Source organism: Rouxiella sp. S1S-2 (assembly GCF_009208105.1).
Taxonomy (GTDB): Bacteria; Pseudomonadota; Gammaproteobacteria; order Enterobacterales; family Enterobacteriaceae; genus Rouxiella.
The window spans coordinates 1,268,775-1,325,245 of the sequence record NZ_WFKL01000001.1 but is presented as its reverse complement, the minus strand read 5'-3'; the positions used below and the strand labels follow the sequence as shown (position 1 = coordinate 1,325,245).

The 56,471-nt window shown below is 52.4% G+C and carries 56 protein-coding genes, 1 tRNA gene and 1 pseudogene (2 of these 58 cut by a window edge); 20 read left to right on the top strand and 38 right to left on the bottom strand.

The features are described 5' to 3' along the window. Together GA565_RS06155 and lpcA are read right to left on the bottom strand one after the other, a co-directional pair. A protein-coding gene (locus GA565_RS06155) for a class II glutamine amidotransferase (RefSeq protein ID WP_152197751.1) crosses the window boundary here: on the bottom strand, nucleotides 1–504 show its 5' portion. Its footprint begins 264 nt before the window's first position; only the first 504 of its 768 coding nucleotides appear in the window; the start codon lies at nucleotides 502–504; its stop codon lies beyond the left edge, outside the window. Nucleotides 505–544: 40 nt separating this feature from the next. Continuing rightward, entirely contained in the window at nucleotides 545–1,126 is a 582-nt protein-coding gene (gene lpcA / locus GA565_RS06150) for a D-sedoheptulose 7-phosphate isomerase (protein WP_152197750.1), read from the bottom strand. Between the two features lie 260 nt (nucleotides 1,127–1,386). Here lpcA and fadE point away from each other — a divergent pair, with 260 nt between their 5' ends. Next, on the top strand, nucleotides 1,387–3,834 hold the full coding sequence (gene fadE / locus GA565_RS06145; RefSeq protein ID WP_152197749.1) for an acyl-CoA dehydrogenase FadE: 2,448 nt from the start codon (nucleotides 1,387–1,389) through the stop codon (nucleotides 3,832–3,834). Between the two features lie 513 nt (nucleotides 3,835–4,347). On the opposite strand, the gene GA565_RS06140 is transcribed toward fadE, so the two are convergent. Continuing rightward, nucleotides 4,348–4,818, bottom strand: a complete 471-nt coding sequence (locus GA565_RS06140; RefSeq protein WP_152197748.1) for a DUF1456 family protein — start codon at nucleotides 4,816–4,818, stop codon at nucleotides 4,348–4,350. 197 nt (nucleotides 4,819–5,015) lie between these two features. Next, nucleotides 5,016–6,215, bottom strand: a complete 1,200-nt coding sequence (gene mtnK, locus GA565_RS06135) for an S-methyl-5-thioribose kinase (protein ID WP_152197747.1) — start codon at nucleotides 6,213–6,215, stop codon at nucleotides 5,016–5,018. Nucleotides 6,216–6,354: 139 nt separating this feature from the next. Here mtnK and mtnA point away from each other — a divergent pair, with 139 nt between their 5' ends. Next, nucleotides 6,355–7,380: an S-methyl-5-thioribose-1-phosphate isomerase gene (gene mtnA, locus GA565_RS06130; protein ID WP_152197746.1), complete on the top strand. Its 1,026-nt coding sequence runs from the start codon at nucleotides 6,355–6,357 to the stop codon at nucleotides 7,378–7,380. Nucleotides 7,381–7,436: 56 nt separating this feature from the next. On the opposite strand, the gene GA565_RS06125 is transcribed toward mtnA, so the two are convergent. From GA565_RS06125 to GA565_RS06115, 3 genes are read right to left on the bottom strand one after another with little or no spacing between them, the layout of a single operon-like run. Next, nucleotides 7,437–7,982 carry an acireductone dioxygenase gene (locus GA565_RS06125; protein WP_152197745.1) on the bottom strand — a complete coding sequence of 182 codons (546 nt, stop codon included), beginning with the start codon at nucleotides 7,980–7,982 and terminating at the stop codon, nucleotides 7,437–7,439. Between the two features lie 13 nt (nucleotides 7,983–7,995). Further along, nucleotides 7,996–8,682: an acireductone synthase gene (gene mtnC, locus GA565_RS06120; protein WP_152197744.1), complete on the bottom strand. Its 687-nt coding sequence runs from the start codon at nucleotides 8,680–8,682 to the stop codon at nucleotides 7,996–7,998. Then, on the bottom strand, nucleotides 8,679–9,293 hold the full coding sequence (locus tag GA565_RS06115) for a methylthioribulose 1-phosphate dehydratase (RefSeq protein WP_152201335.1): 615 nt from the start codon (nucleotides 9,291–9,293) through the stop codon (nucleotides 8,679–8,681). Before GA565_RS06115 ends, mtnC begins: the two co-directional genes overlap by 4 nt. Nucleotides 9,294–9,552: 259 nt before the next feature. Between GA565_RS06115 and GA565_RS06110 the strand changes: the two genes are divergently transcribed. The 3 genes from GA565_RS06110 (at nucleotide 9,553) to GA565_RS06100 (ending at nucleotide 12,909) form a co-directional block, all read left to right on the top strand. After that, nucleotides 9,553–10,713: a pyridoxal phosphate-dependent aminotransferase gene (locus GA565_RS06110; RefSeq protein WP_152197743.1), complete on the top strand. Its 1,161-nt coding sequence runs from the start codon at nucleotides 9,553–9,555 to the stop codon at nucleotides 10,711–10,713. Continuing rightward, on the top strand, nucleotides 10,701–11,474 hold the full coding sequence (locus tag GA565_RS06105) for an amidohydrolase (RefSeq protein ID WP_152197742.1): 774 nt from the start codon (nucleotides 10,701–10,703) through the stop codon (nucleotides 11,472–11,474). Before GA565_RS06110 ends, GA565_RS06105 begins: the two co-directional genes overlap by 13 nt. 145 nt (nucleotides 11,475–11,619) lie before the next feature. Continuing rightward, nucleotides 11,620–12,909: a gamma-glutamyl-gamma-aminobutyrate hydrolase family protein gene (locus tag GA565_RS06100; protein ID WP_152197741.1), complete on the top strand. Its 1,290-nt coding sequence runs from the start codon at nucleotides 11,620–11,622 to the stop codon at nucleotides 12,907–12,909. A 41-nt stretch (nucleotides 12,910–12,950) separates the two neighbouring features. On the opposite strand, the gene uraH is transcribed toward GA565_RS06100, so the two are convergent. From uraH to GA565_RS06055, 9 genes are all read right to left on the bottom strand, one after another. Next, entirely contained in the window at nucleotides 12,951–13,286 is a 336-nt protein-coding gene (gene uraH / locus GA565_RS06095; RefSeq protein ID WP_152197740.1) for a hydroxyisourate hydrolase, read from the bottom strand. Then, nucleotides 13,286–13,780, bottom strand: a complete 495-nt coding sequence (uraD, locus tag GA565_RS06090) for a 2-oxo-4-hydroxy-4-carboxy-5-ureidoimidazoline decarboxylase (RefSeq protein ID WP_152197739.1) — start codon at nucleotides 13,778–13,780, stop codon at nucleotides 13,286–13,288. The genes uraH and uraD overlap by 1 nt, the downstream gene beginning before the upstream one ends. Before the next feature lie 65 nt (nucleotides 13,781–13,845). Further along, a complete protein-coding gene (gene hpxK / locus GA565_RS06085) occupies nucleotides 13,846–15,102 on the bottom strand; it encodes an allantoate amidohydrolase (RefSeq protein ID WP_152197738.1) in 1,257 nt (418 codons plus the stop codon). A gap of 2 nt (nucleotides 15,103–15,104) precedes the next feature. Further along, the gene (locus tag GA565_RS06080; protein ID WP_152197737.1) at nucleotides 15,105–16,364 is read right to left on the bottom strand and encodes an alanine--glyoxylate aminotransferase family protein; all 1,260 of its coding nucleotides are present in this window, start codon (nucleotides 16,362–16,364) and stop codon (nucleotides 15,105–15,107) included. Between the two features lie 23 nt (nucleotides 16,365–16,387). After that, on the bottom strand, nucleotides 16,388–17,140 hold the full coding sequence (locus GA565_RS06075) for an amino acid ABC transporter ATP-binding protein (protein WP_055781176.1): 753 nt from the start codon (nucleotides 17,138–17,140) through the stop codon (nucleotides 16,388–16,390). Next, on the bottom strand, nucleotides 17,140–17,790 hold the full coding sequence (locus GA565_RS06070) for an amino acid ABC transporter permease (protein WP_152201333.1): 651 nt from the start codon (nucleotides 17,788–17,790) through the stop codon (nucleotides 17,140–17,142). Before GA565_RS06070 ends, GA565_RS06075 begins: the two co-directional genes overlap by 1 nt. A gap of 2 nt (nucleotides 17,791–17,792) precedes the next feature. Then, nucleotides 17,793–18,458, bottom strand: coding sequence for an amino acid ABC transporter permease (locus tag GA565_RS06065; protein ID WP_152197736.1), 666 nt, complete (start codon nucleotides 18,456–18,458; stop codon nucleotides 17,793–17,795). A 67-nt stretch (nucleotides 18,459–18,525) separates the two neighbouring features. Then, nucleotides 18,526–19,317, bottom strand: a complete 792-nt coding sequence (locus tag GA565_RS06060; RefSeq protein WP_152197735.1) for a transporter substrate-binding domain-containing protein — start codon at nucleotides 19,315–19,317, stop codon at nucleotides 18,526–18,528. A 253-nt stretch (nucleotides 19,318–19,570) separates the two neighbouring features. Further along, the gene (locus tag GA565_RS06055) at nucleotides 19,571–20,410 is read right to left on the bottom strand and encodes a MurR/RpiR family transcriptional regulator (protein ID WP_152197734.1); all 840 of its coding nucleotides are present in this window, start codon (nucleotides 20,408–20,410) and stop codon (nucleotides 19,571–19,573) included. Nucleotides 20,411–20,675: 265 nt separating this feature from the next. On the opposite strand from GA565_RS06055, the gene GA565_RS06050 reads away from it, so the two are divergent. From GA565_RS06050 to hpxZ, 4 genes are all read left to right on the top strand, one after another. Beyond that, nucleotides 20,676–22,262 (top strand): gamma-glutamyltransferase family protein, encoded by a 1,587-nt coding sequence (locus tag GA565_RS06050; protein WP_152197733.1) that lies wholly within the window; start codon nucleotides 20,676–20,678, stop codon nucleotides 22,260–22,262. 151 nt (nucleotides 22,263–22,413) lie between these two features. Then, complete coding sequence (hpxX, locus tag GA565_RS06045; RefSeq protein ID WP_055781153.1) at nucleotides 22,414–22,614, top strand: oxalurate catabolism protein HpxX; 201 nt, start codon at nucleotides 22,414–22,416, stop codon at nucleotides 22,612–22,614. Continuing rightward, entirely contained in the window at nucleotides 22,611–24,008 is a 1,398-nt protein-coding gene (locus GA565_RS06040) for an AtzE family amidohydrolase (protein ID WP_152197732.1), read from the top strand. Before hpxX ends, GA565_RS06040 begins: the two co-directional genes overlap by 4 nt. A gap of 42 nt (nucleotides 24,009–24,050) precedes the next feature. Further along, on the top strand, nucleotides 24,051–24,434 hold the full coding sequence (gene hpxZ, locus GA565_RS06035; protein ID WP_152197731.1) for an oxalurate catabolism protein HpxZ: 384 nt from the start codon (nucleotides 24,051–24,053) through the stop codon (nucleotides 24,432–24,434). A gap of 98 nt (nucleotides 24,435–24,532) precedes the next feature. Here the strand turns inward: hpxZ and GA565_RS06030 are convergent, their stop codons facing one another. Then, complete coding sequence (locus tag GA565_RS06030) at nucleotides 24,533–25,663, bottom strand: MurR/RpiR family transcriptional regulator (RefSeq protein ID WP_152197730.1); 1,131 nt, start codon at nucleotides 25,661–25,663, stop codon at nucleotides 24,533–24,535. 439 nt (nucleotides 25,664–26,102) lie between these two features. Here GA565_RS06030 and GA565_RS06025 point away from each other — a divergent pair, with 439 nt between their 5' ends. From GA565_RS06025 to celB, 4 genes are all read left to right on the top strand, one after another. Then, complete coding sequence (locus GA565_RS06025; RefSeq protein WP_055781137.1) at nucleotides 26,103–26,408, top strand: PTS sugar transporter subunit IIB; 306 nt, start codon at nucleotides 26,103–26,105, stop codon at nucleotides 26,406–26,408. Nucleotides 26,409–26,566: 158 nt separating this feature from the next. Continuing rightward, nucleotides 26,567–26,860 carry a PTS lactose/cellobiose transporter subunit IIA gene (locus GA565_RS06020; protein WP_152201331.1) on the top strand — a complete coding sequence of 98 codons (294 nt, stop codon included), beginning with the start codon at nucleotides 26,567–26,569 and terminating at the stop codon, nucleotides 26,858–26,860. After that, complete coding sequence (locus GA565_RS06015) at nucleotides 26,856–28,163, top strand: 6-phospho-beta-glucosidase (RefSeq protein ID WP_304621434.1); 1,308 nt, start codon at nucleotides 26,856–26,858, stop codon at nucleotides 28,161–28,163. Before GA565_RS06020 ends, GA565_RS06015 begins: the two co-directional genes overlap by 5 nt. Before the next feature lie 73 nt (nucleotides 28,164–28,236). After that, a complete protein-coding gene (gene celB, locus GA565_RS06010; RefSeq protein ID WP_370518091.1) occupies nucleotides 28,237–29,580 on the top strand; it encodes a PTS cellobiose transporter subunit IIC in 1,344 nt (447 codons plus the stop codon). Nucleotides 29,581–29,634: 54 nt separating this feature from the next. Here celB and GA565_RS06005 read toward each other — a convergent pair whose 3' ends face one another. Beyond that, nucleotides 29,635–30,078, bottom strand: a complete 444-nt coding sequence (locus GA565_RS06005; protein WP_152197727.1) for an ester cyclase — start codon at nucleotides 30,076–30,078, stop codon at nucleotides 29,635–29,637. Nucleotides 30,079–30,196: 118 nt separating this feature from the next. On the opposite strand from GA565_RS06005, the gene GA565_RS06000 reads away from it, so the two are divergent. Next, nucleotides 30,197–31,111 carry a LysR family transcriptional regulator gene (locus tag GA565_RS06000; RefSeq protein WP_152197726.1) on the top strand — a complete coding sequence of 305 codons (915 nt, stop codon included), beginning with the start codon at nucleotides 30,197–30,199 and terminating at the stop codon, nucleotides 31,109–31,111. 52 nt (nucleotides 31,112–31,163) lie between these two features. Here GA565_RS06000 and puuE read toward each other — a convergent pair whose 3' ends face one another. From puuE to GA565_RS05985, 3 genes are read right to left on the bottom strand one after another with little or no spacing between them, the layout of a single operon-like run. Further along, nucleotides 31,164–32,105: an allantoinase PuuE gene (gene puuE / locus GA565_RS05995; RefSeq protein ID WP_152197725.1), complete on the bottom strand. Its 942-nt coding sequence runs from the start codon at nucleotides 32,103–32,105 to the stop codon at nucleotides 31,164–31,166. 18 nt (nucleotides 32,106–32,123) lie between these two features. After that, a complete protein-coding gene (locus GA565_RS05990) occupies nucleotides 32,124–32,870 on the bottom strand; it encodes an aspartate/glutamate racemase family protein (protein ID WP_152197724.1) in 747 nt (248 codons plus the stop codon). Then, complete coding sequence (locus tag GA565_RS05985; RefSeq protein ID WP_152201330.1) at nucleotides 32,870–33,610, bottom strand: GntR family transcriptional regulator; 741 nt, start codon at nucleotides 33,608–33,610, stop codon at nucleotides 32,870–32,872. Before GA565_RS05985 ends, GA565_RS05990 begins: the two co-directional genes overlap by 1 nt. Before the next feature lie 178 nt (nucleotides 33,611–33,788). Between GA565_RS05985 and GA565_RS05980 the strand changes: the two genes are divergently transcribed. Further along, a complete protein-coding gene (locus GA565_RS05980) occupies nucleotides 33,789–35,294 on the top strand; it encodes an NCS1 family nucleobase:cation symporter-1 (RefSeq protein WP_152197723.1) in 1,506 nt (501 codons plus the stop codon). A 60-nt stretch (nucleotides 35,295–35,354) separates the two neighbouring features. Here GA565_RS05980 and GA565_RS05975 read toward each other — a convergent pair. Next, a tRNA-Asp gene (locus GA565_RS05975) sits at nucleotides 35,355–35,431 on the bottom strand. A gap of 152 nt (nucleotides 35,432–35,583) precedes the next feature. Then, nucleotides 35,584–36,339, bottom strand: coding sequence for a DNA polymerase III subunit epsilon (gene dnaQ, locus GA565_RS05970; protein WP_152197722.1), 756 nt, complete (start codon nucleotides 36,337–36,339; stop codon nucleotides 35,584–35,586). A 70-nt stretch (nucleotides 36,340–36,409) separates the two neighbouring features. On the opposite strand from dnaQ, the gene rnhA reads away from it, so the two are divergent. Beyond that, nucleotides 36,410–36,877 (top strand): ribonuclease HI, encoded by a 468-nt coding sequence (gene rnhA / locus GA565_RS05965; RefSeq protein ID WP_055781109.1) that lies wholly within the window; start codon nucleotides 36,410–36,412, stop codon nucleotides 36,875–36,877. 16 nt (nucleotides 36,878–36,893) lie between these two features. Here the strand turns inward: rnhA and GA565_RS05960 are convergent, their stop codons facing one another. Then, entirely contained in the window at nucleotides 36,894–37,619 is a 726-nt protein-coding gene (locus GA565_RS05960; RefSeq protein ID WP_152197721.1) for a class I SAM-dependent methyltransferase, read from the bottom strand. A 44-nt stretch (nucleotides 37,620–37,663) separates the two neighbouring features. Between GA565_RS05960 and gloB the strand changes: the two genes are divergently transcribed. From gloB to GA565_RS05945, 3 genes and pseudogenes are all read left to right on the top strand, one after another. Continuing rightward, nucleotides 37,664–38,419: a hydroxyacylglutathione hydrolase gene (gene gloB / locus GA565_RS05955; RefSeq protein ID WP_152197720.1), complete on the top strand. Its 756-nt coding sequence runs from the start codon at nucleotides 37,664–37,666 to the stop codon at nucleotides 38,417–38,419. Nucleotides 38,420–38,488: 69 nt separating this feature from the next. Continuing rightward, nucleotides 38,489–39,865 (top strand): murein transglycosylase D, encoded by a 1,377-nt coding sequence (mltD, locus tag GA565_RS05950; protein ID WP_152197719.1) that lies wholly within the window; start codon nucleotides 38,489–38,491, stop codon nucleotides 39,863–39,865. A 546-nt stretch (nucleotides 39,866–40,411) separates the two neighbouring features. Beyond that, nucleotides 40,412–41,926: pseudogene (locus tag GA565_RS05945) on the top strand (sugar porter family MFS transporter); the annotation flags it as partial. A gap of 80 nt (nucleotides 41,927–42,006) precedes the next feature. Here GA565_RS05945 and GA565_RS05940 read toward each other — a convergent pair. Beyond that, nucleotides 42,007–42,816, bottom strand: a complete 810-nt coding sequence (locus GA565_RS05940; protein ID WP_152197717.1) for an endonuclease/exonuclease/phosphatase family protein — start codon at nucleotides 42,814–42,816, stop codon at nucleotides 42,007–42,009. Between the two features lie 356 nt (nucleotides 42,817–43,172). Here GA565_RS05940 and yafC point away from each other — a divergent pair, with 356 nt between their 5' ends. Next, nucleotides 43,173–44,075, top strand: coding sequence for a DNA-binding transcriptional regulator YafC (yafC, locus tag GA565_RS05935; protein ID WP_152197716.1), 903 nt, complete (start codon nucleotides 43,173–43,175; stop codon nucleotides 44,073–44,075). Between the two features lie 107 nt (nucleotides 44,076–44,182). Here yafC and dkgB read toward each other — a convergent pair whose 3' ends face one another. The 13 genes from dkgB to GA565_RS05870 all read right to left on the bottom strand — a co-directional run. After that, nucleotides 44,183–44,986 (bottom strand): 2,5-didehydrogluconate reductase DkgB, encoded by an 804-nt coding sequence (gene dkgB / locus GA565_RS05930; RefSeq protein ID WP_152197715.1) that lies wholly within the window; start codon nucleotides 44,984–44,986, stop codon nucleotides 44,183–44,185. Nucleotides 44,987–45,121: 135 nt separating this feature from the next. After that, nucleotides 45,122–45,814, bottom strand: a complete 693-nt coding sequence (locus GA565_RS05925; RefSeq protein WP_152197714.1) for a 4'-phosphopantetheinyl transferase superfamily protein — start codon at nucleotides 45,812–45,814, stop codon at nucleotides 45,122–45,124. Nucleotide 45,815: 1 nt separating this feature from the next. Next, entirely contained in the window at nucleotides 45,816–47,048 is a 1,233-nt protein-coding gene (locus tag GA565_RS05920) for a beta-ketoacyl-ACP synthase (RefSeq protein WP_152197713.1), read from the bottom strand. After that, nucleotides 47,045–47,776, bottom strand: coding sequence for a 3-ketoacyl-ACP reductase FabG2 (locus GA565_RS05915; RefSeq protein WP_055781073.1), 732 nt, complete (start codon nucleotides 47,774–47,776; stop codon nucleotides 47,045–47,047). The genes GA565_RS05920 and GA565_RS05915 overlap by 4 nt, the downstream gene beginning before the upstream one ends. Beyond that, a complete protein-coding gene (locus GA565_RS05910; RefSeq protein ID WP_055781070.1) occupies nucleotides 47,773–48,258 on the bottom strand; it encodes a hypothetical protein in 486 nt (161 codons plus the stop codon). The genes GA565_RS05915 and GA565_RS05910 overlap by 4 nt, the downstream gene beginning before the upstream one ends. After that, nucleotides 48,255–49,427, bottom strand: a complete 1,173-nt coding sequence (locus GA565_RS05905; protein WP_055781068.1) for a beta-ketoacyl-[acyl-carrier-protein] synthase family protein — start codon at nucleotides 49,425–49,427, stop codon at nucleotides 48,255–48,257. The genes GA565_RS05910 and GA565_RS05905 overlap by 4 nt, the downstream gene beginning before the upstream one ends. Next, nucleotides 49,424–50,002 carry a DUF3261 domain-containing protein gene (locus GA565_RS05900; protein ID WP_152197712.1) on the bottom strand — a complete coding sequence of 193 codons (579 nt, stop codon included), beginning with the start codon at nucleotides 50,000–50,002 and terminating at the stop codon, nucleotides 49,424–49,426. Before GA565_RS05900 ends, GA565_RS05905 begins: the two co-directional genes overlap by 4 nt. After that, complete coding sequence (locus GA565_RS05895; protein WP_152197711.1) at nucleotides 49,999–52,326, bottom strand: MMPL family transporter; 2,328 nt, start codon at nucleotides 52,324–52,326, stop codon at nucleotides 49,999–50,001. Before GA565_RS05895 ends, GA565_RS05900 begins: the two co-directional genes overlap by 4 nt. Next, a complete protein-coding gene (locus tag GA565_RS05890; protein WP_152197710.1) occupies nucleotides 52,298–52,903 on the bottom strand; it encodes an outer membrane lipoprotein carrier protein LolA in 606 nt (201 codons plus the stop codon). The genes GA565_RS05895 and GA565_RS05890 overlap by 29 nt, the downstream gene beginning before the upstream one ends. Continuing rightward, nucleotides 52,900–53,343, bottom strand: a complete 444-nt coding sequence (locus tag GA565_RS05885; RefSeq protein WP_055781054.1) for a thioesterase family protein — start codon at nucleotides 53,341–53,343, stop codon at nucleotides 52,900–52,902. The genes GA565_RS05890 and GA565_RS05885 overlap by 4 nt, the downstream gene beginning before the upstream one ends. 1 nt (nucleotide 53,344) lies before the next feature. Continuing rightward, entirely contained in the window at nucleotides 53,345–55,066 is a 1,722-nt protein-coding gene (locus tag GA565_RS05880) for a glycosyltransferase (RefSeq protein WP_152197709.1), read from the bottom strand. Beyond that, nucleotides 55,060–55,398, bottom strand: a complete 339-nt coding sequence (locus GA565_RS05875; protein ID WP_055781048.1) for a hydroxymyristoyl-ACP dehydratase — start codon at nucleotides 55,396–55,398, stop codon at nucleotides 55,060–55,062. The genes GA565_RS05880 and GA565_RS05875 overlap by 7 nt, the downstream gene beginning before the upstream one ends. Further along, nucleotides 55,395–56,471, bottom strand: partial view of an AMP-binding protein gene (locus GA565_RS05870; RefSeq protein ID WP_152197708.1) — the 3' portion only. 312 nt of this gene lie beyond the right edge of the window; 1,077 of the gene's 1,389 nt are visible here — the last part of the coding sequence; its start codon lies off the right edge, out of view; the stop codon is at nucleotides 55,395–55,397. Before GA565_RS05870 ends, GA565_RS05875 begins: the two co-directional genes overlap by 4 nt.

Sequence of the window (56,471 nt, the reverse complement as noted above, 5' to 3'; positions counted from 1 at the left end):
CTTGCGAAGCTCGTCAGCCAATGACGCAATATAGCGAAATACAGAAGGCCAGCTGCGCGGTGTGCGCGGATAACGTTCGGTCAGCTTGTGCAGCAGCCAGCAGAAGGCGTATTCACTGTCGGTTTGTCCGATGGGGCGCAGCGTACCGGTATCAAGCTGACGATAGCCTCGCAGTTGCCCGTTGTGCGCATAGGTCCAGTTACGGCCCCACAGCTCACGGGTAAAGGGATGGGTGTTTTCCAGCGCCACTTCCCCCCGATTCGCCTGGCGAATATGCGAGATAACCGCAAGGGATTTAATCGGGTATTCCTGCACCAAACGGGCAATGGGCGAGTTAAAGCTGGGCCGGGGATCTTTAAAGGTGCGGCAGCCATTACCCTCATAAAAGGTAATACCCCAGCCATCTTTATGCGGGCCTGTTAGCCCCCCACGTTGCACCAACCCGGTAAAACTGAAGCAAATGTCCGTAGGCACATTTGCACTCATCCCGAGCAGTTCGCACATTGCCAATCTCCTTAATCTTCACAGGCAACAACGATAGTCGTTATTCAGCCATCTCTTTTTCTATTAACAATATCAGGATGTGGATGATTTTGATGTGAATTTCTTGCACTCGATCAGCATAACCAAAATGTGGCACGCGAATTTCAACGTCTGCATCCAGCGATGCCATTTTACCGCCGTCTTTACCGGTCAAGGTAATGACTTTCATGCCTTTGGCCTTGGCGGTTTCCAGCGCTTTAATAACATTGCCGGAGTTACCTGAGGTTGAAATACCCAGCAGCACGTCACCTTTCTGGCCAACGGCTTCTAAATAACGGGAGAAAATGTACTCGTAGCCAAAATCGTTGCTGACGCAGGAGATGTGACTAACGTCTGAAATGGCAATGGCCGGGTAGCCTGGACGGTTGTCGCGGTAGCGGCCGGTTAGCTCTTCAGCGAAGTGCATGGCGTCGCAGTGGGAACCGCCATTACCGCATGACAATACTTTGCCACCGGCTTTGAACGAGTCGGCAATCAGTTTTGCGGCACGTTGAATAGACGCAATATTGTTTTCGTCACTGATGAATTTATTCAGTACTTCAGCAGCTTCGTTAAGTTCAGTGCGGATAATATCCAGGTACATGGCAGCCTCTTAGCGTTTCTCTTGCAACGGATTAACCGCGCATAGAATTGTTTTGCTGTGCAGTGTAGCGGAAAGCCGAAAAAGCGAGAAGACTTCCCGCCATCTTCACGACGATAGTTTACGCTTTTCCGACTTCATGCTGCCAGTTTGTGACGTGAGTTGTAATTAAGATGTAAACGCGTTGATAAAGCCTTTAGCTTGGACTAAAACCATAGTATCAACCCAACAGGTCAGACCTCCTACAACTCAGGAGTTTTACTATGATAGTTCTTAGCGTTGTTATCCTACTGGTTCTTATTGGTGTGCTGTTTTATCACCGCGTCAGCCTGCTGCCGAGCAGCGTTGTTTTGCTGGTTTATACCGCGGCAATGGCCGTAATTGGCCTGTGGACGCCGTGGGTGCTGCTGCCTATGGCCATCATTTTGCTGCCGCTCAATCTCCTTCCTCTGCGCCGCTCGCTGTTTTCCGGCCCGGCACTGCGCACCTTCCGCAAAGTGATGCCCAGCATGTCGCGCACTGAAAAAGAGGCGATTGAAGCCGGTACCACCTGGTGGGAAGGCGATTTGTTCAGCGGTACCCCGGACTGGAAAAAGCTGCAAGATTATCCTCAGCAAACGCTGACCGAAGAAGAGCAGCGCTTTATCGACGGTCCGGTTGAAGAAGCCTGCCGCATGGCCGATGACTTCCAGATAACTCATGAACTGGCCGACCTGCCGCCGGAGCTGTGGGCTTACCTGAAAGAGCACCGTTTCTTTGCGATGATTATCAAAAAAGAGTACGGCGGCCTCGAATTCTCGGCCTATGCTCAGGCGCGAGTGCTGCAAAAACTGGCCGGTGTCTCAGGTATTTTAGCCATCACTGTCGGCGTGCCAAACTCACTCGGCCCGGGCGAACTGCTACAGCACTACGGCACCGACGAGCAGAAAGATCACTACTTGCCGCGCCTGGCCAAAGGACTTGAGATCCCTTGCTTTGCACTCACTAGCCCGGAGGCGGGTTCAGATGCCGGTGCCATTCCCGACGTTGGCGTGGTGTGCATGGGTGACTGGCAGGGTAAACAGGTTCTGGGCATGAAGCTGACCTGGAATAAACGCTACATTACTCTCGCTCCTATCGCTACGGTGCTGGGTTTGGCCTTCAAGTTGAAAGATCCAGACCATCTGCTGGGCGATGTAGAAGAGCTCGGCATTACCTGTGCACTGATCCCGACCGACACTCAGGGTGTTGAAATTGGCCATCGCCATTTCCCGCTCAACATTCCGTTCCAGAACGGACCCACGCGCGGCAACGATATTTTCGTGCCTATCGACTACATCATTGGCGGACCCAAAATGGCCGGTCAAGGTTGGCGCATGCTGGTTGAATGTTTGTCGGTGGGCCGCGGTATTACCCTGCCTTCTAACGCCACTGGCAGCCTGAAATCGCTGGCGGTTGCGACCGGTGCTTATGCCTATATTCGCCGTCAGTTCAAACTGCCGATCGGTAAAATGGAAGGGATTGAAGAGCCGCTGGCGCGCATTGCGGGTAACGCCTATGTGATGGACGCGGCCGCTACGCTTATTACTAACGGAATTATGCTCGGTGAAAAACCGGCGGTGCTGTCGGCTATCGTGAAATATCACTGTACCCATCGCGGCCAGCGCGCCGTCATGGATGCGATGGATATCACCGGCGGTAAAGGCATTATGCTGGGGAAAAGCAACTTTGTTGCCCGTTCCTATCAGGGTGCACCGATCGCGATTACCGTTGAGGGGGCAAATATTTTGACCCGCAGCATGATTATCTTCGGTCAGGGGGCGATTCGCTGTCACCCTTATGTATTGAAAGAAATGGCCGCTGCGGAGGCGAAAGACTTGCACGCCTTTGACCGTGCGCTGTTTGGTCACCTCGGCCACGTTGGCACCAATAAAGTGCGCAGTCTGTGGCTCGGCCTGACGCACGGACGCACCAGCCGTGCGCCGGTGAATGACGTAACGCGCCGCTACTATCAGCATATCAACCGCCTGAGTGCCAACCTGGCACTGCTGTCTGACGTGTCTATGGGCGTGCTGGGTGGCAGCCTTAAACGCCGTGAGCGAATTTCGGCACGATTGGGTGATATTCTCAGCCAGCTTTATCTTGCCACCGCAACGCTGAAACGCTATGACGAGGAAGGTCGTAATGAGGCTGATCTGCCGCTGGTACATTGGGGCGTGCAGGACTGTCTGAATCAGGCTGAAACGGCGATTACCGACCTTCTTCGCAACTTCCCTAACGGCTTTATTGCTGGGCTGTTGACCATGGTGATTTTCCCGATTGGCCGCGTGCATCGCGCCCCTTCCGACCAGCTCGACCATCAATTGGCTCGCATTCTTCAGGTGCCATCTGCCACACGAAGCCGCATTGCGCGCGGTCAGTATCTGACGCCAAGCGAGCATAATCCGGTAGGTCAACTTGAGGAGGCATTGGCCGACATTATTGCCGCCGAGCCGGTGCACAAAAGACTGTGTGAGGCGATGGGTAAAAAACTGTCGTTTACCCGCCTGGACAAGCTGGCCCAGATGGGCATGGACGCTGGACACTTAAGCGCCGACGATGCCCGCATTCTGGCCAGAGCCGAAGAGAGTCGCCTGCGTTCAATCAACGTTGACGAATTTGAACCTGACCAACTCGCGCAGCAAAAACCAGCAACCGAAAAAGCCGCCACTCGACATACTGAAGCGGCCTAAAAAAATAGCCACCCAATTGGGTGGCTATTTAGCTTACTTGTTGGTGGTAGTGATGATCACTTTGAGAGAGTTATTGGAAATATTCCAACTCCCCTTCCCGGCACTCAACACGACAGCCAATACAATAAGAACAATACCGAGGTATCGTTTCATTGTGCGGTCCTTGCTCAGACCGCTTCACGGGAATACCACCGGAGATACCACCGTGAAACAAGCACTGGAACGTGCTTGCATTTACGGCCGTTAGAAATCCTTTTCAAAATCCGATGCCCACTTGCTTAAGGCGGCGAAAAGGCCCGCAGGCATCCTACACCCATTTGACTTAAGGTTCGCTTGACAGTCGATATTATTAAGAACAGACTGCCTTTACTGGAACGTGCTTGCGATACAGCGTAATCGCTAAGTATCATCCCGCTGGAAAGGCCGCTTACTGGACCAGCACAAAAAAACCGCCATCAGGCGGTTTTTTTGTGGGCGTAACAAGGTGATATGCTCAAAACATTCAGTGAATAATCAGCCTTTTTTCGGGCGTACGCGCATGGTTAGCCCCTTCAGGAAGTAGCGCAGAACCTGATCGCCGCACGGACGGTAGTTCTTGTGGCCTTCTTTACGGAAGAAAGCACTCAGCTCGCCTTCAGAAACCTTAAAATCAGCCGCCGCCAGAATGCCCTGCAAATCTTCAGTTTTCAGCTCAAAAGCCACGCGCAGTTTTTTTAACATCACGTTATTGGTGACGCGCTTTTCAACTTCTGGTGCTGGGAAACGATCGTCCCTACCGCGTTTGAAGAAAATCAGACCATTAAGGAAGTTTGCCATGACTTCATCAGGGCAAACCATGTAGTCCGCTTCGTCTTCTTTTTTCAGATAACGCGACATCACCGGCGGGCTAATGGTAATTCCGGTGGATGCCAAAATCTCAATCAGCCTGCCTTCGCTCAAGTCGAGCATGTAGCGTACGCTGCGCAAGACGTCGTTATTCATCATAATTCTGTATTCCCGTGTGGGTGGTTGGTAACCGAGGGATTGCACAGGGGTTACCCGCTGGCACCTCGTAGCCGGGCATTATACAAGTCTGGGGAACAATCGCCCCTTCTTTCTGATGACTTATTTGACGTATTTTGCAGCCTGATAAAATTCGCGGCGTTTTTAACTGTGTTTATCGAAAGGCCGCGATATTATAATCAGCCGTTCTGGCGAATTCGCGCAATCAGTGCGTCAATGTCGTCAATCTGTGGCGCAGTAATGATCAACCACTGGCCAAGGCTGACAGCGTGACGCTGGCATTCGTGGCGCATGTCGTCGTCGATGATATTTTTAAGGTCGGCAATATTAGAGAAACCGATGGTGCGACGAATAAGCTCCGAGCCGCAGTAACCCACCGCATCGTGCCATACCTGTTTCAGGAAATATTCGGCATATCCCGGTACTTTAAACGCCACGTCCTGCGTTTCATCACGCGCCAACTGTAGGAAGCGTTCCGAGAAGCTTAACCACAGGTCGCGCAGGTCCTGCAGCCGCTGTTCCCTGCCGTCTGCCGCTTCACGCGTGGCAACCAGACCGGGCAAACCGCAATAATTTAGCAGCAGGTTACCCATCGCAGAACCGGGATCAAAACCCATTGGGCCATAGAAACCAAATTCTGCGTCTATGACTTTCAGGCTGCCTTCGGCCACAAAGATTGATCCACTGTGAACGTCGCCGTGAAGCAGCGCTTCGGCATTACTGAGAAAACGCTGCTTGAGGGCCGCCACCGCTATCCGCAATGGGATATCGGCACGCAGTGCATCAACCGTCGGCTGCAAAGCAGCATCGTAGCGATTGCGTTCGTGTTCAATATAAGGATCGGTAAAGAACAAATCCTCAGTAATCAGACAAAGCTCAGGGTTAAGGAAGCGACCAACTTCCGATTTTTTATGCTGAGCATCCTGATAAAAATCTGAAGTATGGAACAGAGTTTGCGCCAGATATTCACCCAGTTGGCTAGCGGCCTGAGGATAGTGTTTACCCTGCACCAGCTCACCGCGCCAAATCAGATGATCCGAAAGGTCTTCCTGAACCATCACCGCCAACTCAGGATCGTGATGAATAATTTTAACCGTGTACTGTGGGCAATATTGGCCATGAACAATCAGGGTTTCAGCCTCGATGCGAGCCCGGTCAATAGTGAGCGGCCAGGACTCTCCCACGCAGCGCACATACGGCAACGCCTGCTTCACAATCACCCTGCTGACGCCGTTGGTATCGCGAATTTTGAACACCAGATTCAGGTTACCGTCGCCAATTTCGTCGGCAGTGACCAGAGATTGCGGGTCTTCAACGCCACCAAACTGGCGGGCATATTCTACCGCGTCTGCAGAGCTAAATGTGTAATAACGTGACATCCTAACCTCTCGTAATCTTCTGAATTCAGCGCCACCCTGAGCGAATAGCCATAAAAGCATTTAGACGTCTATACATCCGAAACTTATGTTGGCAGAATAAGCAATCAGATGCAACCGTGCAACAGGGATTTGACTCACAATGCAGACACTCACAACAACCAGTTTACGCATCCGCAAAAGTCAGTTGTGGATCCTGGACCAACAGGCCTTACCACAGCGCGCTGAATGGCATCTTTGCCGAACCGTGGATGACTTGGTCGGCCATATCCACGCGTTGCGCGTTCGCGGAGCACCGCTGATTGGTTTATCCGCCAGCCTGTTGCTGGCCCAGTTGGCGGAAGAAGGCATGCCGGTAGCTGAGCTGCATCAGGCACTGGCCACCCTTCGCGCCTCCCGCCCCACGGCGGTGAACTTGATGAACAATCTAGACCGCATGAAAATCGCGCTCGAACAGCGATTTCACATTCCGGCCATGGTTCAGGAAGCGGAAGGACTCGTTGGAGAAGACCGTGAACTTTGCGACCGTATTGCCACCCACGGCGCCGAATTGGTCACGGCGGACAGCCGTATTTTGACCCACTGCAACACCGGTGGTTTAGCCACGGCGGGCGTGGGCACGGCGCTCGGCGTTATTCATCGCGCGCACCAGCAGGGCAAAGTGGCGCAAGTTTGGGTGGATGAAACACGACCACTCTTACAGGGCGGAAGACTGACGGCGTGGGAGTTGGGTGAGTTAAACATCCCCTATCAGCTAATTTGTGATTCGATGGCGGCGAGTCTGATGGCAAAAAAACAGGTCGATGCTATTTGGGTTGGAGCAGACCGCATTGCGGCCAACGGCGACGTTGCTAATAAAATAGGCACCTATAGCCTGGCGGTGTTGGCCAAATATCACGGTATTCCTTTTTATGTTGCCGCACCGCACACCACCCATGATCCACACTGTCCGAACGGCGAGGCTATTCCTATCGAACAGCGCGCAGCAAAAGAAGTCACCGGCGTGTCAGGCAGCTTTGGTGATGTGCAGTGGGCACCGGTCGATGCAGAGGTCTACAATCCGGCGTTTGACGTGACACCTGCCGATCTTGTCAGCGGATGGGTATTGGATTCGGGCGTAGTGACACCCGAACAGGTTAGAGACGGATTTTTTAGAGCGACGCGGTAAAAGCAGGACTTTGAAACCTTTCCCCCACTGAAAAAAGCGGGGGAGGGATTTTTCAATTATTCGCCTAATCTCGGATACGCATCGGCAATCGCATCACCAGTAAAGTGCGCCACCCACCCTTCCTGATTGTCAAACAGACGGATCGCCGTAAATGAAGGCGAACCGCCCATGTCAAACCAGTGGCGGGTATTCGCAGGTACAGAGATCAGATCGTTTTTCTCACACAAGATCTGGAAAATCTTGCCTTCGAGATGCAAACAAAATAGTCCGGCACCGTCAACAAAGAAACGAACTTCATCCTCGCCGTGAGTGTGCTCAGAGAGAAACTTGGTGCGCAGCACTTCACGCTGTGCATTATCGGGACGCATGCTTATCACATCCCAGCTCTGATACCCTTTTTCTGCCACCAGCTTGTTAATTTCATGCTGATAGGCCTCGATAACCTGTGCTGGCTGAGGATCATTTCCCAGCTCGCGGTCGGCCTGCCAGCGTTCGAAACGAACATCAATCTTGCTTAATTCAGCGGCAATTTCATTACCGTCGCGGCTTTCCCAAATAGGTGCTGAAGGATTGCTGTCGCTGAAGATAGTCAGTGCACTCATTGCAAACTCCTGGTCAGTGGGTAAGGTCAATCTCGACCTGATCAAATCGGTTAACCTGCGGGTGATCGCTCAACTCGTCGGCTTCGTCGCGTACCAGCTGGCAGGTATTCCAGCCCGCCTCACGCGCAGCGTCAAGCTCCTGGCGGATGTCAGACAAAAACAGCAAGTCAGAGGCCGGCAGCATGAGCTGTTCGGCTATATTCTGGTATGAGGCCACTTCTCGTTTGGCACCGACGCGGGTATCGAAATAGTCGGTAAACCGCGGCAAAAGATTACCTTCCTCGCTGTAGCCAAACAACAGCTTTTGCGCATCCACCGAGCCGGAAGAGTAAACGTACAGTTTGATGCCCTGAGCCTGCCACTGCGCCAGCTGCGGCGCAACGTCGGGATAAAGATGTCCGCGAAAATCGCCGTCGGTATAACCGGTGCGCCAGATGATCCCCTGCAGCGTTTTCAACGCGGGTGATTTTTCGTCTTTATCCATATAAACATAGAGTTGATCGACGAGATCGACGATTTCGGCCTGCGGTTCGTTAATTTCTTCACGCAGCGCGTCCAGCGCCTGTAGCACCTCAAGGTCTTCTGCATGTCGGGTAATAAAATCAGCAAGTCGCGCACGCGCGTAAGGGAAAAGTACCTGATGTACAAAACGGATGTCAGTGGTTGTTCCTTCAATATCGGTAACAATGGCGCGGATCATTTTGCCTCCAACAGGCGAAGTTGCAGTTCACACTGGAATAAAAACTCGAGTCCTTCGAGATGACGACGCGCCTCGGCGACATTTTTGCCCCAACAGGTCAGGCCGTGTCCACGGATCAGAAAACCATAGTGTAGCGGATGTGACTGCGCCCATTGGGCAATCTCTGCTGCCAGCGCCGGAATATCCTGACTGTTATCGAAAATAGGAATAATGACCTTATCCAGGTGGCTGCGCTGACCGGCCAGTGACTTCTGCATTTCATAACCTTGCAGCACCAGACCTGCGCTGCGCTCAACCCTGGACAGCACGGTAGAGTTCACCGAATGGGTGTGCAGCACGGCGCCAACCTGCGGATAAAGGTTATACATCAGAGTATGCAGACCCGTTTCGGCAGAAGGCGTTCTTCCACTGGGTACATGATTGGTGGCAATCTCAACTCGCAGAAAATCATTTTCTGTCAGTTGCCCTTTGTCCTTACCAGACTCGGTAATCAGGCAGTATTCGCTGTCTTCACGCACGGACATATTGCCGCCGGTGGCCGGACACCATCCCTTCTCACCAATCCAGTGACAGGCGGCAAGCAGAGCATGTAGAGGGTTATTTTCGGTCATCATTATTCCTGAGAAGGCCGGGTATTTAAGAGGAAGCGGCCTCCACTTTATTATTGTTTATTATGATCCGCTATAAATTAGATGATTAGGATATTTAGCCGTTTAAACATCTAAGCGTCTTGATTGCCAAATCTTAACATCGTGCGGTAGTATCAACCAATAGATATCGACAATCTCAGGTATCGAGCAATCAGGTTTCGATGACCAAAACAAAGATCCATTTTTTATCGCTTAACCCGCGTCTGGAGCAAGAAAAGCAATGAGCACAGCAGCACTTATTCCACAGAGCAAACTGCCCGCACTAGGAACCAATATTTTCTCGCAAATGAGTGCGCTGGCGCAAAAGCATAATGCGATAAATTTGTCGCAGGGATTCCCTGACTTTGACGGACCGGAGTATCTGCGTCACCGCCTGAGCGTGCACGTGGCAGAGGGGGCGAATCAGTATGCGCCAATGACCGGCACTGCGGCTCTGCGTAACGCGATAGCCGACAAAACCGAGCTGGGCTATGGTTACAGGCCCGATGCTGAAACGGATATTACTGTCACCTCAGGGGCCACCGAAGCGCTGTACATCGCTATTACTGCACTGGTCAGTGAAGGCGACGAAGTGATCAGTTTCGACCCGAGCTATGACTGTTACGCCCCGGCGGTGCAGTTGGCTGGCGGCGTGAGTAAGCGTATTCAGCTGCAGCCACCGGAGTTCAAGGTTGACTGGGTGCACTTTGCCGACCAAATTACTGACCGAACTAAAGTGATTATCATTAATACGCCGCATAACCCGACAGCGACGGCCTGGAACAATCAGGACGTTGACCGTCTGTGGCAAATTATCGCCGATCGCAATATTTTCGTGATAAGTGATGAAGTCTACGAGCACATTTGTTTCGCCAAACAGGGCCACGCCAGCGTATTGCGCCATCCACAGCTACGCCAGCGCGCCATCACCGTGTCCTCTTTTGGTAAAACCTTCCACATGACCGGCTGGCGCGTGGGGTACTGTGTGGCACCGGCGGCTATCAGCCTTGAACTGCGTAAAATTCACCAGTTTTTGACCTTTGCTATCACCACGCCGGTTCAGCTTGCCTTGGCTGACATGCTGCGCGAACAGCCGGAACATTGGCAGGAGCTGCCAGAATTTTACCGCGCCAAGCGCGACCGCCTGGCTCAGGGGCTGGAGAAAAGCCGACTGAAAGTCTTGCCAAGCGAAGGGACATATTTCCTGCTGGTGGACTACAGTGAAGTCTCTGATTTAGATGACGTTGCTTTCTGCCAATGGTTGGTTGAACATGTGGGTGTAGCGGCAATACCACTGTCGGTATTCTGCGCCGAACCTTTCCCACACAAACTGATCCGCCTGTGCTTCGCCAAGAAAGAAGCCACGCTGGATGCTGCTGCGGAGCGCCTGTGTCAACTTTAAAACTGTCGTTGTTACAACAGCCACTGGTTTGGCTGGACGGCGAAGCGAACCTGAGCCACTTTGACTCGCTGCTCGGCCCACTTGTCGGTCGAGATTTGATTATTCTGCCCGAGATGTTTACTACCGGCTTTGCCATGCAGGCGCCCGAGCGCGCCCTGCCGGAATCGCGGGTTATAGAGTGGCTGCATAAGTGGGCACATAAGTTGAACGCCATGGTTGGCGGCAGCGTAGCGCTCTCTACGTCGAAGGGTGCAGTAAACCGTTTCCTGCTGGTTGAGCCACAGGGCAAGGTACATTTCTACGACAAGCGTCATCTGTTCCGCATGGCCGGTGAGCACAACTATTATGTCGCCGGTAAACGCCGAGAAGTGGTTGAATGGCGCGGCTGGCGCATTCTGCCGCAGGTTTGCTATGACCTGCGTTTCCCTGTCTGGTCGCGCAATGGTCAAGATTATGACCTCGCCCTTTACGTCGCCAACTGGCCCGCCCGCCGCACGCACCACTGGCAGGCACTGCTGACCGCGCGCGCCATCGAGAATCAGGCTTATGTAGCCGGTTGTAATCGGGTCGGTGACGATGATAACGGTCATCACTACAGCGGTGACAGCCTGATTATTAATGCCCTTGGTGAAGAGCTCGCGCGCGCTGAACCGGGCGCAGCAATGATTATTGAAGCCGAGCTTTCGCTAGAAGCCTTGCAGGATTATCGCGAGTCCTTCCCCGCATGGCGCGATGCCGATAGTTTCCTGCGTCACGAGTAGAATCACCCCTTACGAGAGGTGCCAGCCTGCGGGCTGGTTTTCTTTTAATAAGGTCAATTAATGTAAACTCACAGCCTTCTCCCCACAGCTGGTGTAATTCTTGCATTCAAGTTCCTCTGCTAAAACATCTGACAGAGGCTAACTGATGACTATCACGTTTATTGCACACTCCACGCCTGAACCTGCATTTTATGGTGCGCTGGCCGCGATACTTGCTGAACTGCGCGCGTTGCCACTGTGTCACTTGCCGGTCAGTTTCGACAACAAACGCTATATCAATTCCCACCAATATATTTCGCCATTGGGTCAGCAAATTACCAGCGGGCTGCTTTGGCTAGAGCGTTTGACCGGTCGTGGAGCAGGTGCAGAACTTGAACTGGAATCTCTGATAAATCGGGCAGTTAAAGAAGATATCGTTGTGCCATTAAACCAGCCACTGTCTTCGCCTTGTTACCAGAGTCTGCTAAAAACTGTCGTAGAAAACGGCATCGAAATCGAATCCCTACAGGTAGTGAAAAATCAGGACAGGTATCAGCTGGAAGATTGTGAAAGCGGTAAAGTTCGCAGCAACGGCTGGACCCGCGACCGCTTTGGTCGTTGGGTGCTCGGCGCCGTTACCCAGCCGGTTATGCGGGCAGGAAAACATCTGCGCATTGGGCTGCTGGGCGATGTTAATGAACATCGCGACAGCTATCCCGCCATGCTGGCTGCACTGGGAGACGCCGCTGATGCACTGGCATTGAACATCGAGATAATTTACATCACTCCAAATTTGGTCGGCAGTCAGCTTGACAGCACCCTTTTCGACCTCGACGGTCTTATCCTGCCTGGCCTTGCTGCGCATGGCTCGGAGCACGCCAATGCCGGGAATAGCTGCCAGCTTTCGGTGGCCAAATGGGCACTCGACAATCAAACGCCGGTACTGGGCATCAACAGCGGCATGCATATGATGGTAGCCGCGCTGGGGCAAAAAACGCTCGGCGATGACGCGATTGCAATGCCGGGACCGTCAACGCTCAGCGCATTGCAGTCAAGTCTGCCCCTTGAGCATGGCCTCGTCAGGCAGGGTAATCACAAGGTGGTGTTCCAGTCTGGCAGTAAAATGGCGCAGATGATGGGAAGAGAGGCGCAGCTGCGCTACAACCAGCGTTGGCGGCTCAGCCCACAGTTGCTCGACACACTTTCGGCCGCGGGTTTAGAGGTAACGGGCACGGATGAAACGGGGCTTTCGGCAGAGTCTATAGAATTGAAAGATCACCCGTTCTTTGTCGGCGTGCAGGCTAATCCAGAGCTTCAATCGCGCCGCGAACGTCCGCACCCGTTGCTGATGGCGTTTTTGCAACAGGTTCGCCAAAGCAACAGGGTGCGCGACGTCAGCCACGATGCACTGACTAAGAGTGTGCGCTTAAAACACCCTTGCTTTTTAATGGGTTAAACAAAATATTTAGCCGGTGAAAGCATTAACGCCACCGGCAATTAACTCCCGCGATAAGTTGAGTAGGAATAAGGGCTAAGCAGGATCGGTAAATGATAATGCGCCTGTGAGGCTGAAATAATCACGTCGATAATGGTCAGGTTGTACAGCGTTTCACGTCCGGTCGCGGCAAAGTAGTGGCCCACGTCGGCATAAAGGCGGTAATTACCCGGCGCGACGCCGTCTGGCGTCAGAGTGGTTGCACGGCCATCATCGTCGGTGTGCGCCTCATTAACGAGGATCCCTTTCTGGCCGTCTATTTTCTCTAACCACACGCGAACCTGTGCCGCCGGTTTGCCGAGAGATGTATCCAGAATATGAGTGGTGATTTTAGTCATCAGTGAAATAACTCCTTAAAACGCAGCAGGGTGATTTGCTGGAGCTGTTCGGCAGTTTCCTCCAGCTCCTGCGGGTCGCTATTTTGCAACCGACGATGCAGGTGAGAGAGGATTTCGGCAGGCGTTCGGCCTTTGGCTCGAATCAAAAACACCCGATTAAAACGTTGTTCATACTGTTGGTTGCCTTGCAATAAAGCCCGTGCGGTTTGCTGCTCGCCCAACCCCAACGTGGCCTGTTCGGCGCGCGACAGAGCGGCTTCTTTGCTGTCACCCTGAACTCGTTCACCGATGCGCGGATGCTGAGACAGTGCGCTCATTATGGCCTCAGCCTGCCAGCAGGCGCTGGCCCGTGTCGCGCATTCCACAGCCTGTTCTACGCTGCTAAATGGACGCGCTGCACTCACTTCGTTAACCCACTGCGCGATATTTACACACGGCGCTAATACTTCTCGCACCTCGTCGGCTGAAAGCGAATTAAATTCCTCTAACGTCATGGCCGTTTTCTCCCTGATTATTTACTGAGTATTTACTGATGAAATACTGATTTTTCACTCATAAATCACGGATTAAAGCTCAATACCGTATCGATATATGCCTGCGTGGCAAAGGCAACGTCCTCAACGGTAACGGACTCATCAGGATGATGGCTGATGCCATCTTTACAGCGTACAAACAGCATACCGACCGGCCAGCACTCGGCAATGGCAATCGCATCATGCCCTGCTCCACTGGGTAAAAGCATCGACTGCCCCTGAAGGGCTTCAACACTTTGCGCCAAACGCAGCTGCAGCTGTGGGTCACAGGCGGTGGCTTTAATGCCATAAAACTGTTCGGCATCGAAGGTCAGGCCTCGGCGTGTGGCTATCTCACTGGCCTTGTCGAGCAGGCTGACCAGCAGGATTTCAAGCGGCTCATCTTCAGGACCACGCACGTCGAGCGTCAGTTTTACTTCACCCGGGATCACATTAATCGCGCCGGGGAAACTTTCAATACGCCCCACGGTGGCGACCAGATTGTTACCGCGCTCGGTGGTCAGCGTTTCGATGGCAACCATCCACTCGGCGGCAGCGGCAAGCGCGTCTTGTCTATGCCCCATCGGCACTGTTCCCGCATGGCCAGCATGGCCGACAAAACGGCAGTTCAGCCGACGTGCGCCGTTAATCGCCGTCACCACGCCCAGCGGCAAATCGGCCGACTGTAGGCACGGACCCTGCTCGATGTGCAGTTCGAGGTAGGCACAAAAATCGTTGATATTACGCTGGGAAGATAAAATATCGATAGGATTCAGGCCGAGGCTCAGCATGGCGTCAGCTACCGTAATGCCCTGCGCGTCGGTGCGCTGCAGCCACTCCTGTGGCCAGGTGCCGGTGAGGCCACGACTGCCCAGTAGCGTGATGCCGAAACGTGTGCCTTCTTCATCCGCAAAGCCGACAATCTCCACCGCCATCGGCAGGCGAATGCCCTGAGCATGTAAATGGGTGACCACTTCAATGGCGGTCAGCACGCCGAGCGGGCCGTCATAACGACCGGCGTTACGCACGCTGTCGAGATGCGAGCCCAATAACAGTGCGGGAGCCTGCGGATTGAGGCCCTCATAGCGTCCGCAAATATTGCCCACGCTGTCTTGCCAGGTGGTCATACCTGCCGCCGCCATCCATTCCCCCACCAAACGGTTGGCCTGAATATGTTGTGCAGAGAGATAAACGCGGGTCAACTGCCCCGGCGTTTCACTCAGCTCGGCGAGTCGGTCGCAGCGCGCCATGACTCTACGCGCTGCCTGCTCAGCCTCTGTACTCAAGGGCACGGCTGCAATCATTGTTACTGGCCTCCTGCCACGCGATCGGTCGAAAGGGAATAGTGATCCCACGCGGCCTGCGAACCGGCACCGTATTTCGAGGCAAAACCCTGGCGATTCAGCACGGCTTCGAGCGCCACCAGCGTTTGCATCACACAGTCTTTGCGCGCGTTATACCCCATGGTGCCGATACGCCAAATTTTGCCGCTCAGTGGGCCAAATGAAGTACCAATCTCAATGCCAAAATCATTGAGCATTGTTGAACGAACCTGTTCGCCGTGCACACCCTGCGGAATAACCACGCCCAACACGTTGTTCATGCGGTGGTTCACGTCACCAAACACTTCCAGCCCCATGCCCTGGATACCGGCCAGCAGTGCGCCGCCGTGCAATTTATGGCGTGCGATAGTGTTGTCCAGACCTTCTTCGAGAATCACGCGGGCGCATTCGCGCGCGGCAAACAGCATGCTGGTCGCCTCAGTGTGGTGATTCAAACGTTCTGGTCCCCAATAGTCCATGATCATCCCGAGATCGAAATAGTTGGAGTAGATCATCTCCTCGTCACCGTCGGCGTGATCGGCAGTGCGGATCCCTTCTTCAACGCATTTGCGACGGCGAATTTGTTCTTCAAATTTCGGGCTGATGGTCACCGGTGAACTGCCGGACGGGCCGCCAAGGCATTTTTGCAAACCGGCGGAAACTGCATCCAGACCCCAGGCATCGGTCTCCATTGGGTTACCGGCAAAAGAGGCGGTCGCATCGCTGTAGAAAAGCACGCCGTGACGACGGCAGATTTCACCCAATTCTTCCAGCGGTTGCAGCATAGTGGTCGAGGTGTCGCCTTGAACGGTTAGCAGCCAGCGCGGCTTCACCGATTTAATGGCATCTTCAATCTGCTGCGGGGTAAACACCTCGCCCCACGGCGCTTCAATGGTGTGAACCTCAGCGCGGCAGCGGCGGGCAATTTCACACAACAAATGACCGAAACGGCCAAACACCGGCACCAGCACTTTGTCGCCAGGGCGAATACCCGACAGCAGCACCGCTTCGATACCGGCACGCGAGGTACCGTCAATCAGGAAGGTCCACTGGTTTTCTGTTTTGTAGAGCGCGCGATACAGCTGCATCACTTCATTCATGTAACCGGTCATCGCCGGATCATACTGGCCGATAAGCTGGCTCGACATTGCTCGCAGCACGCGGGGATCGGCGTTAATCGGTCCCGGCCCCATCAGCAGGCGGTGAGGCGGATTGATTTGACCTAATTGTGAGATGTCCAACATGGTTATCCTTTTTTAATCGATGGCTATGAGTTTGCGGCTTCGTTTAAGCCACGCACTGACGCGATAAACTGTTTGAACTCAGGTGTTTGCGGATTAGCAAACAGCGCACGGCTCTCGCCCTGCTCCCAGACGGTGCCCTGATGCATAAACACCACCCGATCACCCACTTCGCGGGCAAAGTTCATTTCATGTGTGACCAGCACCAGCGTCATTCCTTCTGCCGCCAGCTGCTCCAACACTTTTAAGACTTCCCCTACCAGCTCGGGGTCGAGAGCCGAGGTAATTTCGTCACACAGCAATACTTTTGGATTCATTGCTAACGCGCGGGCAATCGCTACACGCTGCTGCTGGCCGCCAGAAAGATTGGCCGGATAGTAATCAACCCTGTCGGCAAGGCCGACTTTGGTCAACATCTGAATCGCCAGCTCGCGGCACTCAGCGGCGTTTTTACCCAACACGCGGCGCGGCGCCAACATCACGTTTTCCAGCGCGGTCATGTGCGGGAACAGGTTAAAGTTTTGGAAAACCATGCCCACGGAACGGCTGATATCGCGCGCCTGTGAATCGCGGCTGGTGATGGTCATGCCGCCCAGTTTGATGCTGCCGTCCTGATACGCTTCAAGGCCGTTCATACAGCGCAGCAGCGTACTTTTCCCCGATCCGCTGCGACCGATGATGCAAATCACCTCTCCACCTTCGATATCCAGATCCACGCCTTTCAGTACATGGTTCTGACCATAAAATTTTTGAACCTGATTAATTGTGATCAGCGGCATTACTTTTTATCTCCAAGCAATGTTCTTTCCAGATAATGACTGTAAAGAGAGAGTGGATAACACATCAGGAAGTAGCCACAGGCGACTAGCCCAAAGACTTTAAAGGGTTCGTAGGTCACGTTATTGAGCATTGTTCCGGCCTTGGTCAGCTCAACAAAGCCGATAATTGAGGCCAGCGCGGTGCCTTTGATGACCTGCACCAGAAAACCAACGGTAGGCGCGATAGCAATACGCAGCGCCTGCGGGGTGATCACCCGCCACAGCGTTTGGCCAAAAGTCAGGCCGAGGCAGCGGCAGGCTTCCCACTGACCTTTAGGCAGCGCGTCAATACTGCCGGACCAGATGTCCACCAAATAGGCGCTGGAATAGAAGGTCAACGCAAAGGCGGCGGCGGTCCACGGGCTGACGTTAATACCAAACAGTCCTAGGCCAAAGAACGCCAAAAACAGCTGCATCAGCAGCGGCGTGCCTTGGAAAACCTCAACGTAGACGCGCACCACGTTTACCAGCCAGCGGCGGCGAGTCAGGCGCATTAAAATAAGCGGGACAGTAACCAGCGAGCCACCAATGAAAGCCACCAGCGACAGCATAATCGTCCAGCGTGCGGCGAGCAGCAGGTTGCGCAGAATGTCCCAGTCGGTAAACGTCATCATCAGCTGTAACTCCCAAAGAAGCGGCGTCCGGCAATCAACAACAGCTGACGCATGACAATCGACAGTGCCAGATAGAACAGCGTACACACAAAATAGGTTTCGAAACTCAAGAAGGTCCGAGACTGAATCAGGCTGGCGACAAAGGTCAATTCCTGATATGAAACCTGCGAAACCACTGAAGATCCGAGCATCACGATGATGCACTGGCTGACCAGCGCCGGATAAATACGTTTTAACGACGGTGGCAAAATCACCCTAAAAAAGGTCTGACCAGGGGTCAGGCCCAGCACGCGGCCCGCCTCCCACTGCCCTTTCGGCGTTGACTGAATTCCGGCGCGAATAATCTCGGTGCTGTAAGCCCCGAGATTAATCAGCATCGCCAGCAGCGCGGCTTCCCCGGCAGTCATTTTCAACCCCAGGCTCGGTAAACCAAACACGATGAAGAACAGTTGCACCACAAACGGCGTATTGCGGATCACTTCAACATACACGCCCCAAACGCGGCGCAGCGTTACATTGTTGCCGCAGCGAATCGCCGCGCCGCAAATGCCGATGGCGATGCCGCCAATCGTGGCCATGAAAGTCAGCTCAATGGTGGTCCATAAACCGCCCAACAGCTGCGGCAAATAGGGCCATAGTGCACTGAAATTAAGCTGATACGTCATGATGGTTCTCCGTTGCACACGCTGATTTTACTCATTGTTCTTACTCACAGCTTTTACTTGAAAAGGATCAGGCACCCAGATTGGCTGGCAGAGGGGCTTTCATCCATTTTTCAGACAGGCTATTCAGCGTCTTATCTTTCAAGGCTTCATCAATTAGCCCATCGACTTTCGCCTTCAGCGCAGGCTCATTTTTACGCATGCCGATAAAGCACGGAGAGTCTTTCAGCAATACTTTTGATTCCGGCGCTTTTTGTGGATTCTGACGAGCAATGGCGGCAACGACCAGATTTCCGGTAGCGATAAACTCAACCTGTCCGGACAGGTACGCCGACAGGGTAGTGTTATTGTCTTCATAACGTTCGATTTTTGCATCTTTCGGTGCAATGTCTGTCAGAACCAAGTCTTCAACTGCGCCGCGGGTCACGCCGATAGACTTGCCGGAAAGCTGCTTAACATCGCTCAACGCATCGCCTTTAGCCCCGAAAACGCCGAGGAAGAACGGCGCATAAGCTTTGCTGAAGTCGATGACTTTTTCGCGTTCAGGGTTTTTGCCCAGACTGGATATAACCAGATCGACCTTATCGGTTTGCAAGTAAGGAACGCGGTTGGCACTGGAAACAGGCACCAGCTGCAACTTAAGTTTCATTTTATCCGCCAGGTAATGCGCCATGTCGATGTCATAACCCTGTGGCTGCATGTCAGTACCAATCGATCCAAAAGGCGGGAAGTCCTGCGGGATAGCGACGCGCAGAACGCCGCGCTGCTGGATTTCCTGCAGCTGATCGGCCAATACCAGCGGTGCCTGAACCATCAACATCGCTGCACCTACCCACGCCAACAACCGTTTGTTCATTTTCATTTGTGATTCCCCGGACTCATAGTTTGTGAAACGATAGATTCTTATGCCACACATTCTGCAACTAATGTGCCAAAAAATAAAAATGTGCCGGACTCACTGGCAATATCGCGATACATAAAGGATTAAGGGTAATAAACGGCTAAGGATAATGAGGCGTAATCACCCCAAAACGGAGCAGCAGCGCCAAACTCCAACGGGTGCAATGCACTTTAAGTGTGCGAAAGCACCAATTTAGGGCTTTATTGTGAACGAATTAGCGCTGTTCCAGCTCGTCAAGATCGTTATAGAGGTCGGTAATTTGGTGAATGCGCTGACGTCCAGAAGCCAGCATTTCATGCAGCAGAGCATTGCTGAGCAGATTGGCGATGCTCATGGCCGCCGAATAGGAGTCAAAGGCAGAAACGCTGTCGAGCGACGCAGAAAGGTGCCAGCGGGCCAGCGGGATAAGCGACTGTGCCTGAGGTTCACAGATAAGCAGCACCGGAACGTTCATCTGCTGAAGCTGAGTCAGAATAGCGCGGGCGGTGCGCGGACGGCGGCGAAACGCGATAAATATCACCACGTCCTGGGGAATTAAATCGACCAGTTCTTCAGCCAGCGTCTGCCCAGGCTGCGGCATAATCATCACCTGATCTCGCACTTGCAACAACTGCTGACGCAGGTGGAGCGCCACCGGATAACTGTTGCGCAGCCCCAGCAAACGGACCTGCCGCGCCAGACTGAGCGCAGTGATCACTGCCGTAAACTGACCGCCATCAATCTGGTTAATCCACTGGGTCAGGTTAGCCATTTCCTGCTTGTAGTGGCGAGACAGCAGCGTGTTGCCCTGCACCGCATCTCGGCTGTCGGTCAATGGCATGCCGCTCTGGCGCAGGGTGCGCACCTCATCGCGCATGTCGCGATAGCTCGGGTATCCCAAACGTTTGAACAGGCGACTGACCGTGGCTTTTGACACGCCGCTCAGGCGCGCCAGCTCGGCGCTGTTGTAGCTCATAAGGTCATCAATGTGATCGAATATAAAATCCGCAACCCGCTGTTCCTGCGGCGTAAGCTCGGCGTAATAGCCGCGCAGGCGTTCATCGATCTGTTTCATGTGCAGTTCCCTGTAACCAACGTTTCAGCCGAAGATATCATGACCTACAATTGCTGTAGCAAATAAATTTTTTCAATTTCGGCCGCTGCTTATGTTCACAGTTTCGTAAAAGATTAGCCATAAGCAGCCGATCTGGAACACCTCTTGCTTGTAATTAAGGGGAGTTAAGGTAAGAAGTTAGGCGAAGCAGTGACAGACATGGATTATCGAAATTGAAAAAAAGCAGCCAGATGAAAAGACTCAACCGTGAAATAAGGATGACGGCATGATTAACAGCAATAGCGCACCGCTTGGTATGGCGGTTACTCCTCATCATCTCGCCAGCCAGAGCGCGTTGGCGGTTTTACGGGAGGGAGGCAACGCCATCGAAGCGATGGTTGCCGCTGCCGCCACCATCGCCGTAGTTTATCCGCACATGAACGGTTTGGGTGGTGATGGTTTTTGGCTGATTGTACCGCCGCAGGGCAATCCGGTGGCCATCGATGCCAGCGGTGCCGCAGGTTCTCTTGCCTCTCTCGATTTTTATGCCGGCGAAAGCCATATTCCTCATCGCGGGCCAAAAGCGGCGTTGACCGTGGCCGGCACCGTAGGCGGCTGGCAGGAGGCGCTGAACGTGTCCGCCGAGTTGGGCGGTGAGCAAAAAACCGTTTCTCGCCTGCTGCGCGACGCCGTTCGCTACGCCGCTGACGGCTTTCCGGTTACGGCTTCTCAGGAGGCGGCGACGCACAGCAAGCGCCACGAGCTGGGATCTATGGCAGGCTTTTGCGAGGTATTTCTGCCTCACGGTCAGGTACCTCAGTGCGGGCAGCGCTTTACTCAGCCACAGTTGGCCTCGACGCTGATGCAGCTTTGCGAGGAGGGTTTGGACAGTTTTTATCGTGGCAATTTGGCCGACAGCCTGGCCGCAGACATGCAAAAGCTCGGTATGCCGCTGACCCGCGATGACCTGGCAGCCTATCGGCCACAGCGCCGCGTTCCCCTCAAACTCAAGCACAGCAAGGGCGAAATTTATAACCTGACGCCCCCTACGCAGGGTCTGGTTTCATTGGCGATCCTTGGCCTTACCGACCGCCTAAATCTTGAGGCGATGGATGAAGGTGCCACCATTCACAGCATCGTCGAAGCCACCAAGTTGGCGTTTGGCCTGCGCGACCGTTTTATCACCGACCCGCGCATTATGACTCAGGATGCTCAAGGACTGTTGGATCCCGCCTATCTCGATGCACTGGCGACGCGCATTAATCCTCATCGCGCCGCAGATTGGGGTAAAGGCAAAGGCCCGGGCGACACGGTTTGGATGGGCGTGATGGACAGCAGTGGTTTGGCGGTATCGTTTATCCAAAGTATTTATCATGAATTTGGCAGCGGCGTGGTGTTACCGAACAGTGGCATCATGTGGCAAAACCGTGGTGCTTCCTTCAGCCTCGACGCCGACCATCTGCTGGCACTGGCACCGGGCAAACAGCCGTTCCATACGCTAAATCCTGCCGCTGCGCGCCTGTATGACGGGCGAACGATGGTTTATGGGGCGATGGGCGGAGACGGTCAGCCGCAAACCCAGGCGGCAGTGTTTATTCGCCACGTGGTACAGGGAAAACCGTTGCAAGAGGCGATAACCGGACCGCGCTGGCTGCTGGGCCGCACCTGGGGGCAAAGTTCCGATTCACTTAAGCTTGAGAGCCGATTCAGTCACGCCACGCTGGCAGGACTTCGCCAGCGGGGTCATGAGGTCGAGATGCTGCCTGAATTTAGCGAAGCCGTCGGGCACGCAGGGGCGATTGTGCGCCACACCAACGGTATGTTCGAGGGTGCTTCGGATCCACGCAGCAACGGCAGTGCAGCGGGTTTTTAAAGGTGAGTGGGGGCGTTTGTTTCCCCCACCCTAGCCCTCCCCCAAATGGGAAAGGGATCCAATTCAAGAAATGCCCTCGCACATGATGAGGGGATAAAAATGAAGACATTCCCCCGTAATTAATTTGGGGATTAACAGACAGGAAAAAACGATGAAAACCACACCTTCTGCGCCTCCCGCTGATTGGGCGGCGTATATCAGCCAGATGGAAGCCGTATTAGCCTTGGAGCTTGACGATGCACGTCGTCAGGAGTTACTTGTCCAGTTCACCCGCATTGCCCAGATGGCACAACCGTTGATGGACCTGCCGCTTGACCCGCGCCTCGAGATTGCCGGGGTTTATCACGCATGAAACCTTTACACGAAAGCAGTATTAGCGATATCCAGCAGGCGCTCAAAAACGGGGATGTTTCTGCCCGCGAAATTGCCCGACAAACGCTCGATAATATAGAAAAAGCCGACCCAACACTCAATGCCTACACCCACGTAACCGGCGAACGTATGCTGTGTGAAGCGGCCAAAATCGATAAACTACGCGCCAGTGGCAGCACCTTACCTCCGCTTGCGGCGGTGCCTTACGCGGTTAAAAATCTGCTTGATGTCACCGGGCAAGTCACTCTGGCCGGAGCCAGCCTTAACAGCAGCAATCCGGTGGCAAAAGAGGATGCCTGGACCGTCGCCCGCTTGGCCGAAAACGGTGCGCTACTCTCCGGCATGCTAAACATGGACGCCTACGCCTACGGTTTTACCACTGAAAATAGCCACTATGGTGCCACGCGAAATCCGCGAGATCGCGCGCGCATTGCCGGCGGCTCTTCGGGCGGTTCCGCCGCTGCCGTCGCCGCCGGGTTGGTGCATTTTACTTTGGGCAGCGATACCAATGGTTCTATTCGCGTCCCTTCTTCGCTAAGCGGCATCTTAGGGCTTAAGCCGACCTTTGGCAGAGTCTCGCGCCGCGGCAGCCAGCCTTTTGTCGCTAGCCTCGACCACCTTGGCCCGATGGCGCGCAGCAGCAGCGACCTTGCGCAGGTGTATGATGCAATGCAGGGCATCGACGTCGCGGATGCGTTTCAGGCAAAAAAACCGACCAGCGAAACCTTTTCTCAACTTGCGCGCGGCCAGCAAGGCCTGCGCACCGCGGTACTCGGCGGTTATTTCAATACCTGGTGTGACGATAATGCCAAGGATGCGGTAAAACGTGTGGCTCAGGCGCTTGAGGCGCAGGAGGAAATTGAAATGCCACAGGCCGAGCTGGCCCGCTCGGCGGCGTTTATCCTTACTGCGTCAGAAGGCGGAAACCAGTATTTGCCTTTGCTGCGCACTATTCCCGAGCAGTTTGAACCGCTTTCGCGCGAGCGCCTATTAGCCGGTGCAATGATACCCGCGGCATGGTACGTTCAAGCGCAGCGTTTCCGTCACCAGTTCCAGCAGCAGGTGTTACCAATGTTCGAACACTGGGACATTTTAATCGCGCCTTCAACCCCGTGCCCGGCAACGTTAATCGGCCAGGAGAGCATTGAAATCAATGGCGTCTCGCTGCCAACCCGCGCCAGCATGGGCATGCTGACTCAACCAATTTCGTTTCTTGGATTACCGGTGGTTTCTGTGCCGCTAATTACCGCCGGTGGCTTGCCCATCGGACTGCAGCTGATAGCTCCGCCGTGGCGCGAAGACCTGTGCCTGCGCGCAGCCTGGGCTTTGGAACAACAGGGGATCGTCAGTGTCAGCAGCTCGATCATTCGCTGATTGCCTGATTTACACTCTTTTTTGCAGAAGATAGAGATCAATATGAAAACTGAAAATGTCGATCGTCCGGCGATTTTGGCTGAGGTTAATGCGGCTTTTTATCGCTATGAACAGGCGCTGATTACCAACGACACCGTGGTTTTGGATGAGTTATTTTGGCATGACCCCCGCACCGTTCGCTTTGGGGCCGGAGAGAACTTATACGGCATTGATGCTATTCGCGAATTCCGCGCCTCACGTCCGGCGCAGGGGCTGGAGCGTGATTTGCAAAACACGGTGATCACCACTTACGGCGACGATATGGCGATTGCCAGCACTGAGTTTCGCCGCGAAGGCAGTGAGAAAACCGGTCGACAGATGCAAACCTGGATTAAGATGCCGAGCGGCTGGAAGATAGTCGCCGCACACGTGAGCCTGATGATTTAACCCCTGCACCCGTCTTGGGATGAGAGGTTTCCGCCCTTCCCCGTTTATTCAGCGGGGAAGGCAGGAATGGGGTGCCGCGATAATCCGACCAGAGCAACTCAGAGCTGTTCCAGCAGCAGGTCTATGGCCAGCAGCATTCCCTGCGAACTAAAGGTGTGCGCCTGCCCCGGCTGCAGAGATAAAAGCGACGTAGCCTGTGCCGCCAGTGGTGAATCCGCCAAGGCAATAGCGACCACGCCCGCACCGCAGTTCAAAGCATGCCCGGCAATCTCGGGCAACAGCCCGTTTTCATCACTTAACGACAGCGCCAAAACCGCATGCTGCGCCGTCAGGCCTGAGGCGCTGATGCGCATTAATTCAGGGTCGTTAAACGCATAGGCAGGATAACCCGCGCGTAACAGGCTATTTTGCAATTCGCTGGCAAACAGCGTACAGCGGCTTTCAGTACTAAAGATATAGACGCCTTTATTGGCCGATGATATTAGCGTGGCAGCCCTGATAAAGGCCTGTTCGTCGAACTGCTGCAGCTGTTGATGAACGCTGTGCTCGCGCTCACCGATTTTACCAATCCAACCCGCCGAGCCTTTGCTGGCCGATTTTTCTGGCTGCTGAGCCATATAGCGAGAGCCCACCGCGCTGGCCTGCGCCAGTTTCATGCGCAGGTCGCGGATATCGTCACAGCCCATTGATTTAGCAAAACGCGTGATGGTTGCCGGACTCACGCCCGCCTGCGAAGCCAGCTGTTCAATGGTTGCCGATGAAGCAAAAGCCACATCATCGAGAATGGCTTGTGCCACTTTGCTTTCCTGCTGGCTGAGCTGGTTTTGCTGCGCGCGAATCTGATAAATGATGTCGCCAATGTCTTCATAGCCGATGGATTTAGCAAAACGGCGAAGTATTTCCTGACTTACCCCAGGCATTTTACCGATTGAAGCCGCTGAGGCGAAGGCAATGTCCGTTCCCCCCAAAACGGGCTTTGAAACGGGAGTATCGGTGCTATAAGTCAATTTCTGTGCCCGCATATGGGTCATAAAGTCGTTAACATCCTGACAGCCGAGCGAGGTGGCAAAATGCGCCACCGTGTCGGTGCTAACGCCCGCACGCGATGCCAGCTGTTCTAGCGTGGCAATCGATGCAAACGCCGGATTTTCCAGGATGACTTTGACGACTTTGTTTTCTTGTCGACTGAATTGCCCCTGCAAGAATTGAATTTGATAAACAATATCCACCGCTGAGTTGCCCTTTTCTTTCGTCGGCCATGCACACAGGCCATCGACTGCTCACATTGTTCATAACTCAGCCTACCAAATCGGCATGATTTTCACACAGCATAATTCCCTATGAGCCAGACTACCAAAATGAAAATAATTTTCAAAGACCTTTAAAGCCAGGGTAAAAACTTTGTGATCTACATCACCACGAAATAACACAACCAATTGATATTGATGATTTTTTTGATAAATACTTTTTTCTTGTAAAAATAAAACTAATCTCAGATCACATTCATGAAAAAAAATTTCACGACAAAAAAAGGCTCATCACATTGTTTTAATTGAGATTTAATCGTTATCATAATTAAAACCTATGATTTAGCCTATTTACTTCATCTCTACGCTAGCGTTTTATATTTCCACAGCCGATGAGGTTTAATAAAAGGGAATTCATTTTATGCAAAAAATTTTTCTATGCTGTGCGGCCGGTATGTCTACCAGCATGCTGGTTCAAAAAATGAAAACAGAAGCCACCAAGCGACAATTATCTATCGATATTGAAGCCGTACCGGTGGCTGAATTCGAAAGAATTATTCTGTTGGCCGATGTCGTAATGTTAGGACCGCAGGTGAAATATGAACATGCCCGCCTGTCTGATATTGCTGCACGTCACGGCAAACAGGTTGAAGTTATTAATATGATGGATTACGGCACGATGAGAGGGGATAAAGTATTAGACCAGGCCTTAAGCCTTATTTCTTAATTCTTATCACTCGTAAATAGAAAATCTTTTCTCAAGGGCAGGACAATATTTATCTGGCCTTCGAACAAGGGGACTGTGTGACTCTGGAAAATAGTATTCTTGAAAGTGTTAAACTCGACGTTACTCATTTCGATTCTTTTGATCTCGAAAATAAAGTGATGGAATTATTAGTGCAGGCCGGAAGTGCTAGAAGCACGCTTCTTTCAGCGCTCAGAGAAGCAAGAAACGATAACATTACACAGGCACTCAGTCTCATCGAAGAAGCAACGTTATTTATTTCTGCCGCGCATAAAATTCAGACCGAATTAATTGGTATGGATGAAGGCTCAGGGAAAGTTCCCGTGAGTTTAATTTTGGTCCATGCGCAAGACCATTTGATGAACGCCATGCTTATTCAGGAATTAGCCAGCGATATGATCGAACTCTATCGCCGTAACCCGCAAGGAGATTAATATGACCAAAATTACTGTTATCGGCGGTGGCAGCAGCTATACGCCAGAACTCGTTGATGGACTGATTCAGCATCACGGCGAGATTGGCATCACCGAACTGGCACTGGTAGACGTAGAGGCGGGTCGTGAAAAAGTACAGGTCATTGCCGAGCTTACCCGCCGCATGTTTATCCGCAACGGCCTTGAGCAAATCAAAGTAACGGTTCACTTTTCTCTTGAAGAAGCCATTCGTGGCTCAAGCTTCGTGCTGACTCAGCTGCGGGTAGGCCAACTTGCGGCGCGTGCGGCAGACGAGCGTTTAGGTCTTAAGTTCAACATGCTGGGTCAGGAAACCACCGGCGTTGGCGGCTTCGCCAAGGCGCTGCGGACTATTCCGGTGATGCTCGAGGTCGCTAAAGCGGTTGAAGAATTGGCCCCTGACGCCTGGATAATCAACTTTACCAATCCGGCAGGCATCGTTACCGAAGCCGTCAGCCGCTACAGCAAAGCGAAAATTATCGGCCTGTGCAATGTGCCGGTCCATATGCATCATATGGTCGCCAACATGCTCCAGGCACCCTACGACGACGTCGAGCTGCGTTTTGCCGGTTTGAATCACATGGTTTGGGTTCATCAGGTAACGCTTAAAGGGCAAGACGTGACTGAATCCGTTATCGAGCGGTTGTGCAACGGCGAAACGTTGACGATGAACAACATTAAAGATACGCCTTGGCCACCGGCTTTCCTGCGGGCGCTGGGCGCCATTCCGTGCCCGTATCATCGCTACTTCTATCAAACAGAAGCGATGCTGGCTGAAGAATTTGAAGCCGCTGCCGAGCGTGGGACGCGCGCCGAGCAGGTCATGAAGGTCGAAGCCGAACTCTTTGCTCTGTATGCCGACCCTCATCTGGCCGAAAAGCCTGAGCAGCTTAATTTCCGCGGCGGCGCATTTTATTCCGAAGTGGCGGTGGAACTGATCCGCGCGATCCACAGTAATTCGGGTAAAGTGCTGGTGGTAAATACGCAAAATAAAGGGGCCATCATTGGACTGCCTTATGATGCAGTAATAGAAACTAACTGTGTGATCGACGCACAGGGCGCACATCCACTTTCATTTGGCCCTCTGCCTTCAGCCATGAATGGTTTAACGCAGCAGGTAAAAGATTTCGAACGCCTGACCATCGAAGCCGCCGTAAAAGGCTGCAAAAAAAGCGCAATACTGGCGTTGGTAACCAATCCATTAATTGGCAATGCCAATATTGCCGAAGAAATCCTGGAAGAAGTACTCACTATAAATCGTCGTTACTTACCGCAGTTTAATTAATCACATTTACCCTAGAGATTTCAGAATGAAATACAACGGGTAAAGGACAGGGGGGACTATGGCTAATATAAATATGTTGATAGAGCGTTACGTATTACCGGCGGCATTAAAAATTGCTGGACAAAAGCATATATTATCAGTTCGTGACGGCATTATTTTAAACATGCCCTTCATGCTGATTGGATCGTTCTTTCTTATTTTTGCCTATTTACCGTTCCCCAGCTATGCCAATTTCATGGGGGACGTATTCGGTGCAGCCTGGCGAGACAAGCTGCTTTATCCGGTAAAAGCAACCTACGACATTATGGCTATTATCTCCAGCTTTGGTATTGCCTACCGTCTGGCAGAGAAATATCGTGGTTTGGATCCCCTCAGCACCGGTGCTGTTTCTTTGGTGGCTTTTTTACTCACTATTCCCCAGCACACTTTATTTACGCCGGTGGTCAGTGCTGAAGCCATGATGGTGAAAGGCGTATTACCGATGAATTTCATCGGCAGTCAGGGGCTGTTTGTTGCCATTATTATTGCCCTGCTTTCAACCGAGATTTATCGCTTTGTTCACAGCCGGGATCTGGTTATTACCATGCCTGAGGGCGTTCCTCCAGCGGTAGCAAAATCGTTTCTGAGTCTGGTGCCAGGATTTTGCGTATTGGCGGTGGTGTTAGCACTGCGCCTTATCGTCGAGGCAACGCCTTTTGGCGATATTAATACCATGATCTCCACCATTATCGGCATTCCGATGCATCATATTGGCGGCACGCTGCCGGGCATGATTTTCTCGGTGATTCTAATCGGTTTGCTGTGGACGCTGGGCCTGCACGGTGATGCAATAGTGTTGGTATTCATTCAGCCAATTTGGCTGTCGAATATGTCCGAGAACTTGACGGCGTTTCAAACCAATCAGCCACTTCCACACATCATCACGCAGCAATTTTACGATTTGTGGATAGCCCCTGGAGGAACCGGCGCGCTGTTAGGGCTGGTGATCTTTATGCTAATCCGCAGCCGTAGTGCACAGATGAAACAGCTGGGTCGCATCGCGGCGCCGGGATGCTTGTTCAACATTAGTGAACCGATGGTGTTTGGTATCCCGCTGGTGATGAACCCGTATTTCTTCCTGCCGTTTATCCTCACGCCGGTGGTGCTGGTGATTGTCACCTACACCGCGATGGCAACGGGGTTAGTCACACCGCCGGTTGGAATAGCCCTGCCGTTTACCACCCCTATATTCATTAGTGGCTATCTGGCCACCGGTGGACATATTTCGGGCACGGTCATTCAGGTGGTGAATCTGGCAATCTCGATGGTGATTTACTATCCGTTCTTCCGCGTGTGGGACAGACAGAAATATCGCGAAGAACAGCATCATATTTCAACGCAGGCGGCGCAGGCCGGTACTGAAGCGATGGCAAAGTAATCGTCTTTTAAAACAATACAGCAGGTCGATCCCCAAACGGTTCGACCTGTTTTTTTAAGCGAGAGGGGGAAACTGGCCGAGCTGCATAAACACCCCAAACCAGTCCTCAAGATGCCAAGTGGTCGTGACGCGTTCGCCATTAAGACGATGAAATTCATGCAATCGAATGCTGACAAATTTCCCCGTGGGTTCGATGCCCATAAAGCTTCCTTTATGTGTACCGGTAATTTCAGCACGAACTGCAATCTGCCCCGGAACCTGAATCAGGTCGTGAATAACAATCTGAACATCAGGAAAAGCGGCCATAAACGCTCGAATAATAGGCTTCAACCCTTGAGGGCCGGGTGCCTGGCCGGGCGCGAGCGGAATATCCTCCCAATCAGGCGTTACCGCTTCATCAATCAAGTCGGGATTTTGCAGGCTAAAGGCCTGATAAATCTTTTCAACCGCCTTCTTCTCCGTAATAAGACGCTCTGTGGTTTCATCAAACGCTGACATCTTTATATTCCTCTGGCTGAATGTATTTTTATGTGGTTAATCTGAACTACGCAGCAAGTATCACATTCGAATCAGCCATAATTGAAATAAGAGATCTATATAGAGGAATATACGTTTTATGGATTTTAAGGGGCTAGACCTGAATCTTCTGGTTGCTTTCGACGCGCTGATGGAGGAGCGGAACGTGACCCGCGCTGCTCTCAAAGCCGCCGTCAGCCAGCCGGCGATGAGTGCGGCACTGTCGCGCTTGCGAACGCATTTTGCCGATCCGCTGTTTATTCGCAGCGCCTCAGGGTTGCTTCCCACCGCTCGAGCAAAAGAGATCGGCCTACATGTTTCAAAAGCACTTAATGAATTGGCCAACCTGTTGCTGCCGGATGAAATCTTTTCTCCTGAAGGCATAAAGACTTCTTTCACGATTGGGATGTCTGAATATCCATTAATGGTATTACTGCCGGGTATGATGAAAGCCATTAATCAGCAAGCACCGGGAGTGACTGTTCATATAAGAACCTTCGTCGATCGCGATGAATCGGTTTCACTGCTTGATGCTGGAAAAATTGATATGGCTGTCGGCATTGCGCCGTCGCAGGCTGAAAATAGAATATTATCGCTTCCCTTATTCAGCGATGAATTTGTCACCTTGGTCAGAAAAGACAGTGAAGCTGCCAAAAATGGCATGACGTTAGAAACCTATCTCAGCATGGGCCACATATTGGTTTCACCGGAAGGTCATCACTATGGTTTGGTTGATGAACAGCTTAGGAGTCAGGGCCTGAGCAGAGAGCTTCGGCTGACGGTGCCAACCATGTTTGCCGTCGCCGAGGTAGTGCAACAGACAAACTATGTGGCAACAGTTTTGAAACGAAGCGTTTTAATCAGTGAGAAAAGTGACAAGGTAGTGATGTTCAAACCGCCGGTCGATATGCCCGAGATTCTATTTCATCTGCTGTGGCATAGACGCTCCACTGACGGCGGTGCACAAAAATGGCTGAGAACGCTGATTTGCGCGCAGTCCGGTGAACTAAACTAAGCCCTCTCATCCCCTTCTCAGGAGAGAGGACTCATAGGACGCTATCGGAGATTTATTCAGCCGGGTGATGCTTCACCCAATGATCGGCAATTTCCTGTCGTTTACAAACCCATACGCGGTCGTGAGACTCTACATAATCCAGGAAACGCTGCAGGGCGCGGAACCGGCCTGGGCGACCCAAAATACGGCAGTGCATGCCGATAGACATCATTTTTGGCGAAGTCTCACCTTCAGCATACAGCACGTCGAAGCTGTCTTTCAGGTAAGTATAAAACTGTTCACCGGTGTTAAAACCCTGCGGCGAGGCAAAGCGCATATCATTGGTTTCAAGGGTATAAGGGATAATCAAGTGCTGTTTTACTTCGCCGGAGTCGAGTTTAACCGGCGTCCAAAATGGCAGGTCATCACCATAATAGTCGCTGTCATACTGAAATCCGCCCTGCTCGGCCAACAGCCTGCGAGTGTTCGGGCTGTCGCGTCCTGTGTACCAGCCCAGCGGCTTTTTGCCAAACAAGTCCTCAATGATCGCCACAGCTTTTTGCATGTGTTCAGCTTCCTGCTGTTCACTCATGTCTTGATAATGGATCCAGCGCCAGCCGTGGCTTACTACGTCATAGTCTGCCTGCTTGATAGCCTCGACGACCTCGGGATTACGCGCCAGCGCCATGGCTACGCCAAATATAGTTAACGGCAGGCCGCGTTTCACAAACTCCTGATGGATACGCCAGAAACCTGCGCGTGAACCGTATTCATACAGTGAATCCATCGACATGTGGCGGTCAGGGAAGCTGGCAGCGCCGATAATATCGGAAAGAAATTGCTCCGAGCCGGCATCGCCGTGAAGAACATTATTCTCGCCACCCTCTTCATAATTAAGCACAAACTGCACGGCAATGCGGGCGTTGCCCGGCCAATTGGCGTGTGGAGGTTTGCCCGCATAGCCAATCAGGTCACGAGGATAATCGCGGGTAAAACTATAATCGATATCAGACATTGTTTTCTCTGCTTGTCGCTAGTTATTGAGGTCTGCAAAACGGCCTGAGAGCGGCTTAGGCAGGGGGTAATCGAGATCGCCAAATTTGCTGGTGGTCAGGCGCAGGGCGTGCAGTGATTCAATCAGGCGCACCGCGGCGCTTACACCGTCAATCACCGGAATGCCCAGCTCGAGAGTCAGTTCCTGTGCTAAGTCGGCCATGCCACCGCAGCCGAGCACAATGGCACCGCTGCCGTCGTTTTGCTTAGCCTTGATACACTGTTCACGCACCTTTCGTTGCGCCATTCCGCTGCCGTCGTCGAGCGAAAGTACCGGCAAGTCGATAGCGTGGAGCGCGGCGCAGTGGCGCTCAAATCCATACTGATGCAGTAAATGGCGAGCGATCACCAGGGTGCGCGGCAGCGTAGTGACAATCGAGAATCGAGTCGCCACCAGCGTGGCCATATGCATGGCAGCTTCGGCAATCCCCACCACTGGCGCACGGGCAAGCTCACGCGCCGCCAGCAGTCCGGGGTCACCAAAACAGGCAATAATATGGCCATCAACTCTGGCCTCACGCCCCGCTTTTACCTGCTGCAAAACGCCGAGCGTGGCAATCGCTTCATCAAAATGTCCCTCAATCGACGGCGCACCTTCCTCGGGACATACGGCCAGGATTTCGGTTCCGGGCGATGCCACCAGACGGGCAGTTGCCGCCATTACTTCCGTCATGCCAAGACTGGTATTAGGATTGATTAGCTGTATACACAGAGATGACCCCGTCATCAGTGCCCCTCCTTGACATTGACCTGCGGCACCGTGATGCCGGAAAAAATTTGCGCAAAGTCGGGCGTTGGCCCCTCACTGCTTTCAAAACGCAGACTGGCCACAATATCGTCAAAATGTTGCGCCATTTTTTCGGCCAACGCCGCAGCGTCGCGCTTTTTCAACAATGCCAGCAGGTCGTCGTGATCGTGACAACGACAACCCTGCTGCCACGGTGCTCCCCAGGCGGCTATCGCCAGCGAGGAGCGTAACGTCAGCTGAGAAACGGTTTCGGTCAGCACTTTATTGCCGGAGATAGCCTGTAGCTGAACGTGAAAAGCCGCAGAAAGGCGGATTGCCGCCGGACCGTCGCGATCCTCATGGGCTTTTTTCTCTTCATTCACCAGTTTCTTCATCGCAGCCAGATGAGGCGACTGACAGTGCGCCACCACGTGGGTCATATTGGCGCACTCGAGAATTTTTCGGGTGGTAAACACGCTGCGTGACTCTTCAGCGTCCGGCGTAGTGACGTGCGCACCACGTTTGGGCAACAGCGTCACAAGTTGCACTGCGGCAAGGCGTTGAAGAACGCGACGGATACCCGTGCGGCTGACGGAAAATGCGTCGGCCAGCGCTTCTTCAGGCAATTTATTACCGGGTAACAGCGTGTGCTCGACTATCGAACGCACCAGTGCGTTGTAAATATGGTCATCCTTATCCTCAGTAAAATAAGCCGTATTCAGGCCGTTCCAGCTGGTCATCATCACTACTCCGTATACCGAACACATAACTTATCGTATACATGAAAATATTTTTTTGTATACAAAAAATGAAATTTGGCCTAATTCCTGCACTGCACATTTGAATGATTAATTTTTTGGAAAGCCGGACATCGGCTTCCCCCTATTTCAAATGTTGTTTATGACAGGAGCACGATCTATGCCAAACCAGGAAAACAGCTCTGTTGCTGACCCTCACCTGAGTGCCGGAATTATCAAACCGCACTACAGCCCCAGGTTATGCAATGATGATTTGGCACCAACCCGCGATCAGAACTGGAGTTGGTACAACATCTTTTCCTTCTGGATGTCAGACGTACACAGCATGGGAGGTTACGTTGTTGCCGCCAGTTTCTTCACCCTCGGGCTGGCAAGCTGGCAGGTACTGATTTGCCTGCTGTGCGGCATTTGCATCGTGCAGCTCTGCGCCAATCTGGTGGCAAAACCCAGCCAGCAAGCGGGCGTACCTTATGCGGTTATTTGTCGTCAGGCCTTTGGCGTGTTTGGTGCGAATATTCCGGCGGTGATCCGCGGTCTGATTGCCTTTGCCTGGTACGGTATTCAAACCTATCTGGCCGCCAGCGCGCTGATGCTGGTGATGCTCAAGTTCTTCCCGGCGCTTAATCCGCTGACAGTGCCACACTGGCTGGGTCTTTCTGCATTGGGCTGGATTTGTTTTGGCGTGATGTGGGTACTGCAGGCAATGGTGTTCTGGCACGGCATGAGCGCGATTAAACGCTTTATCGACGTGGCGGGCCCGGCTGTGTATGTGGTGATGCTGATGTTGGCTGGATGGATTGTATACAAAACCGGTCTGAGCAATATTTCATTTACCCTGGCAAGCAAATCTTTGTCTGCGGGCCAACAAACCTGGGAGATGATTACCGCAACGGCGCTGGTGGTGTCTTACTTCTCTGGTCCGCTGCTTAACTTTGGGGATTTCTCTCGCTACGGCAAAAGCATGGGCGAAATCCGCCGCGGCAACCGTTGGGGCCTGCCGTTTAACTTCCTGCTGTTCTCGATTGTTACTGTGGTGATTGTCTCCGGCACACAGTCGCTGTTCGGCACCATGATTACCGACCCGATTGAAACCGTAAGCCGTGTGGGTAATAGCGTTGCCGTTGCGCTTGGCCTGCTGACGATGATTATTGCCACTATCGGCATCAATATTGTTGCCAACTTCGTCTCCCCAGCCTTTGACTTCTCCAACTGTTCACCGCAAAAAATTAGCTTCCGCACCGGCGGGATGATTGCGGCGGTAGGTTCTGTTCTGCTGACGCCGTGGAACCTGTTCCAGTCGCCTGAGCTGATTCATTATACCCTCGACGTGCTGGGCGCGTTTATTGGACCGCTGTTCGGCATTTTGCTGGTGGATTATTATCTGATTAAACGCGGACATCTCGACGTGGATGCTTTGTTCAACGACACGCCTTCAGGTCGTTACTGGTATCGCAACGGTTTCAACCCGAAAGCCATTGGCTCACTGTTGCCGGCGGTGGCGATTGGCCTGCTGATTAGCTTTACGCCAAGCCTGCATCAGGTGGCAAACTTTAGCTGGTTTATTGGCGCATTTTTATCGGGTGGATTCTACCGCTTTATCGCACGACACGACCGCGCGGCGGCGACGTCAATGAACTATGTGAAGGCCGAACTGGGTAAAGAGTAGTTTCTGGAAGGATAAAAGCAGCGAAGCCCTGATTCATTGCTGAATCAGGGCTTCTGAATGTGGCGGAACGGACGGGGCTCGAACCCGCGACCCCCTGCGTGACAGGCAGGTATTCTAACCAACTGAACTACCGCTCCACTTTACTTCTTTTTACTGCCGCCCCATGTCACTGGAACGAGGCGAATATTACGGTTGACCAATGATTCCGTCAATGCTTTTTCTGACAAATAATTCTATTTGCTCAGTATTTCCGCAGGGCGATTAAATTGGCGTCGCATAATTCGGCATTTCATTCTGACTGTGTTTCCGGCGGTGCCGGACGCCACAGGCAGGTACCTCCCTTCTTCATGACCAAATCCAGACGCGTTTCATGCGCGCTCAACTCTTCATCACTCGCCATCAATACCCGTAATCCTGAGGCGGGACGCAAAATCGGCTGAATATCCAATCCGTCGGCGCCGGTATTTTGCTCACCTTCGTGGGAAAACTTCATCAGCGTCTGCCCACCGGTCATCATTAGATAAACTTCGGCGAGGATTTCGGAGTCAAGTAAAGCGCCGTGCAGCGTTCGCTTGCTGTTATCGATTAGATAACGATCGCTGAGCGCATCAAGGTTGTTGCGTTTACCGGGGAACAGCTTGCGCGCCATGAACAGGCTATCGGTAATTTTACAAAACGTTTCGGTTTTGGGAAGGTTGCGCCCCAGCATGCCGAACTCGTAGTCCATAAAACCGATGTCAAAGTTCGCGTTGTGAATCACCAATTCGCCGCCGCGAATATAGTCCAGGAAGTCATCGGCGATTTCAGCGAAAGTCGGCTTATCGGCTAAAAATTCGTCACTAATGCCGTGAATACCGAAGGCTTCGGGATCCACCAACCTGTCGGGCTTGAGGTACACGTGAAAATTACGGCCGGTCAAGCGCCGGTTGATAACCTCAACGGCACCGATTTCGATGATGCGGTGTCCTTCATAGTGGACGCCCAGCTTATTCATACCGGTAGTTTCGGTATCGAGAACAATCTGTCTGGTAGGTGTTGTTAGCATATTGCAGTGCTCATAGCGCTCGTTTATGTCAGACTTGGCTTTTACATTCTGATGGAAGAGTCTACCAGAGATGCGCAAACAGGTAGAAATTTTCACCGACGGATCTTGCCTCGGCAATCCGGGACCCGGTGGTTACGGCGCAATATTGCGCTATAAAGAGCATGAAAAACCGTTCAGTGCCGGTTATCGACTGACGACCAACAACCGCATGGAGCTGATGGCGGCCATTGTTTCGCTTGAGGCATTGACCACGCCCTGCGATGTGACGCTGAGCACCGACAGCCAGTACGTGCGCCAGGGGATCACGATGTGGATCCACAACTGGAAAAAGCGCGGTTGGAAAACGGCTGATAAAAAGCCGGTGAAAAACGTCGATTTATGGAAACGCCTTGATGCAGCGATTCAGACCCACACCCTGAACTGGATGTGGGTAAAAGGTCACGCCGGTCACCCGGAAAACGAACGCTGTGATGAACTGGCGCGCAACGCTGCCGGTAATCCAACGCTCGAAGACGTAGGTTATCAGCCAGAAAAGTAGCCTGCACGACGCCGAGTTAGTCATCGTGCTCTTTACGGTAGCTTTTATTGGCGCCGACCGGTTGTGCTATAGACTGTCGGCGTGCGGGCATTTTTTTAGCGGTAGGCTGCAGCGGCAGCGTACGCTTTCTTGCCACAATCACCGTCATGCAGCCCAACGCCGGGAGGTGGGTGCTAATCATGCGTCCACCCTGCTTATGCCACGGTAATACCTGAAATCGTGATTTAAACATGACTTCATAATTGAGCAGGCTCAGCCAGTCAATTAATCTTGTCTGGCTGAACATGCGGCTGCTAAACGGCTGGCGCTTGCGTAAAAAGGGGATGCATTTCCCAATCCCCAATACGCTCAGCGGCGCAAATCCACTGATTACCAGCCAACCATCATCTATCAGCACCCGGTCAACCTCGCGCAAAATACGGTGCGGATCGGTAGCATAATTTAGGGTGTGGCACAGCAGACAGGCGTCGACCGACTTCTGTTCAAACGGCAGAGAGTAAGGATCACCACGAACGTGCACCTTTTCTCCCTCCGGTGCAACGTTAACCTGATGCGAAATAGTGCAGTCTTCACTATTGATTTCAGTGCTTAAATTGCCAATTTTAAGTAAATGAAAGCCATACAACTTGCTCCACCAAGGTTGCAGTTGTTCTTCAAGCGCGGCACGGTAGTAATCACCACGGGGAATATCGTCCCAGGATGAAGGCACCACGAGCTTTTTGCGAATATGTGCTGACTTCATGATTTTTTTTCAACTTTCAGGCAAGTGCTTAACAGGAGTTTGTGATGAATCTTATCAGTATTCCGGCATTACAGGACAACTACATTTGGTTGCTTGACGACCAAAATGGTCATTGTGTGATCGTTGATCCGGGCGAATCTGCGCCAGTGCTTGAGGCATTGGCCGCACGAAATTTAACCCCCTCAGCCATCATTCTAACTCACCACCATGGCGATCACGTCGGTGGCGTTAGCGCAATTGTTGAGCAATTCCCTGCTGTAAAAGTGTACGGACCTGAAGAAACTTTAGACAAGGGGGCTAAGATAATTCTTAAAAACGGTGATGAGGTCGAAATAGGGGGGGTAAATTGGTCGATTTTTGCTACACCCGGGCACACTCTTGGTCACATTTCATACTACAGCGCGCCTTATCTTTTCTGTGGCGATACGATGTTTTCTGCCGGATGCGGACGTTTATTCGAAGGCACTCCACAGCAAATGCACCAATCGTTTCAACGCTTAGCGGAACTTCCTGACGAAACCCTTGTCTGTTGCGCGCACGAATATACAGTCTCAAATCTTAAGTTTTCACGCTCAATCATGCCAGACGATTCCGATATTTCAGCACATGAACAAACCGTGCTGGATAAGCGCAAAAATGGGCAATCATCCCTGCCTACAACCCTCGGTTTAGAACGTAAAATCAACCTATTCTTACGCTGCCATGACATTGATTTACAAAACAATTTAAACCTTAACGAAAGCATAACGCACGACTGGCAGGTTTTTGCGCTTTTACGCCAGCTCAAGGATAGCTTCTGAAGCTTTTAGTTGTCTTTTTTGGCGTGGCAAAGTAGTATTGCTCGTCTTTTAAGCAACTATGACACACACATGAAGGCTAAAGCGATTATCTTCGCCTCAGTGTTGCTAGTGGGTTGCCAGGCGTCCAGGCAGGACGTCAAGGTTCCAGAACAGCATGCACAGAGTTTGTCTTCGGCAAGTCAAAGTGAAGCAGGAGAGTACACAGACGATGGTCAGTCGACATCGGCGCAGTGGTTAGGTACGAGTGACCCCAATGCGCAAAAGAATCTGTGGAACTTCATTGGCGACGAGCTGAAGATGAAGGTTCCGGATAATTCCCGGATCCGTGAGCAAAAAGTAAAATATTTGAAACAGAAGAGCTATCTCCACGATGTAACATTACGGGCAGAGCCGTACATGTACTGGATCACCGAGCAGATTAAGAAACGCAATATGCCGATGGAACTGGTACTGCTACCCATAGTGGAGAGCGCTTTTGACCCCAAAGCAACTTCAGCAGCTAATGCCGCTGGGTTATGGCAGATTGTGCCAAGTACGGGTCGCAACTATGGTTTGAAACAAAACCAGTGGTATGACGGTCGCCGCGATGTTGTGGCATCGACAACTGCTGCGCTTGATATGATGCAGAGCCTGAACAAAATGTTTGGCGGCGACTGGTTGTTAACCATTGCAGCTTACAACAGCGGTGAAGGTCGCGTGATGCAAGCGATTAAACAGAATAAAGCAAAAGGTCGACCGACTGACTTCTGGTCACTGGCGCTTCCTCGTGAAACGTCGATTTATGTACCCAAGATGTTGGCGCTTAGCGATATTCTTAAGCATAGTAAAAAATACGGGATTAGCTTACCGAAACCTGACGAAGACCGTGCATTAGCGCGTGTCGAAGTGGGCCAACAGATGCAGTTAACTCAGGCGGCTGAGATGGCAGGCATGTCACTGACTAAGCTTAAATCCTTTAATACCGGCTACAAACGTAATGTCACGGCCCCTAACGGCCCTCATTACATTGTGTTACCCAAGGCGCATGCCGACCAGCTTAAAGATTCCCTGGCTGATGGAGACATCAGTGCGGTTCAGGAAACAAGACTGGCCAGCAACAGCACGTCTGGTGCAGCTTCTTATAAGGTCCGCTCCGGCGATAGCCTGACAGGAATTGCAGCCAAACTGAATGTGAAGTCCGGTGACTTACAGCGTTGGAACAATTTACGCTCGGCGAGCGTGTTAAAAGTTGGGCAAACCCTGCAAGTGGCAGACAGCGGCGTTAACGGTATCAGCAACGGCAGCATTACGTATCAGGTACGTAAAGGCGATTCGTTGTCGAGCATTGCCAAGCGCAATGGCGTGAACATCAAAGATGTGATGCGCTGGAACGCGGGCATGGACAGCCTTCAGCCTGGCGAAAAGCTTACGCTATACGTCAGCGGCAAGCAGAGCCCTGATAGCTGATACAGCCTTGTAGCCTTTGAAAAGCACCCATTGGGTGCTTTTTTTTCTTCTCAAATACATGCTACTGCCATGAAATAAATAATTTTTCCCATTTGCATTCAATCTTAATAATCTTTTTCCGCCGTCATATATTCACGTAAAAATAACCTGCCGTTCCTAAACTCTCGCCTTCAATAACTCCACTCGTCAGCCAGGAAATAACACCATCATCGACCGTCCTCTTAAAGAGTGAATTAAAAATCACAACTAAAAAATGCAGAAGATAATTTTATGAAAACCGCAACTAATAGACTCAACGTCTATAATTACCGCTATTTCTGTGATTTGAGTCACAAAATATGACATCTCTTTCCTTTGCTGTTATACCTTATAAGCGGTGAGAAGCAGACCAGACCTAGTGTTATGACATAAGGCGAAGGGATAAACAGCGCGATCGGCCACTATTTTCTCACCCATTTCAATACTGATTGGCCACCTTATTTTTCCCCTCCCCCTCTTTTGCAAGGACGTATTTGAAACACTAATAATAAACTAAAAAACAAGGTACTTATGACGCAGACAAATGAAGAAAAACGAGAAACACTCTCAGAGACGCGAGGGGGCGAAAATAGCGCTCCCGCTACGGTTGAAAATAGTGATAACAACAATTTTCTCAGCGCCGATGCGTTTCTCCTTACCGCCACGGGCATTGCCGCAATAGCCGGTTTCCTTTACGGGTATGACACAGGGATTATTTCAGGCGCTCTGCTGCAAATAACTCACGATTTCTCTCTCTCAAATCATGCGCAAGAGTTAGTGACCAGCGCCATTCTAGTCGGTGCAGTTATCGGTGCACTCTGCTGCGGTAAACTCTCAAGCGTTATCGGTCGCCGCTACACAGTGATGACGGTTGCGGCTATCTTCGCCGTCGGCGTTATCGGCTCTGGCCTTTCAGCCTCTGCTTTTTGGTTGGGCATGGCGCGTATTGTTTTAGGCTTCGCCGTCGGGGGAGCGTCGCAAATTGTGCCAGTATATATTGCCGAGCTGGCTCCACCTGAAAAACGTGGACGACTGGTGACCTTTTTCAATATTTCAATCGGTATTGGCATTCTGACCGCTGGCCTGGTAGGGGCATTTATGCAGGATATCTGGTCATGGCGTGTGATGTTTTCAGTTGCCGCCATTCCAGCATTGATACTGCTGGTAGGGATGTTCCCCATGCCGGAAAGCCCGCGCTGGTTGGTGGGTCAGAAGCGAACCAAAGAGGCGCGTATCGCGCTGAATATGGTGCGAGAAACTGACCGTGAAGTCCGCCATGAGCTTAGAAATATTCAAAAAGTGCATGATAAAGTCGAGCGTAAAAGCGTGGCTGGCTGGAAGGATTTGAAGCAACCTTGGATGCGCCCTGCTCTGATTGCCGGTTTAGGCGTTGCCGCCTTCACTCAGCTTTCTGGTATCGAGATGATGATTTACTACACTCCGACCTTCCTGACGGACGCGGGTTTTAGCCGGGCAGCGGCCCTGCACTCCGCGCTGGGCGTCGCGGTTATCTATCTGGTGATGACCATTATCGGCAAGCTGGTGGTTGACCACGTGGGTCGCCGAACGCTAACCCTGTGGATGATGCCCGGGGCGGTTATCAGCCTGTTCCTGCTCGGTCTGATGTTCATGCTTGATTCTAAAGGGCAGCAGTACGGTTGGTTGATTGTCACCTGCCTGTTTGCATTTATGGTGTTCAACTCGGGCGGTATTCAGGTGATTGGCTGGTTGCTGGGTTCTGAAGTCTATCCGATGGGCATCAGGGAAAAAGCCACCAGTTTGCACGCCGCCACGCTGTGGGGTTCTAACCTGCTGCTGACCGCCACGGCGCTTTCTCTGGTGGGTATTCTGGGGATTGGTGGCGCGATGTGGTTCTACGCCCTGCTTAATCTGTTGGGATTCCTGTTTATCTTCTTCCTGGTGCCGGAAACCAAAGGCCGCTCGCTTGAAGAGATTGAAACGTCATTGAAAGAGGAGCGTTTTTATCCTCGCCAGCAGAATAAAAATCAGAAAGGCATGAAGCAGGTTGATGAGATAGCGTAATCGACGTTGTAACATTCCCCGGCAGTAAAATTTGTAAAACAAAAATGCCTCGAGGCGCGAAGCCATCAATCGGGGCATTTTTATAAATCGATACCTTGCGGTGGCTGTTGCGCTAAGAACTCCACCAGCAGCGGATTATGATCCGAAGCCCGAGTCTCCAATACTTGCGCGTTGGTGACACTCAGCCCACGATAGAAGATAAAGTCCAACGGCCGACCAAACGCCCTGCGGCGCAGATCTAAGGGGAAACGAACTTCCTGCAGGGATATGTTACCGGCAAAACCATACAGCGCGTTAATTCGCTGGCGACTCCAGGCATTAAAGTCCCCCGCCATCACCACCGGCCCTTTATGATTAGCGATTTGCTCCCCTATCGGGTCAAGCTGCTTGCTGTAAACATCAACACCGATGCTGAAGTTCACCGCGTGGATATTCACCACCATGAGCAGACGACCATCGAGCAACGGATACACCGTAACCAGCGCCGATTTAGCCAACCGCAGCAGCGGTTCACGCTCACGCAGAGGACAACAATAAACCGGATGTGCCGCCGCCAGCGTCATTACGCCGGAAGGATGCTGCGGGAGAGAAACGGCCGGAACCTGATCGGCGGCCATGTAATGCGAGGTAGCAAAATGGATAAGCTCGGGTGTGGTTTGCGCTTCCTGCAACAATACAAGCTGCGCATCTTTACCAAAGCCCTGAAGTACAGAGAGCCAGTCAGCACGCTGCTGCTTGAAAATGTTCCAAACCATGATGCGTAAAATGTTCGAATTAGGCAGTGCAGCCCCCGGCGGCAGGCTCGGCCCAAGATGTGCTAACACACCTGGGAATATTTGCTCGACCGGTTGACCTGCAACATACCTCATTGCATACGTTTTTTTCGGCACACTGTTAACCCATTTTACCCAGCACTTTTTACTGCCAAGGAGTGCTGGCGATGTCCATCGAGAGTCTGCTGTGCGGAAAAATTTCCCTTCAGCGGTATTTCTCAGTATACGCCCCCGAACAGGAACACCCAATTTGTTTACATTGGTATACATCCTGAGCGAAATAGTTGCGACTCCACTCATCTTATTGATAAAAAAAGCCCGCAGCCTCGTTTCAAAGTTTAGCCCTTTAAGACAAACTCAGAAATTATCAGACTGAGTTCAGAGAAAACTCATTTGATGGAAGTCATTATCACCCTGTGTTTAAATGGCAAAAATAACCAAAGTATCAAATCATTTATGCTTGAGAGGCAACAATGAAAGCAAGCTCAGAAGAGCTGATGGTGTTTGTTACCGTGGTAGAAAGCGGCAGTTTCAGCCGTGCGGCTGAGCAATTGGGGCAAGACAATTCGGTAGTCAGCCGCACCATTAAACGCCTAGAGCAGAAACTGGACATCCAGCTGCTAAACCGTACTACGCGGCAAATCAGCCTGACGCACGAAGGTGAACGCTACTTTACGCGGGTGCAAAAGATACTGCAGGAAATGGCGGCGGCAGAAAACGATCTGTTGGAGCATCGTAATGACCCGCAGGGGCTGCTACGTATTGATGCCGCGACGCCGGTTATTTTGCACGTGCTTTCACCGCTGGTTGCCGAATTTACCGAACGCTTTCCCAAAATGACCCTCTCGCTATATTCGTCTGAGAGCAACATTAATCTGATCGATCAGAAGGTTGATGTTGCGATCCGTGTGGGTGAATTGGAAGACTCTAGCCTGCGCGCACGCAAGCTGATGCTGAGCTATCGTCACGTACTGGCCTCTCCCGCCTACATAGAAAAATGGGGCGCACCCAAGAGCGTTGATGATTTAGCCAATCATCGATGTTTGGGATTCAACGAAGTGCTGGCGTTAAATAAATGGCCGCTGTTGTGCGCCGACGGGCAGCAGATGAACATTACTCCTTTCATTAGCGCGGGCAGCGGCGAAACCCTGCGGCAGTTGTGCCTGTCGGGCAATGGCATTGCCTGCCTGTCCGATTTTATGATCAATAAAGATATCGAAAGAGGGGATTTAGTGGCGCTGTTAGTGCCTGACGTGATGCGCATTGCCATGCCATTACACGCGGTCTATTACAGCGATCAGGCGGTAAGTACGCGTATTCGCTGCTTTATTGATTTTCTGAGTGAAAAACTGGGGCAAGAACATCCCAGGGAATAAATCAGCCTTGATAAACGCATAGCAACAATAGAAAGAAAAAAGCCCAAACTGGCGTTTGGGCTTTGAGGGTATAGACACAGTAAACTCAGAAAAAAATCACAAAACAATCAGTCCCAATCTGGCGCCAAACCTTCAGGGCTGACCAAACGGCCATCTCGCTCAAGCCCGGCAATCTGCGACATCTCTTCAGCAGTCAGCGTTAACTGCTGCGCCAACAGGTTACTTTCGAGGTTGGTGCGTTTAGTTGAGGATGGAATAACCGCATAGCCCAACTGCAGCGCCCAGGCCAGAACAACCTGTGCGGGCGTCGCGTTATGACTTTGCGCAATCTTAATGATGGTCTCATCTTTCAACGCGTCACCATAGGCCAGCGTCATATAAGAAGTAATGGCGATATTATGCTGGCGGGCAAAATTCACCACCTTGCGATTTTGCAGGAACGGCGACAGTTCAATCTGGTTAGTGGCAATTTCGGCCGCACCCACTGCGTCGATAGCTTCCTGCATCAGCGCCACGGTAAAGTTCGAGATGCCAATCTGACGGGTCAAGCCCAGCTCTTTCGCCTTTACCAAGGCGTGCATAGTTTCTGCTACGCTCACCGCCGCATTTGGCGATGGCCAGTGGACCAGCGTTAAGTCAACGTAGTCAGTTTTCAATTTCCCGAGGCTCACTTTCAAACTCTCGATCAGCGCATCGGCGCTTAAATTTTCAATCCAGATTTTAGTCGTAATAAAAACTTCGCTGCGCGCTACGCCGCTTTCAGCGATCGCTTCGCCCACTGCGGTTTCGTTGTCATAGATTTGAGCGGTATCAATGGCGCGATAGCCGAGCTGGACAGCGGTAATCACCGAGTCTTTAACAATCTGGTCTTTTAAACGAAAAGTCCCTAAACCGAATGCAGGAATACTCATAGTAATACTCTCTTTAATAAAGGTTATTTATGTTCTGACCCACTTGTGGGGTCGAGGTATGCAGAGAGTATGAATCGGGACTTAATGGATTAAAATAACCGCAATGCCATAATACTTTTGACCAAAATGCAACAATCAGCGCGGCGCTAGCTCCGGCTTAAACTGCTGCCAACTGAGTTCAGCCCCCTTTTCTAGCTGACTTTTATCAGCGTTCAGGCACCAATGTTGCAATTGATCCGCCATTGCGGGGAGAGCCACAGAAAGAATCAGGGTCTCTGTTGAGCGTATTAATAGGTGAGCGCCTTTGCACTCGGCAGAGAAGGTATGCTGCACGGGATTAAGCTGGATGCTTGGCATTGCCCAAATGCCCTCTCCACGCTGTTTCAACAGCGCTTCACGCAGGCACCAAAGTTGCCAAAAGGCCGTTTGCGGGGATGGATGAGTCTTGAGCCACTGATTCTCTGCGGGCGAGAAAAATTCCGCGGCCAGCGCCGTTAATCCCCGCCGCTGTCGATTGATTTCAATATCACAGCCTACCGGCCCAAAATCTGAAATCACCACCACCAGCCTGTCGCCGCTGTGACTGAGGTTGAAATAAGGCAAGGAGGGGTCGGTAAAAACGGGTTTACCCGACGTACTCATGATGATTTCCGGCAGCATGGGCTGGTTAAAAAGCAGGAACATCAGTTCGGCCAGCAGCGCTCGGCCCGCCAAAAATGTCGCGGCTCTACGCACGCCCATTTCAGCGGCCTCTTTCAATAAAGCAGGAGGCAGGCGCCGTGTTGAAAGAGGCTGATTCAGCTCACAAAAGGCCAGTGCGGCTACCATCTCAAGGCCAACGGCGGAAAATCAGCGAGGTGTTGATGCCGCCGAAGGCAAAGTTATTCGACTGAATAAACTCTGTTTCAATGTGACGCGCTTCGCCAATAAGATAGTCGAGATCGCCACAAAGCGGGTCTGGTTCCGTGAGATTAATGGTGGGGAAAAATCGCCCATCGTTCATCATTTCTAGCGACATCCAGGCCTCTAGCGCACCACAGGCCCCCAGCGTATGGCCGAAATAACTTTTAAGCGACGAGATCGGCGTTTTATTACCAAATACGGCGGCTGTCGCATGACTTTCGGCAATATCGCCGCGATCGGTCGCCGTGCCGTGCGCACTAATATAGCCAATATCGGCAGGCTCCAGACCGGCTTGATTGATCGACTTGGCAATGCAGATTTGCATGGTTTCCTGCTGTGGCTGAGTAATATGCGCCGCATCGCAGTTGGTCGCAAATCCGACAATCTCCCCATAAATTTTAGCCCCTCGGGCCTGAGCGTGGTCCAGAGATTCCAGGATTAGTGCGCCCGCGCCTTCGCCAATCACCAGACCATCGCGGTGCTTATCAAAAGGCCTCGGAGAGAGCTCCGGGGTATCATTTTGTTGGCTGGTGGCAAACAACGTATCAAACACTGCCGCTTCTGACGGGCAAAGCTCTTCTGCACCGCCCGCCACCATCACCGTTTGATAGCCGTGTCGTATTGCTTCAAAGGCATAACCAATAGCCTGGCTGCCCGAAGTGCAGGCGCTGGAGGTGGGGATCACGCGTCCCCTTAAACCAAAGAACAGACCTGCATTCACCGCCGTGGTGTGCGGCATCATCTGCACATAGGTGGTGCCGGTAATATTGTTAGTGTGCTGTTCGGTCAGCATGGTGGCAAATTCACTGACCGGTTTGGTGCTGCCAGTGGATGAACCGAAGGCAATACCGGTTTCGCCATTGGTCAACACTGGATCACCAATCAGTCCCGCCTGCTCCAGCGCCAGTTCGGTTGCCCGAGTCGAGAGTAGTGAAACTCGGCCCATCGAACGAATACGCTTACGGGTGTAATGTTCAGGCAGTACAAAGTTGTCGATGGGTGCGCCCAGATGAGTATTAAGCCCCTGATAAATCACCCACTCGTCCATGTGTCTGACTGCATTACGGCCATGTAACAACCGTTCCGACACCTCGCTCCAGCCGTTGCCAAAGGCAGTAACGCCCTTCATGCCGGTGATAACCACGCGCTGAAGACTCATACCATTCCCCCGTTAATCGAAATGACCTGACGGGTTACATAGCCCGCGATATCCGACATTAAATAGCTGGCCAAACCGGCGACCTCCTCGGCGGATCCCATACGTTTTAACGGGATCATGCCCATGGCAGCATCGACGGCCTGCGGTTGCATGTCGAGCATACCGGTGTCGATAAGTCCGGGTGCAATGCAATTAACGGTGATTTTTCGCTTGGCAAGCTCCAGCGACAGCGCTTTGCAGGCACCGATAATTCCGGCCTTGGCGGCGCTGTAATTGACCTGCCCGCGATTGCCGGTAATACCTGAAACAGAAGACAGCGCAATAATACGACCGCCCTGTCGCAGACCAATCATTGGCATAACGCAAGGGTGAAGCACGTTATAAAAACCGTCGAGATTAGTATGGATAACGCCGTCCCAATCGCTTTCACTTAGTGCAGGAAAGGCGCCGTCGCGGGTAATTCCAGCGTTATTTACTACGCCGTAATAGGCACCGTGCTCGGCAATATCGGCCTCAATCGCCTCACGACACTGCAGGCGATTGCTAATATCAAAACTGAGGGTTCTGGCACTGCCGCCCATTTGTTTTATCTGCTCAACAGTGTGCTCTGCGCCTTGCTTGTCGCTGTTGTAGTGTACCACCAGCATAAATCCGTCTTTCGCCAACTGAACGGCGATGGCCTGACCAATACCTTTACTGGCGCCGGTCACTAATACTGAACGCGTCATGTCGCTGTACCTTGCATTAATTTTTTTAATTCTTCTGGCTCAGGCTGATAGGTATTCAACCTCGCCTCAGCAACGCTTACCTCGCCGCAACCATCACCGTTGTTTAAGGTAATGTCGCACTCGAAGCTGGCCAATTTTTCATCCTGTAACAACATGCTGATGTTAATGGTCAAAATACTGTTTGCAGGAAACGCCGGCATACTGCATTTGAGACCGCGTCCGCCTAACAGCATGCCAAGGCGAGGCTCGCTGCCGTATTGCTGGCCGTGCCATCCACTCCAGACACCCACGGTTTGCGCCATTAATTCAATTGAATACCACGCCGGCAGATCCCCCTGCGCATCGATAAAGGGAGCCAATACGCTGTCGGCATTGACGGTGACCTGACAGCAGGCCGACTGCTCACCAACGTTCACCACTTTCTCAAGCAACACCATCGGTGCAGAATGAGGAAGATAGTGCTCTGCGGATAAATAATTCATGGCGCCTTCCCCATGAGGATGCTGGCGTTATTGCCACCAAAAGCAAAAGAGTTGGACAAGATGGCCGGCTTTTGCAGACGCTGTGGCTGCGTCACCAATCCAAATTCTCCCAGAAGCGCATCGGGCGTACCCTGTGAAAAATCTTGCTCGGGCAGCGCCATGTCGCGTGTAAGCAACAGCCAGCACAGGGCAGCTTCGGTCGCTCCCGCAGCGCCCAGCGTATGGCCAGTCAAATGTTTGGTGGAGCTGCAAGGAACGCTGTCGCCACACAGGCGTTGAACCACCTGGGCTTCTACCCGATCGTTTTGCTCGGTCGCCGTGCCGTGAAGATTAATGTAACCCAGGTCGTCGGGAGTCATGCGAGCCTGCTCCAGCGCCATGCGCATCGCCCGCTCGGCACCTTCGCCCTGAGGATGCGGCGCCGACATATGCCACGCATCGGAAGACTCCCCCACCCCCAGCAGAGCAACCGCCGACGGCTCCCGCGTTAGCAAAATTAGCGCAGCGGCTTCGCCAATGTTGATGCCATTTCTCTGCGTGGCAAACGGTTTACAGCGCGTATCAGACAGCGCTTCAAGGCTGGCAAATCCATTAATGGGCATGCGGCACAGGCTGTCGGCACCGCCCACCAGCGCAACGTCGGCAAGCCCGGATTCAATAAGCCGCCGCCCGCTGATAATGGCTCGAGCGCTGGATGAACAGGCAGTCGAGAGCGTATAGGCTGCGCCGTCAAGATTCAGCAGTTTGGCAAGGAACTGCGAGGGGTCGCCCAACTCCTGCTGTTGATAGTTATATTCCTCGGGGAAAACGCCCTCTGACAGGCTATATTTGACCGCATCTTCACCTTCGGCAATGCCTGAAGTGCTGGTGCCCATTACCACCGCCACTCGGTCTTTACCGTATTGCGCAATGGCGCGGTCAACCTCGGGGCGAATTTGCTGCAGCGCGGCCATCAGCAATTGATTGTTGCGGCTGCGGTGGCGGGCAAGCGAATCGGGAATTACAGGTAATTCACCCAGAACTTTTCCTAGCCAAATAGGTTGCCTGCTGGTCAGCCATTGGTCCTGCAAAGAAAGTCCAGGTGTACGCCCGGCGGATAAATTATCAGCAATTTCATCTACCTGATTGCCCAGTGCATTGACCATGCCCACCGCTGAAAAATAGATCATTCGCCGTCTCCCACGTTCTTAATCGCAATATGATAGTGGAATACGTGCTGGGTTATTGCGACAGGTTGGCGTTTACCGTTTTCAGTTACGTAATCAATCTGCGTGACAGCCAGGCCAGATTCATCAAACAACACGCGTTGCGCCCCTTGATCAACGAGCTTCCAACCTGCGGGCAACAGCGGTTGCCAGCGATTTATCGGCCAATAGCTGAGCATAATGTCAGCTAACACCTGATTGGCAGGCGGCAACTGGGCGATGTTAATCGTCTGCTCGGTGTGAATGCCACTACTGTCGTACAGCACTTTAAACAGGCGGATACCCAGCGGTGACAGGCCCGCCAGTTGCAAAGTTTGTCCGTTGGCATTGAGCAACACCAGCAGCGATTGCTGTTTCCCGTCTACCGTGCCAGTCAGCAGCTGTTGCTGATCGAGCTTTTCATTTAGTCGCGGAGTTGGCAGCGACACGCGAACGCCAGGTTTAAGCCACGCCTGTGCCTGCGTGCTGGTGTCCGGGTGCGATGCACAACCCGCCAGCAATAGTGTAAATATTATCAACAGCCATCTGGCATTGATCATTTTTTGATCCCTCTTTTTTTGCCCGCAAGCGTGAGCGGCGACAGGACAAAAGCGGTCAATATTCCGCTACTCAGCACAATGCCAAAACTGCTAATCGCCTGGGTCGAACTGAACACCAGCATGCCAAATGTAAGCTGCGTGGTGACCACCGCCATAAAAATGGCAAACATTGAGGTGGTCGGCGTTCCCCGTGGATTAGTGAAGAACAGGGTGTAATTGATACCAATGCCCAAGACTAAAATTAGCGCCAGCAGTGAAAACAGATTCAGGCTGTGCCCGCTAAGCCCAAGTGCGGCAACGCCCATCGCTAGCGACAATAAGGTTGGAATGCAGCAAATCGCGCCGTGAGGCCAGCGAAAGCGCCACAGATAAATCGCTGAAATGACCCCAGCGGCAAGCGCAAGCAGCCAGGAAAGCATCACTCGATACTGCTCGAATAGGCTGCTGAACTCAGTTTTGCGATCGATCCAGCCGACGCCGGCCATTGACTGCGCCATCTTTTGCATAGCCGCACTGTCACTGACGCCACTGACCGGAACCAGTGCCGCGCTGCGTCCGTCAGGTAATGAGAGCCACAGCAGCCGCCATCCCTGACTTATCACGCTTTTTTGCCACATCTGCGGAGTAACAAACTGTGCAGACACGTCGGCCACGTTAACTTTTAGGCCAGCCTGCTGCAAACTGCTCGCCACCTGCGGCGCGCGCTGCGCCAACAACGCCAAATCTGCCTCCTGCCGCTGCAAAGAAGGCAGGCCGAGCAGTCGATAGCCGCCAAGAATGCCGTCTTTTTTCGCCTGTCTAAGGCGAGGCTCAAGCGCTTCGAGCCGTTGCAGCGTCAACTCGGGATTTTCGCCATACACCACCAGCCATTTTTGTTCGCTCGACTGGCCGGTCAGTGCCGCTATTTTTTGTTCTTGCTTCAATAAACCGGCCGGAAGCGCCTGCAGTTGGCCAATGTCGTCGTTTACCTGCAGACGAGAGATGCCTAACGCCGCCAGCAGCAGTATCGCAAGCGGCAGGCCAATCCGTAGACCTGGCTTGTTACGCCATGCGTGAAGCCAACGCAAAATCAGCGTCAGACCAGGGGTAGGTCCCACCGGCAGGCGTTTTGCCAGATAGGGATACCAGCACATCACGGTAATACAGGCCGCACTCAGCCCGGCGGCGGCAAACACTGCCAGTTGCTGCATGCCGGGAAATGGTGCAATCAGCAGCATTAAATAGGCGGAAACGGTGGTTAACATTGCCATTGAGAGGGCAGGAAACAGTTTTTTCAGGCTCTCAAGCGGCGTTGAATGCTGGCCATGAACGCGACGTTCGGTGAGAAAATAGAGCGTATAATCTGCAGAAATCCCAACAATACTGGTGCTGAGCACCAGCGTCATCACGTGGATTTCGCCAAATACCCACAGTGTCATCACCGTGCCCGCCAGTGCGCCTATCGAAATCGACAGCAGACTGAGCAGCATTGGCACCACCGAGCGGAACATCAGCAAAATCAGCGCAAACACGCCGATTATCGAGGCTATTCCCAGGGTTGAAATATCATGTTCGGCCTGCTGGCTGGCGTAGTTGCTGTAAAAAACGGTGCCACGCTCAAGCACTTCGGCACCCGGCCAGCGGCTCTCAAACTGTGTTTTCAACGCATCAAGCTGACCCACTATTTGCTTGCTGCTGGTGATGTCGTAGGAAGAGGCCCGCAGCTCGGCGTGGACCAGATACCAACGCTGCCCCTGTGCGTCCTTTGCCATCAGCCAGCCATCATCGAGCGTCATTCCCGCGCCGTTTTGCTGCTGCGCCATCTGTGAGGCGCGCACCAGCAGCAGCGGATCGTTCGCCAACTCTTTACCACTGACGCCGGCGAAGGCCGAATACACTTGTCCGAGGATCCACTGCGACTGTGCCGCCGCGCCGTGGGTTAACCGTGCCCGTGTCGCCGCGTCGAGCATCGCGTTGCGATGATTAAAGAAAAACTGCCCCCACTGCTGCTGCTGCTCAGCGTCCATCGGGCCTTCAACCTGCTGCAGCGACGATAATTGACGAAGATTTGTAAGCCAATCTTCGAGCGCCTTTTTACTTTGCTCGGCCGCAGGCGGCTTTACCAGCCACATTAATTGGCGATCGAGTCGCTGGCTAAAAGCGCTTGAAAGCGTATCAGGTACGCCGCTCAGCTGTTGTTTAGGCAACAGGGCCAATACGCTGCTATTGACCTGGCTGCGCGGCAGCAGCCAAAAAAGCGCGGCTATCAGTACCAAACAAATTATCAACCAGCCAAATGCCAGCTGGCGATGGCGCTCAGGAAGAAAAATGCTGCTTCTCTGCATCGGTTAAGGTCTTAGGCTCTGTGCGTTGATTAAAGAAGCGAATTTTCGTGCTATCGCCCTGCATGTCATTGATATCAATATTATTAAGGAAAGTTTGACCGTCGAGCGTAATCGTCTTGAACAGGCGATTTAGCGGCGACGTTTTCGGCGTTAATACCAGCGTCCAGTTGCCCTGCCCGCGATCGCTGAAATCCAGCGTAAAGTTTTGTTCAAGTGCGCGGTGGTCGGCATGAAACAGCGCCGTCAGCAGTGAGTTAAATTGAAACATCTGCGGGTTGTTTTGTGCAGTGACAACCTGCGGCTCCTGTCCGGCCATGGTCTGCACCATTTTGCTGTCAGTGAGCAGCAGGCTTAAGGGGAAAGGCTTCTGCTGCTGCCACCACAGTCCGTCACTGCGGGAAATAATAAGGTTACCGCTGGAGTTGAGCTTCTGATCCATGCCGCTAACGCTGCGTTGCTGGCTAAATTCGGCGCGTAAAATCGGCTGTTGGCTGAACCGTAGCTGAAGGTCGTCAAGCGTAACGGCCTGCGCCGTCAGGCTGACCAAACTCACAAGTAACAGTAGAAAACGCATCATTGGCTGACTCCCATTTTTTCGAACAGTACTGCCGGTGAGGCAAAGCACATCTCTTTACTTTCAATGCTTACCGCGACCTGAAGCGTGAAACCGCGGGTGGTACGTTTGCCGGTGAGGGCATCAAAAATCTGGTAGCCAATGCGCAGGCGATTTTCAAATTCCTGCACCTCGGCCTGTACGATAATTGTCTGTTCGAAGGTGACCGGCCCGATGTATTTCACTCGGGTGTCGACAATCGGCCAGACATACCCAGAGGCCTCCATTTCGCGGTAGCCGTAGCCAAACTGTTTTAACAACGCCTCGCGAGCAATCTCAAGATAACGAAAGTAGTTGCCGTGCCACACTACGCCCATCGAATCGACGTCGTGAAAAGGCACCGTTATCTCAATACGGGTCGTAAAACGAGGATCAGATAAACGCGGATCTTTTTTCTCAGCCATATCACTCGGGCTCTCTGTCAGTTGGCACATCCTCGGGATGCTGCCAGAAATCATAAAAATTAAACCAGTCATGCGGCGCCAGCAGGCTGTAGTGCTCAAGCCGCTGTGCATAACTGTCGACGATATTCTGCAAACTTTGTTGCCGGGTCGCGCGGGGCAGCAGCAGCGGGTCGGCAAAAGATTCGAAATACACATGTAGCTTATGCTGTTGCACAATGCCAAACATTAGAAATACGGGCACTCGCAGCGCAGCAGCCAGAATAAAGGGTCCCTGCGGGAAGGCGGCAGGAGCGCCTAGAAATTCGCTATAAATCAGGCGCTGTGAACCACTCCGATGATAGCCACTGGCAGAGGTGCGATCGCCGACGATCGCCACCCATTCGCCGCGATCGAGCTTTTCTTTCAGCATAATGGCAACTTCAGGCCCCATGTTAGTGACCTGAATAAGATTGACGTTGGCCTGAGGATTGACCTCTTTCATCACCTGATTGAATCTTTCAGCGTGCTGGGTAAACACCAGGGCGTTCACTTTCACGTTGTTATTCAACTCACCGAGTGCACGACAGGACTCGATGTCACCGAGATGGGAGCCAATAATCAGCGTGCCCTTGCCGCTGGCAATTTGTACCTCGCAACGCACGCTATCGACCAGCACGGCGTCTCTTCCCAACAGAGTATCGCCTTGCCAGGTGGCAAGTTTACTCAGCATGGCATCGCCGAAACGCATAAAATGACGAAAACTGTTTAATGAATAAGGCAGCGCGATATGCCTGGCCTCGGCAACCTGAGCAAGTCGAGTGAGGTAGTTTTGAGAAGCGCGGCGCTGTCGCCGTCCAGTCAACCAAAAATAGCCAATCACCGGATAGAGCAATAGTTGAAAGGCACGACGCCCGAGCATGTGATAAATGCGCAGCATCAGTCGAATGCCCCACAGCCCCCTGCGCTCACTGGTTTTTGACCAATGGGGATCGGGGCTGGCATTTTTTTTCATACGCAGAAGTTTGGGAATGCGCGGCAACATGCCTAAAAAAAGCCGCGTGTGCATCCACGAAATGCGTAAATTGTCTTTGATCGCGTCAAAGTGCGAAAGCCCGTCTACGGGGTAAATCACGCGGGTATCGATAAAACGGCTGTGCGTCCCCTGCCAGTAAAGTCGCACCATGATTTCAGTGTCGAAATCCATGCGCTCGCCAATAGCGTTTTGCTGCATGACGGCCAAAGAAGCCCTCAATGGATAGACGCGAAAACCACACATGCTGTCTTTTAATGAAAACGAGAGTGTTTCTATCCAGACCCAAAAATGGGTGACATAACGGCCATACAAGCGCGACTTGGGTACGGAACTGTCATATACCGGTTTACCGGAAATAAGGCTTTCAGGAAAGGCTTCGGCCTCTTTAAGCAAGGCAGGAACGTCCGCCAACTGATGCTGCCCATCGGCATCAACCTGCAGAGCATGGCTATAACCCTGTTGTTGCGCATATTTCATCGCCGCCATTACTGCCGCACCCTTGCCGCGATTCTCAGGCAAACGCTGCAGGGAAACCCAGGGATACTGCTGCGCCAGCCGCTTAAGCTGGTCTTGTGTCTTACTTTCGCTGCCGTCATCCACCACGATACAGGGTAGACCAAACGGCGCGAGTCGCGACAGAACGCTGGCCATCATTGCCCCGTGGTTAAAACAGGGAATGATGATGCACGGGCAAAAAGCCTGGTTCAGCATAGGTTTATCTTTCCGCTGCTGGCCTGACGGTCGCCGACCTGGTAATTAAACGTGAGCTTGTTTTTTTCTGCCAACCAGTGAAGTGTCAAGGTGACCCGCTGCTCAGGCAGTAGCGGTTGCTGAAATTTCAGCACGTCAAATCCAGCAAATTCACCGGCAAGCGCCAGCTCTTGCCGAGCATATTCCATAACCCAGTGAAGCTGGGTAACGCCGGGTAAAATAGGTTGGCCGGGAAAATGTCCCTGAAACCAGAAAAGCTCCGCAGGCAGCATGAGTTCGAGCGTGACGCCGGTGTCAGTATTGTGTTTATTAAGCACTTTTGGCTGCATCATAAAAAGAGTTCCTTTAGTTCGGCGTACGCCCGCTTACCCTGTTGGTTAAGTGGGATTTCGGGCAGAAATCGCCAAAATCGCGGCAATGCCACGGCTGCCAACCACGGACGTAAAGACTGTCGCAATGCCAGCGTGACGGCGCTGTGAGATTGCTGCTGCCACTGCTGCCGCGCACTGGCGCTTAATACCACGACAGCGGCGATGTAAGGCCGACCGTTTTTTTCGATAGCGATCACACAGGCATCGTCAATGGTGGGTAATTGGCATAGGCGGTGTTCAATTTCGCTTAAAGACAGTCGCTGTTCGGCAATTTTAACAATGCGGTCTTTGCGCCCTAGTAAATGAAACTCACGTCCGTTGACGGCAAGCTCAATATTATCACTGAGCTCAATGCCTTCTGGGTGCAGGATTAATTCTGAAAAGACGCGTACCCGATTTTCTGGCTCAAGGCTAAGATTGACGCCGTCGAACAGCGTCCAGGGCGTCCCTTCATGCTGCTGCTGACGACTGGCGATAATACTGGTTTCAGTGGTGCCATAAATATCCGTGGGATACACGCCGCAGAGTTGATGCACTCTTGCAGCCTCTTTCGCCGCAAGCGGTCCACCGGCCGAAAAAATCTGCACGCTGCTAATTTTGTTAAGGCGGTCGTCCAAACGCTGCAGAAAAGTTGGACTGCTGACCAGTGCCAAGGAAAACTGATTGGCCATAAATACCAACTGCTCGTGAACCTCAAGACTGCTTGAATAAAGCGGCAACCCCAATCCCAACGGCAGCATAAAGCGGAACGTCAGACCATACATATGCTGCGCTGAAACGGTAGCGACAAAGCGCGCGCCCTGCAGCTGTTTGCCCCAGCGTTGCGCAAGCCACTGGCTTTCAGTCTGCAAACTGGCCACGCTTTTAATGGTTTTTTGCGGCTTTCCGGTTGAACCCGAAGTGAATAACACCAGGGAAGCATCGCGAGGAAATACGGGCAGCTCGCAGGTATCGACCTGTTCGTCAACTAAAATGGCCTCGGGGAGCATTAACGTAGGGCATTGCAGTTTCAACGCACAGTCAGTCAGCAGAGC

Excerpts from the sequence above, each read along its gene's own strand:
- lpcA (WP_152197750.1), bottom strand. The coding sequence starts at position 1,126 with ATGTACCTGGATATTATCCGCACTGAACTTAACGAAGCTGCTGAAGTA.
- fadE (WP_152197749.1), top strand. The coding sequence starts at position 1,387 with ATGATAGTTCTTAGCGTTGTTATCCTACTGGTTCTTATTGGTGTGCTG.
- GA565_RS06140 (WP_152197748.1), bottom strand. The coding sequence starts at position 4,818 with ATGATGAATAACGACGTCTTGCGCAGCGTACGCTACATGCTCGACTTG.
- mtnK (WP_152197747.1), bottom strand. The coding sequence starts at position 6,215 with ATGTCACGTTATTACACATTTAGCTCTGCAGACGCGGTAGAATATGCC.
- mtnA (WP_152197746.1), top strand. The coding sequence starts at position 6,355 with ATGCAGACACTCACAACAACCAGTTTACGCATCCGCAAAAGTCAGTTG.
- GA565_RS06125 (WP_152197745.1), bottom strand. The coding sequence starts at position 7,982 with ATGAGTGCACTGACTATCTTCAGCGACAGCAATCCTTCAGCACCTATT.
- mtnC (WP_152197744.1), bottom strand. The coding sequence starts at position 8,682 with ATGATCCGCGCCATTGTTACCGATATTGAAGGAACAACCACTGACATC.
- GA565_RS06115 (WP_152201335.1), bottom strand. The coding sequence starts at position 9,293 with ATGACCGAAAATAACCCTCTACATGCTCTGCTTGCCGCCTGTCACTGG.
- GA565_RS06110 (WP_152197743.1), top strand. The coding sequence starts at position 9,553 with ATGAGCACAGCAGCACTTATTCCACAGAGCAAACTGCCCGCACTAGGA.
- GA565_RS06100 (WP_152197741.1), top strand. The coding sequence starts at position 11,620 with ATGACTATCACGTTTATTGCACACTCCACGCCTGAACCTGCATTTTAT.
- uraH (WP_152197740.1), bottom strand. The coding sequence starts at position 13,286 with ATGACTAAAATCACCACTCATATTCTGGATACATCTCTCGGCAAACCG.
- uraD (WP_152197739.1), bottom strand. The coding sequence starts at position 13,780 with ATGACGTTAGAGGAATTTAATTCGCTTTCAGCCGACGAGGTGCGAGAA.
- hpxK (WP_152197738.1), bottom strand. The coding sequence starts at position 15,102 with ATGATTGCAGCCGTGCCCTTGAGTACAGAGGCTGAGCAGGCAGCGCGT.
- GA565_RS06080 (WP_152197737.1), bottom strand. The coding sequence starts at position 16,364 with ATGTTGGACATCTCACAATTAGGTCAAATCAATCCGCCTCACCGCCTG.
- GA565_RS06075 (WP_055781176.1), bottom strand. The coding sequence starts at position 17,140 with ATGCCGCTGATCACAATTAATCAGGTTCAAAAATTTTATGGTCAGAAC.
- GA565_RS06070 (WP_152201333.1), bottom strand. The coding sequence starts at position 17,790 with ATGACGTTTACCGACTGGGACATTCTGCGCAACCTGCTGCTCGCCGCA.
- GA565_RS06065 (WP_152197736.1), bottom strand. The coding sequence starts at position 18,458 with ATGACGTATCAGCTTAATTTCAGTGCACTATGGCCCTATTTGCCGCAG.
- GA565_RS06060 (WP_152197735.1), bottom strand. The coding sequence starts at position 19,317 with ATGAAAATGAACAAACGGTTGTTGGCGTGGGTAGGTGCAGCGATGTTG.
- GA565_RS06055 (WP_152197734.1), bottom strand. The coding sequence starts at position 20,410 with ATGAAACAGATCGATGAACGCCTGCGCGGCTATTACGCCGAGCTTACG.
- GA565_RS06050 (WP_152197733.1), top strand. The coding sequence starts at position 20,676 with ATGATTAACAGCAATAGCGCACCGCTTGGTATGGCGGTTACTCCTCAT.
- hpxX (WP_055781153.1), top strand. The coding sequence starts at position 22,414 with ATGAAAACCACACCTTCTGCGCCTCCCGCTGATTGGGCGGCGTATATC.
- GA565_RS06040 (WP_152197732.1), top strand. The coding sequence starts at position 22,611 with ATGAAACCTTTACACGAAAGCAGTATTAGCGATATCCAGCAGGCGCTC.
- hpxZ (WP_152197731.1), top strand. The coding sequence starts at position 24,051 with ATGAAAACTGAAAATGTCGATCGTCCGGCGATTTTGGCTGAGGTTAAT.
- GA565_RS06025 (WP_055781137.1), top strand. The coding sequence starts at position 26,103 with ATGCAAAAAATTTTTCTATGCTGTGCGGCCGGTATGTCTACCAGCATG.
- GA565_RS06020 (WP_152201331.1), top strand. The coding sequence starts at position 26,567 with ATGGAATTATTAGTGCAGGCCGGAAGTGCTAGAAGCACGCTTCTTTCA.
- celB (WP_370518091.1), top strand. The coding sequence starts at position 28,237 with ATGTTGATAGAGCGTTACGTATTACCGGCGGCATTAAAAATTGCTGGA.
- GA565_RS06005 (WP_152197727.1), bottom strand. The coding sequence starts at position 30,078 with ATGTCAGCGTTTGATGAAACCACAGAGCGTCTTATTACGGAGAAGAAG.
- GA565_RS06000 (WP_152197726.1), top strand. The coding sequence starts at position 30,197 with ATGGATTTTAAGGGGCTAGACCTGAATCTTCTGGTTGCTTTCGACGCG.
- puuE (WP_152197725.1), bottom strand. The coding sequence starts at position 32,105 with ATGTCTGATATCGATTATAGTTTTACCCGCGATTATCCTCGTGACCTG.
- GA565_RS05990 (WP_152197724.1), bottom strand. The coding sequence starts at position 32,870 with ATGACGGGGTCATCTCTGTGTATACAGCTAATCAATCCTAATACCAGT.
- GA565_RS05985 (WP_152201330.1), bottom strand. The coding sequence starts at position 33,610 with ATGACCAGCTGGAACGGCCTGAATACGGCTTATTTTACTGAGGATAAG.
- GA565_RS05980 (WP_152197723.1), top strand. The coding sequence starts at position 33,789 with ATGCCAAACCAGGAAAACAGCTCTGTTGCTGACCCTCACCTGAGTGCC.
- dnaQ (WP_152197722.1), bottom strand. The coding sequence starts at position 36,339 with ATGCTAACAACACCTACCAGACAGATTGTTCTCGATACCGAAACTACC.
- rnhA (WP_055781109.1), top strand. The coding sequence starts at position 36,410 with ATGCGCAAACAGGTAGAAATTTTCACCGACGGATCTTGCCTCGGCAAT.
- GA565_RS05960 (WP_152197721.1), bottom strand. The coding sequence starts at position 37,619 with ATGAAGTCAGCACATATTCGCAAAAAGCTCGTGGTGCCTTCATCCTGG.
- gloB (WP_152197720.1), top strand. The coding sequence starts at position 37,664 with ATGAATCTTATCAGTATTCCGGCATTACAGGACAACTACATTTGGTTG.
- mltD (WP_152197719.1), top strand. The coding sequence starts at position 38,489 with ATGAAGGCTAAAGCGATTATCTTCGCCTCAGTGTTGCTAGTGGGTTGC.
- yafC (WP_152197716.1), top strand. The coding sequence starts at position 43,173 with ATGAAAGCAAGCTCAGAAGAGCTGATGGTGTTTGTTACCGTGGTAGAA.
- dkgB (WP_152197715.1), bottom strand. The coding sequence starts at position 44,986 with ATGAGTATTCCTGCATTCGGTTTAGGGACTTTTCGTTTAAAAGACCAG.
- GA565_RS05925 (WP_152197714.1), bottom strand. The coding sequence starts at position 45,814 with ATGGTAGCCGCACTGGCCTTTTGTGAGCTGAATCAGCCTCTTTCAACA.
- GA565_RS05920 (WP_152197713.1), bottom strand. The coding sequence starts at position 47,048 with ATGAGTCTTCAGCGCGTGGTTATCACCGGCATGAAGGGCGTTACTGCC.
- GA565_RS05915 (WP_055781073.1), bottom strand. The coding sequence starts at position 47,776 with ATGACGCGTTCAGTATTAGTGACCGGCGCCAGTAAAGGTATTGGTCAG.
- GA565_RS05910 (WP_055781070.1), bottom strand. The coding sequence starts at position 48,258 with ATGAATTATTTATCCGCAGAGCACTATCTTCCTCATTCTGCACCGATG.
- GA565_RS05905 (WP_055781068.1), bottom strand. The coding sequence starts at position 49,427 with ATGATCTATTTTTCAGCGGTGGGCATGGTCAATGCACTGGGCAATCAG.
- GA565_RS05900 (WP_152197712.1), bottom strand. The coding sequence starts at position 50,002 with ATGATCAATGCCAGATGGCTGTTGATAATATTTACACTATTGCTGGCG.
- GA565_RS05895 (WP_152197711.1), bottom strand. The coding sequence starts at position 52,326 with ATGCAGAGAAGCAGCATTTTTCTTCCTGAGCGCCATCGCCAGCTGGCA.
- GA565_RS05890 (WP_152197710.1), bottom strand. The coding sequence starts at position 52,903 with ATGATGCGTTTTCTACTGTTACTTGTGAGTTTGGTCAGCCTGACGGCG.
- GA565_RS05885 (WP_055781054.1), bottom strand. The coding sequence starts at position 53,343 with ATGGCTGAGAAAAAAGATCCGCGTTTATCTGATCCTCGTTTTACGACC.
- GA565_RS05880 (WP_152197709.1), bottom strand. The coding sequence starts at position 55,066 with ATGCTGAACCAGGCTTTTTGCCCGTGCATCATCATTCCCTGTTTTAAC.
- GA565_RS05875 (WP_055781048.1), bottom strand. The coding sequence starts at position 55,398 with ATGATGCAGCCAAAAGTGCTTAATAAACACAATACTGACACCGGCGTC.